This is a genomic window from Sporosarcina sp. P16b (assembly GCF_002743065.1).
In the GTDB taxonomy this organism is placed as follows: Bacteria; Bacillota; Bacilli; order Bacillales_A; family Planococcaceae; genus Sporosarcina.
On sequence record NZ_PDYO01000001.1, the window covers coordinates 461,372 to 519,042 of the forward strand.

Genomic DNA, 57,671 nt, shown 5'->3' on the forward strand with positions numbered 1-57,671 from the left:
GTAACGAAGGCTGTTGTTACAGTTCCTGCGTACTTTAACGATGCACAGCGTCAAGCAACAAAAGATGCTGGTACAATCGCTGGTCTTGAAGTAGAGCGTATCATCAACGAGCCAACAGCAGCAGCACTAGCTTATGGTATGGATAAAACGGATGAAGATCAAACCATTTTAGTATATGACCTAGGTGGCGGTACATTTGACGTATCCATTCTAGAACTTGGCGACGGAGTATTCCAAGTACGTTCAACAGCAGGTGACAATAAACTTGGTGGAGACGACTTTGACGACATTATCATTGATTACTTGGTACAAGAATTCCGTAAAGAAAACTCCATTGATCTTTCGAAAGATAAAATGGCTATGCAACGTCTAAAAGATGCAGCTGAAAAAGCGAAGAAAGATTTGTCTGGTGTAACATCCACTTCCATCTCTCTTCCGTTCATCACGGCTGGAGAAGCAGGACCACTACACTTGGAAATCACATTGACTCGCGCTAAATTCGATGAGTTAACAGCAAGCCTTGTAGAACGTTCTATGATTCCAACTCGTCAAGCACTAAAAGACGCAGATCTAACAGCTTCTGACATCGACCGTGTCATCTTAGTTGGTGGTTCTACACGTATTCCAGCAGTACAAGAAGCAATCAAAAATGTAACGGGCAAAGAGCCGTTCAAAGGCGTAAACCCAGACGAAGTAGTAGCGATGGGTGCGGCAGTACAAGGTTCAATCTTAACTGGAGACGTAAAAGACGTTGTACTTCTTGACGTAACACCTCTATCATTAGGTATTGAAACAATGGGCTCTGTTTTCACAAAACTAATTGACCGCAACACGACAATCCCTACGAGCAAGTCGCAAGTGTTCTCTACAGCAGCTGACAACCAACCGGCAGTAGACATCCATGTATTGCAAGGTGAGCGTCCGATGGCAACTGACAATAAAACATTAGGCCGTTTCCAATTGACGGACATTCCACCAGCACCACGTGGCGTTCCTCAAATCGAAGTAACATTCGACATCGACAAAAACGGTATCGTCAATGTTAAAGCGAAAGATATGGGTACACAAAAAGAACAGAACATTACGATCCAATCTAGTTCAGGTCTTTCCGATGAAGAAATTGATCAAATGGTGAAAGATGCGGAAGCTCACGCTGAAGAAGATAAAAAGCGTAAAGAAGAAGCAGAACTTCGCAACGAAGCGGATCAGTTAGTATTTATGGCTGAAAAGACACTTAAAGATATAGAAGGCAAAGTGGACGAAGCGGAAGTTAAAGAAGCAGAAGCGGCGTTGGAAGAATTGAAAGCTGCTAATGAATCTGGAGACCTTGAGGAAATTCGTTTGAAGAAAGAAAAACTTGACGAATTGGTACAAGCTCTATCTGTAAAACTATATGAGCAAGCTGCTGCAGAAGCGCAAGCGGCTCAAGGCGATGCACAACCTGGTCAAGAAGACGACAGTGTAGTGGACGCAGATTTCGAAGAAGTAGAAGATGACAAAGATAATAAATAAGTAAATTAAAATAGCTATTGACGGAAAAGTCAAAGTCCGAAATTCCGGCTTTGACTTTTTCGTTTGTTAACTTAACAAAATTCGATATTAACGTGTTACAATGGACAACAGGTAAAATGCGATGAGGGGTGCAATGATGAGTAAACGAGATTACTATGAGGTGCTGGGCGTTTCTAAATCCGCTACGAAGGAAGAGATCCGCAAAGCATACCGTACACTTTCTAAAAAGTACCATCCAGACTTGAACAAAGAAGCGGATGCGGAAGTAAAATTTAAAGAAGTAACAGAAGCATTTGAAGTGTTGAGCGATGAGAACAAAAGGGCCGAATATGATCAATACGGTCACAATGGGCCAGGTGCAGGCTTCGGTGGATTTGGCGGCGGAGGTGCAGATGGCTTTGGCTTTGAGGATATTTTCAGCACGTTCTTCGGTGGAAACGCAAGGAGAAGAGATCCAAATGCTCCACAAAAAGGTAATGACTTGCAATATACAATGACAGTCGACTTTATGGATGCCATTTTCGGTAAAGAAACAGAAATAGATATTCCTCGCGAAGAAGAATGTGATACATGTGACGGCACAGGTGCTAAAAAAGGCACAAGCGTTAAAACATGTACGGAATGTAATGGTTCAGGTGAGGTTTCATTCGCTCAAAACACACCATTTGGTCAAGTTGTGAACCGCAGAACATGCCCTACATGTCAGGGTACAGGAAAAATTATTCCTGAAAAATGTGAAGCATGTCGTGGTAAAGGTCGCGTAACGAAAAACAAAGTCATCAAAATAACGATTCCGGCTGGAGTAGACCAAGGACAACGTCTACGGGTAGGTGGACAAGGTGAAGCAGGAATTAATGGAGGACCTCCTGGAGACTTGTACATCGTCTTTAATGTCCGTCCACATAAACGTTTCATTCGTGAAGAGGATGATATTATACTGGAATTGAACTTGACGTTCCCGCAAGCATCATTAGGAGACGAACTCGAAGTGCAAACGGTGCATGGCAAAGTGAAGTTGAAGATTCCAGCCGGTACACAAAACGGTACAACTTTCCGCCTTCGTGGCAAAGGGGTTCCAAACGTACATGGTCATGGAACAGGCGACCAACATGTGATCGTCAAAGTGACGACTCCGAAAAAAATGACGGAGCGACAAAAAGAATTATTGCGTGAGTTTGCATCAATTGAAGGGGAATCACCTGATGAGTATTCCAGCTCATTCTTCGATAAAATCAAACGCACTTTTAAAGGTGAATGAAAGGATTGACTAACTGTGAAATGGTCTGAAGTTTCCGTGCACACGACACATGAAGCAACCGAGGCAGTAGCGAACATCTTGCATGAAGCTGGCGCGAGCGGAGTCGTAATTGAAGATTCCGAAGAACCTGGAAAAGAACGAGTAGACCAATATGGTGAAATATATGCTTTAGATAGAGATGACTTCCCAATCGAGGGTGTCATTATAAAAGCTTATTTGCCTGTCACTAGTTTCATCAATGAAACAGTTGAAAATCTTGAATTAGAAATTGAAAGCCTTCGTCAGTTTTCATTAGATCCTGGACGCTTTACTATAGGCATTACAGAAGTGGATGAAGAAGATTGGGCTAACTCGTGGAAACAATACTTCCATCCGGTAAAGATCTCAAAGCGTTTCACCATTGTTCCTACATGGGAAGAGTATACACCAGTGGAATCTGATGAATTGATCATCGAATTGGATCCGGGGATGGCATTCGGTACGGGCACACATCCTACAACAGTCCTCTGTTTACAAGCGTTGGAAAAATACCTTCAACCTGATCAAATGATTGTGGATGTAGGAACAGGTTCTGGAGTCCTAGCAATCGGCGCTGCTTTACTTGGGGCAAAACATATTACCGCGCTTGACTTGGATGAAGTCGCTGTACGCGCTGCACAGGAAAATGTGACGTATAACGATGCAGATGATCGCATTACCGTCTTGAAAGGTAATCTTCTCGATTCGATAGAAGAACCGCCCGACATGATTATTGCGAATATATTGGCGGAAGTGATCATGTCGTTTTCCCAAGATGCATATCAACTCGTTAAACCAGGTGGATTATTTATTACATCCGGTATCATCGGTGCGAAACGGGACGAAGTGCGCAACGACTTGATAGCGCAAGGTTTTGAGATTTTGGAAACGGTTCTCATGGAAGATTGGGTAGCGATTATTGCGCGTAAGGGTAGTGAATAATCATGCAACGTTATTTTCTGAATCAACCATTTGATGAGCAGCGTCAAGTAGCAATCGGTGGGGATGATTATAAGCATATCGTCAAAGTAATGCGCATGACGCCAGGTCAGGAAATACTGACTGTCTATGATGGCGTAGCTTCGGTAGCGATGATCGACAGTATTTCTGAAGACATCGTTACCGTTTCTCAGCAGAGACAACTGGACAAAAATAACGAGTTACCGATAGCTGTAACGATTGCCTGCGGATTGCCTAAAGGCGATAAACTGGATTTGATAACGCAAAAAAGTACCGAACTCGGTATGAGACGATTGATTCCTTTTGCTGCCAGTCGATCCATCGTCAAATGGGATGCTAAAAAAGGCGATAAACGTATCGAACGTTTGCAAAAAATTGCTAAGGAAGCCGCTGAACAAAGTCATCGTAACCAAGTACCCGAGATTTTATCTGTCCAAAGCATCAAGCAACTGATTACATATACAGATTCCTTTGATGTCAAATTATTTGCGGATGAAGAAGATGCGAAAAGTGATATGCCGCATAAGATTGCGGACCGTCTGAAAAACGTTTATCATGGACAATCGATAGTAGTTGTTTTTGGACCGGAAGGCGGATTAGCGCGGGAAGAAGCCGCTTTACTTCAAGATGCAGGTTTCCTCCCCGTGTCGTTGGGGCCTAGAATCCTACGCACGGAAACAGCACCTTTATATGTATTGTCCGCTATGTCTTATGAATTTGAATGAAAGAACTGAACAACTTATGTCTTCAGTTGCTATTCATACACTAGGCTGTGGGTTGTACATTTAAATATGATTGCGTCCGTACCCTGTGGCAACGTGGGTTAAGGCGCTTGGAAAAAACCACTTAAAATCACCATTTTAAGTGGTTTTTTCATTGTAATGATAGCGTGTCAGTGCAAATTGACTTTGAAAAAGAGACCTAAACGCAAAAGTGTGCGTGATACATTTTATAAAAGTAATGGATTGCGCGCGCTTATATAAAACAATGATATTATCAATTATCGTGTAAACAAAATCAGATAATGACTCGCGGCCGACTGTATCCGATAAGGCTTGATGATCAACGTGGCTAGCTCGCTGCATCTCTTTGGTGATTAAAAAATGTTGAGCATTATCAACAAATACGGGACTAACACGTTTCCGCACTTCCCAGTCCGAAGATTTATAAACAGCGCTTCATCACAACATGATGCCAAATTGTTTTCGATTAAGCACGTGTAAAGCTGGCTGATATGTTTGACGTTAAAGAATGATAGGTAGTCTACTTAACGCAAAATTTGGTTAGGTAGAAAGAATACCCTTAAAGTCAATAGGAAATAAGCGCGACTCATAAGCTGTGAAAAAGTGAAGAGTTATATTCTCACTTCTCTGACCTCGGAAGTTACTTTGCTTTCTACTTTTATTACAGAAAGATTTCTTTTGGAGTGCAATATTACACGAAACTTCAGATTTGTCACAAAATTTCTTCATTTATTCCCGAATGTAACAGAGTTGGCTAGGCCTTAAGGTCTCACTGGAAATATACTGAAAAAGTAACGCACGGCACAAATGGAAGGCTTTGTCGACTTTTTTTATGAAATATAAAACGAGACTTCCCAGCGCTTCTGCTAGTAAGGTCCTTTGTTTTCATCTTTTCCCTTTAAAAAACTAGGACTCCGGGAACACTTTTCAATTATAACAAAGGATAGTTTTTCCATTGGAAATTGTCACATGATTGTTATCCGCTTATTTTTTTACTTTGTTATTGTTGTAGATGCAGACGGGACATTGATAAATGATTCGTCGGAGAGCATCATTTCGGACGAACCTGTCTTGCCTTCAAGGAGGTAGATGTACATAGCAACTTAATAGAATGCATGGTGAATGTACGGTTAGAGTAATTGAAAATTTATTTTTTAAAAATCGAAGGGAGTTTGATGGTATTGGTTAAGGAAATAAAAAATCAAAACGAAAAAAACACGAACAAGAAATTGTTGCCGTTTGTAATGTCAACTTCAATGGTAACTGCTGCATTATTCGGAGTAGGAGCCGCGTCAGCCGACGAAAAGAGTGAGGTTACACAATTTAAAAATCATGGTGAAGAAGTTTCATCTTATGCAACGAGCATTCCGGGTTCACCCGAAAAAGGAAAAATAATGCGCACCATTGCAAGTAAAAAGTGGCAAGAAAAAGCAAAAGACGAAGATGAAACGGATGATCCTTTAGAGGAGGACGAATCAGATGACATTCCTGTAGATGGTGAAGTACCAACTGAAGATCCGGTCGATGAAGACGGAAACGCTGAACTTCCAGTTGACGAAGAGGAAGTAGATGAAGATCCGGTCGATGAAGACGAAAACACTGAACTTCCAATTGACGAAGAGGAAGCAGATGAAGATGCAACCGATGAAGACGAAAACGCTGAACTTCCAATTGACGAAGAGGAAGTAGATGAAGATGCGATCGATGAAGATGAAAACGCTGAACTTCCAGTTGACGAAGAGGAAGTAGATGAGGATTCGATTGATGAAGATGAAAACGCTGAACTTCCAGTTGACGAAGAGGAAGCAGATGAGGATGCGATCGATGAAAACGAAAACGCTGAACTTCCAGTTGTCGAAGAGGAAGTAGATGAGGATGCAACCGATGAAGACGAAAACGCTGAACTTCCAATTGACGAAGAGGAAGTAGATGAAGATGCAACCGATGAAGACGAAAACGCTGAACTTCCAGTTAACGAAGAGGAAGCAGATGTGGATGCAACCGATGAAGACGAAACGGAAATCGTAGAAGATTCATTAGAGGAAATAGAAGAGCCAGCTGACGAGAATATCATTGGGGATACGCCGTCAACTGACCAAATTACTGATGATACGATTATAACAGAAAATCTAGCGAATGAATATAGGTCTGTCATACAGAACTATAATAGTTTAATTGAATATTATGATTACCTCATCCAAGATCGTCTTGGTGGGATCTTGCCTCTTGAAGATGATATTGTAATCGAAGCACCTACTGAAAGCGACGACCTTGTGGCACTTCCCATTGAAGGTGAAGATGTAGAGGATGAAACAACAGACGAGGGTAATGACACACCAGAAGTTCCTGTTGGGGATGAAGAAGTAGCTGAAGACGCGACTACTAGCGATGACACACCAGAAATTTCTGCTGGGGATGAAGAAGTAGCTGAAGATGCAACTACTAGCGATGATGCTCCAGAACTTCCAGCTGAGAATGATGAAGCAATTCAATCAACGGTTTGGGACAAGTTAGTCGGTTATTACCAGCAAGTCGTTATAGCTTACGATTCTTTATTTAGTTCATTAAAAAAATAAAAGACTTATAAAACACATGATTAGGCTACCTGACACCATATTTTATGGGTGTCAGGTAGCCTAATTTTGCTTGGATACATTCTTCTTTATAATATATTCCGGTTAAAGTACTCACCAGAGGAAGAACAATCTAATGTTGTGCATTTTACCATACTCGGACAAGTACACCGTCCCGTTTTTCACACGTAGAGATAATCATGTTTTTGCACATGATTCATACCACACCGGGATCGGATTTAACCAATTTCCCATTCCTGATAATTGGATTCTTTACGACTACCCACAGGTAGTTTTTTAATAAGTTATAACTTTACTCTCGAGGAAAGTCGTGTTCGTACGTTCGCCAATTTCTTATCGTATCGACTAACAAACAGGACTTTTTTGAAGTTTGCAGACCGTTTTTTCTTTCTAGTAAGGTTGCGTTATGCCCCTTATGCACGATTGTGATATTATAGTTTAAGTCGTGTTTTTTTATTGATTGTAATGAAAGGATGAAAAATAAATATGAGTAACAATGAGCTTACGAAAACCGTAGCTTTTCATACGCTAGGTTGTAAAGTGAATCATTATGAAACAGAAGCTATTTGGCAACTGTTCCAAGAAGCAAACTATGAAAGAGTAGAGTTTGATCAGAATTCTGATGTCTATGTTATTAATACATGTACAGTAACGAATACCGGTGATAAAAAGAGCCGACAAGTGATCCGTCGTGCCATTCGTAAAAATCCAGACGCAGTCATCTGTGTAACGGGTTGTTATGCGCAAACATCACCAGCAGAAATAATGGCGATTCCAGGCGTGGATATTGTAGTAGGTACACAAGATCGTTCAAAACTACTTGGGCTGATCGACCAATTCCGTGAAGAGCGCCAACCGATTAATGCGGTGCGCAACATTATGAAAAACCGTGTCTACGAAGAACTCGACGTACCGTCATTCACTGATCGCACACGTGCTTCGTTAAAAATACAAGAAGGTTGTAATAACTTCTGTACATTCTGTATCATTCCGTGGGCTAGAGGATTAATGCGCTCACGTGATCCTGAAGAAGTGATTCATCAGGCACAGCAACTTGTCGATGCGGGCTATCTTGAAATCGTCTTAACGGGTATTCATACAGGTGGTTACGGTGAGGATCTAAAAGGCTATAACTTAGCTCGTCTGTTGCGTGACTTGGAACAGCAAGTAAAAGGATTGAAGCGTCTCCGTATTAGTTCAATCGAAGCGAGCCAATTAACAGACGAAGTAATCGATGTATTACGCGACTCTAATATTGTTGTACGCCACTTGCATATTCCTATTCAGTCAGGTTCAGATACTGTACTAAAACGGATGCGCCGTAAATACACAATGGAGTTCTTTTCTGATCGTCTAAAGCGCCTGAACGAAGCGTTGCCGGATCTCGCTATTACATCTGACGTCATCGTAGGTTTCCCGGGTGAAACAGAAGAAGAGTTTATGGAAACCTATAACTTTATTCGTGACCATAAGTTTTCTGAGCTCCATGTGTTCCCTTATTCGAAGAGAACTGGCACACCTGCTGCTCGCATGGAAGATCAAGTCGACGAAAGTGTGAAAAACGAACGCGTCCACCGTTTATTAACATTGAACGATCAATTAGCAAAAAATTATGCTTCTCGTTTTGAAGGCGAAGTACTCGAAGTTATTCCAGAAGAAAGCTTTAAAGACGACACTGATCAGGATCTCTATGTAGGCTATACAGATAATTATTTGAAAGTAGTCTTGCCTGCAGACGAAACGATGATCGGACAAATTATAAAAGTGAAAATTACGAAAGCGGGTTATCCTTACAGTGAAGGTCAACCTGTCCGTGTACTTACAGAAGAAAAAATAACGATTTAATATGGACCACCTGTAATGGGTGGTCTTTTTCGTGCAACGAAATGTAAGCTTTGTTATACTGAAAAAAACGGTACGAAAAAAAGGAGCGCTTTCATTGACTACAAACTATGCCGCTTATATCGATCATACGCTGTTAAAGGCAGAGGCAACAAAACAGCAAGTACTGGAATTATGTGAAGAGGCTAAGAAATATTCTTTCGCTTCAGTATGTATTAATCCGACTTGGGTCAAAACAGCTGCAGAAGCTTTACAAAGCACGGGAGTAAAAGTCTGCACTGTGATTGGCTTCCCTTTAGGTGCAAGCACATCTGAAGTTAAAGCGTTTGAGACAAAAGACGCGATTGCTAACGGGGCCACGGAAGTAGATATGGTCATCAATATTGGTGCATTACAAAGTGGATTGCTTGAACAAGTACAAAATGACATTGCAGCCGTTGTAGAAGCGGCAAAAGGTCAGGCTTTAGTAAAAGTGATAATTGAAACATCCTTGCTGGACGATATCCAAAAACGTACAGCATGTGAACTGGCAGTGCTTGCAGGAGCGGACTTCGTCAAAACATCGACGGGATTCTCTACTGGCGGTGCAACTCCAGAAGACGTGAAGCTGATGCGTGCTGTAGTAGGACCGGCAATTGGAGTCAAGGCGAGTGGCGGTGTGCGCAGTGCGGAAGATGTAGATCGTATGATGGAGTCGGGTGCAACACGCATTGGTGCGAGTTCAGGTGTTTCCATCATGCAAGGCCTATCATCATCAGCCGATTATTGATTACGGTATAAGAGTAATTCGTAAAACTTCTCATGATATTCTAATAGTTTTTATTGACCAAATAGAAAAGATACGATATAATTTTATAGTACATAGCAAAGTGCTATGTTTCGAAGTGTGTGTTTGGAGGGAGGGACAAGAGATATGACTAAGACAGTCGTTCGCAAAAATGAATCACTTGAAGACGCTCTTCGCCGCTTCAAACGTACTGTATCCAAGAGTGGTACAATACAAGAGAGTAGAAAGCGTGAATTCTATGATAAGCCAAGTGTAAAACGTAAAAAGAAATCAGAAGCTGCACGTAAGCGCAAGTTCTAATTTCTGCCTACATTGAATTTTGATATTACCTACTAATGTAATTTCTTATAAACCGAAAATCCTTTCCTGGATTTTCGGTTTATTTTATTGTCTGGAATTTACTAAGCCATTTATAGGAGTAGTTGGCGAAGGTCAAGGGGTGGGGATTGGCACTTCGGAGGGGACGCTTCATTTCCTGAGGATTCGCGGCGAGCCAACCAGTCGCAAGCTCCCTTGGTTGTCTCGCCTGTCGAACTGATCCTCTTGGAGTCGCCCCTCCTAGTGCTAAGATGTGCTCCCAACGCTTCGCTTATGCTCGCAAAAGCCGTACTTCGCAACGGCTCTCGCACTAATCCCTTGCAATGTAAATGGATGATACTTTTGCTGTGCATTGAAGTTATGTTTATAATCTATTTTGAACTTGAACTTGAACTTGAACTTGAACTTGAACTTGAAATTAATTAAGTTTAGGCACAAAAATAATTCACTCACTAGCTCCGATGAATATTCTAAGTATCTCCACTCAATAAGTAGGATGGAAGCGGAAGCTGGCGGCGACTCCCGATGGATCAGCCTGATCAGGTGAGACAACTAAGAGAGCGCAGCGAACAGTTGGCTCACCGCAGGCCCATGGGAAAGCGTCCGCCAGCTGGAGCTTCCATCCCCTCATAGACACTAATTCACACTTCTAATTCAACCCTCATCCTCTACAACTTTAAACTAGGCTCCGTCTATTCTGCACATTTTTATCCATATTTAATCCATATACTAACAAGCAATGACACACAGAAAGAAATACTTTTATTTTATTGCGATTAAATGAAACCAAATGCTTCTTCAAACGTAAATAGTAAGTATAATAGGCAGTAGAGAGAGGTGAGAAAATAATGTCTAAAATGATTAGGTCAGTTTTTCTGCTCATTTTATTCATCGGTACAATCGCGTTACCTTTTATACACTCAGACGCAGCTGAAACAAAAGTATATCGCGTACCCCTTCACCAAGAAGTAGAAAAGGGGCTGCATGCATTCCTACAGCGTTCATTCAAAGAAGCCAAAGCTGAAGGTGCAGAAACGATTGTGTTGGATATAGACACTCCTGGAGGGTTTGTAGACGCTGCTGACCAAATCGCCAAGCTGATGAAAACGACTGATGATGTAAAAATTATCGCTTTCATCAACGATCGGGCGCTATCTGCGGGAGCTTTCCTTGCGCTGTATGCAGATGAAATCTACATGACACCAAACGGTTCGATCGGTGCTGCACAAGTCATCGATGGATCGGGAAATGCAGCAGAAACGAAAGCCAATAGTTATTGGTTGGCGCAAATGAAAAATGCCGCAAAGCACTCAGGCCGTGATCCACAATATGCACTAGCCATGGCAAATCCTGATATCGATCTGCCAGACTTGCGTGCACAAAAAGGGGAACTTCTGACTCTCACTGCTGACGAAGCCGAACAAGTGAAGTACAGTGAAGGTACAGTGGCTACATTTGATGAGTTACTTAAGAAGCTAGATTTAGAAGGCGCGAAAGTTATTTCTACAACGGAAACGTTTGCAGAGAAAATGGCGCGATTCATCACCCATCCGGTCGTAGTCCCGATTTTACTTTCGGTTGCAAGTCTCGGACTGATTGTTGAATTATATTCACCAGGCTTTGGTGTGCCGGGAAGCATGGGGTTAACTGCTCTGTTTTTATTCTTCTACGGACACACAGTAGCGGGTCTTGCGGGTTATGAAACATTGTTATTATTCCTGCTCGGCGTCGCCCTTATAATTGCCGAATTCTTTGTTGCAGGGGGGATAGCGGGGATCTTCGGAATCTTAGCCATCATAGGAAGTATTTTATTGGCAGGCACAAACTTGGCATTCATGGCAATCTCGGTGCTAATTGCGATAGCCGTAGCATGTATAGGAGTAGTGGTTATTATGAAATTCTTCGGTAAAAAACTTCATCTGTTGAACAAAATCATTTTAATGGATACGATGGATACGGAAAGCGGTTACGTCTCCAACAAAAATCGTAATGAATTGTTGCAGAAAGTTGCCACAACCATTACACCACTTTATCCATCAGGTGTCGCCGAGTTGGACGGTGAACGAATCGATGTAGTATCAGAAGGTCGTTATATCGAGAGTGGTAAACAAGTAGTTGTCGTAGCAGTAGAAGGTTTCAGAATTGTTGTAAGAGAGAAGAAAGAGGAGGAACAAGGCTTATGATGGGACTAGGAACAATCGGACTGGTAGCTGCAGTCTTCATTATCATCATCGTACTGGCGGTATTCTTTACATTTGTGCCAGTCACGCTATGGATTTCCGCAATGGCGGCAGGCGTACGGGTAAGTATCTTCACGTTAGTCGGTATGCGTTTACGTCGGGTTATCCCGAGCAGGGTAGTTAACCCGTTAATCAAAGCACATAAAGCGGGTCTAACAGTATCAATCAACCAGTTGGAAAGCCATTACCTTGCAGGTGGTAATGTTGACCGCGTTGTAAATGCATTGATTGCTGCGCAACGTGCGAACATCGACTTGACTTTCGAAAGAGCACAAGCAATTGACTTGGCAGGACGTGACGTTTTGGAAGCAGTTCAAATGTCCGTTAACCCGAAAGTAATCGAAACACCATTTATCGCAGGTGTTGCGATGAATGGTATCGAAGTAAAAGCGAAAGCTCGTATTACAGTCCGTGCAAACATCGACCGTCTCGTCGGTGGTGCAGGTGAAGAAACTGTCGTTGCCCGTGTTGGTGAAGGTATCGTATCGACAATCGGTTCTTCTATTAGCCACGCAAAAGTATTGGAAAATCCGGATATGATTTCTCAAACCGTTCTGAAAAAAGGTTTAGATTCAGGTACAGCGTTTGAAATTCTCTCGATTGATATTGCCGACGTGGATATCGGTAAAAACATCGGAGCGGAACTTCAGACTGAACAAGCGATGGCGGATAAAAACATTGCCCAAGCAAAAGCGGAAGAACGTCGTGCGATGGCTGTTGCAAGTGAACAAGAGATGAAGGCGAAGACTCAAGAGATGCGCTCGAAAGTTGTGGGTGCGGAAGCCGAAGTACCTTTAGCTATGGCAGAAGCTTTGCGTTCAGGAAATATCGGAATCATGGATTATATGAATTATAAAAATATCCAAGCAGATACAAGCATGCGGGATTCTATCAGCAAAACAGGTTCGGATCAACAACCAAAGAAAGATTAATTATAACGAGATGAATTCCCGGGAAGGGGATGCATAATGGAACAACTGATAATTTTAGTCATTATGCTGGCTCTCGGATCTTTATTCGGTAAAAAGAAAGACCAAGAAAAACCAGGTCAAAAACCGAAACGACCGCCAAGTCAGCAATGGCCAGCACAACCAACTCAACGTCAAATGAATCAGAGAGAAACTCAGCGGACCCATGCAACTCCTGAAGAGAAGCCGCGTTCGTTTAAGGAATTATCTAGGAACCTATTCGAAGATATTCAAAAGGAATTCCAAGATCTTCAACAAGAAACGAAAGAACCTGAACAGCCTGTAAAGACGCAGGCGCCTCAGTCAGAAATCTTCTATGCAGAACCTAAAAAGCCAGCTAAGTCTGCTTCTGCGTCACGTCCGGAACGTCAAACGGGCAGAGGTAGACTACATGAAGGGAAGATCATGTTAGAAGATGAACCGATTTTGCAGGAAGACTTGATTCCGAAAACTCCGCAGCAGATCATGCAAGGGATTGTCTATGCAGAAATTTTAGGTCCGCCAAAATCAAAACGGTAATCATGCCGCCCCCTGTCTTTTCATAGGATGAGACAGGGGGTTTTTTCATGAAAAAATTATTCGCACTTCATCCATCCATTATTTTAGATGAATTCAACTCATTGCGGATTACTGGCAACTATCGCTTGCTTGCATTAAGCGAACAATCCGTATCCTTTCAAACGAATGACTATGTCATGACTGTCAAAGGAGAAGATGTAACGGTTCTAATGCTGACTGAACAACACGCCCATATATCGATCGACGAACTGCAGGAAGTGACGGTGCGTTTTACGCCTGAAGAAGGAAACAGCCATGAGTCCTAAACGATTTGAAGTTCAGGTGAAAGATGTTCGTAACGGTTCTGTATTTCTAAGTAGGTTACAAAGAGAGCATGTCAAGATCAGCAGCTTGTATGTCTCTGGAAGTGCAATGTTTTTTGAGACGGATTCAAAAGGAATTCATATTATCCGTCGTTATAGAAGGAAATACCGTGTGAAAGTACAAATCAGGCGTAAAGGTCAGGATACAGTTCAGCATCGATTATTCGCATCTTTATTGTTCTTAATCGTCTGTCTCATCCCGCTAGTTGCCTCGTTGTTTCTGTGGAACATCACAGTGGAAAGTGATGTACCGGAAATTGCGCAACGAATGGAAACCAAGATGCAGAAAGCGCGAATTACTGCGCCTACTTTATTATCCAAATTACCGGAAGAAGATGAAATTCGTCGACTGCTGATGCAAGATGAACCCTCTCTATCGTGGATCCGGTTCTCAAAGACAGGTACTTCGTTAACTGTTTCACCGATGCTTGCTCCACTTTCCACTGAAGTGAAAGAAGAAGTGAAGGAAAAGCCATCCCATCTAGTAGCAAAAACGGGAGGAGTCATTACACGCTTTGCATTAACGAGAGGAGAAAGAGCGAGTATCATTCATCAAACCGTAAAAAAAGGGGATATGCTAGCAACAGGTATTCTAGAACAAGGAGAGAAAACGACAGTAGTAGGGGCAGACGGGGAAGTATTTGCTGACTACTGGTTGGAATGTCATTTTGAATTACCCCGTACGATTAGTTATTCGATTCAAGGAGAAGAGAATTTGGATATCAGTTGGCAAAAGCCATGGACAGGTAAGCAGATAAAAGATATACGTTTTAGAAACCCTATTGTGATGGATAAGCTGAAAGAAACGCATATTCAGGAAGTGTTTTTGAAAAAAGGAATGGAAGAGACCATCATATTGCCATTGATCAAGTATGATTTATTGTCAAAAAAAACAAATGAGCGCATAATTAAAGAAGAAAACATTTTACATGTATCCTTTACTAATGATAAAGTGAGTGGGACTATATTATTTTTACTTAATGAAAACATTGCTGAAAAACGACCTATAACTCAAGGAGACTGAAAATATTGAGCGAACATTTACTTCAACTTCATATTGAAGAACCGAACGAAGCGATTATGCTTCTTGGCATTTCCGATCAGAACATGAACTTAATTGAAGAGGAATTGAAAGTTTCAATCCACACTAGAGGTGAAAATATCTCGATCAGTGGAGCAGAAGAACAAGCGGTAGCTGCGAAAACATTGCTCGAGCAGTTACTGAAAGTGATCCGTAAAGGTATTAATATTAATTTACGCGATGTGGCAACAGCAATAGAGATGGCAAAAAACGGCACGATTGAATATTTCTCTTCTTTATACGATGAAGAAATTGCACGCAATACAAAGGGGAAAGTCATTCGTGCAAAGACCATTGGACAAAGAGAATATGTCCAGGCAATTCGTTCAAGAGATCTCGTATTTTGTATCGGACCTGCTGGAACAGGAAAGACGTATCTCGCTGTCGTGATGGCGGTGCAGGCAATGAAAACGGGTTCAGTAAAGCGAATTGTGTTGACCCGACCTGCTGTTGAAGCAGGAGAGAGCTTAGGATTCCTTCCAGGCGATTTGAAAGAAAAAGTTGACCCGTACCTTCGTCCTCTTTACGACGCGTTACACGATGTGCTAGGAGCCGAACATACAGAACGTCTTATGGAACGTGGCGTCATTGAAATTGCACCACTTGCGTACATGCGTGGAAGAACGCTTGACGATGCATTCGTTATTTTGGACGAAGCACAAAACACTACGAAAGCCCAGATGAAAATGTTTTTGACACGTCTCGGTTTTGGATCGAAAATGGTCATCACAGGTGATAAAACGCAGATTGATTTACCTCGTGGTGTAGATTCTGGTCTAAATGTTGCAGAACATATTTTGAAGAACGTGCAAGATATCCAATTCATGTATTTGGAACAAGGTGACGTAGTCCGACATCCGATTGTAGCGAAGATCATTGATGCATATGAGAAAGAGCAGTCAACTAATTAATTGACTGCTTTTTTTGAATGATGAATATACATAGTTACACATTCATGTGCGGAACATTTGCCGAAAAGGAGGCAACTGCATGACAGCTTTAAAGGAACTATTTTCACAACTAAGAAAAGTGAAATTTACCTTTCTTTTGCTTCTTGTCGTCTCTCTTTCCAGTATCTTATTGTTTTTTCTAATGTATGGCAGTACACAAAACGAAACGTACGAAATTTCGGCTTTTGAAATTTCACCGAAAACTATACGTTCACCTAAAACAATAGAAGATATCGAAAAAACCGAACTTGAACGTGTACGGGCAGAACAGGCGGTACCTAATTCCTATCGTTTCTCAGAGGATGTTATGAAAAACCGCCAAGCTATCCTCGGTTCCATCTTTACTGCAGTCAGTGATGTCAAAGTTGAAGCGACAGAAGATCCTAGCATGACGTCAAGTTCTAAAATGAAGTTACTTCAAGAGAAGTTGGAAGGACTGGAAAAAGAACAAACTTTTTTACCCGTTACACATGACCAACTTAAGCAGCTACTTACGGCTGAACAAAATGATCTAAATAATTTGCATGAATTACTGACACTTGTAGTGGGAAGAGAGTTATCGAAGCCGTTTAAAGCTGAACAAGTGCCGATTCATCGCTATGAAGTGGAGCGCAGAATTCGTGAAACTACTACATTACCGAGAGATTTGCTTGATGTTGCGCTATCCCTCGGGCGAATGGCAGTAGTGGAAACAGAGGTAGTCGATGAGGAATTGACTGTTAAGAATCAGACGGATGCGCGGGCTTCAGTTGAAGCCATTCGTATTTTACAAGGACAAGTCATCGTACGTGAAGGACAGTTGATCGATCGTGATGTGTATCACCAGCTCAAGCTTTCAGGAGTCCTAACTAATCAGTCTTCTCTTAAACCGATGTTCGGCATTGTTTTGTTTATTTTGTTCGTATCGGGTTTGATTGCCATACACTTCGGCAAGTCCAAAAGAGATGAGGCATTTAAAAAGAAAGCACTAGGTATTTTCTATAGTATTTTCCTGCTATCCGTCGTTTTAATGAAAATCGTCGGCTACATCGATCGTGAGTTTGATGTCCTCATTGCGTTTTTATTTCCGACGGCTCTCGTGCCGATGCTGATCAAGTTATTAATTAACGAGCGTTCAGCAGTACTTGCGACGATAATTACGTCTGCGACAGCCGGTATCATGATGCAAGAAGGCTTGGCCGCAATTATGCAAATGGAAGTAGCGCTGTATATTCTATTCGGTGGGATTGTGAGTATTTATTTACTAAGTGAACATGGTAGACGCTCAACGATTTTACAGACAAGTCTCGGTGTGGCGGGATCAAATATGATGTTCATCATATTTTATTTATTGATGACACAGACTAGTTATACAACACCCGAACTGATTTTCTATGCCGTGGCAGCCATCTCATCAGGTTTGTTGTCTGGGGCTTTGACGATGGGGTTATTACCATTTTTCGAGTCGAGTTTTCACTTGCTTTCTAATATGCGTTTAGTGGAGCTCTCGAATCCTAATCATCCGCTACTAAAGAAAATCTTAGTGGAGACGCCGGGGACATATCATCACAGCATTATGGTTGCGAATATAGCGGATGCGGCGTGTGAGGCAATTGGAGCCAATGGGTTGCTCGCGCGTGTTGGCAGCTATTATCACGATATCGGGAAGACTATACATCCAGGATTCTTCATTGAAAATCAACATAATGGCCGTAATCTACATGATGCACTGACACCCGAGAAAAGTCGTGATATGATTATAGCCCACGCGGAAGATGGAGCGGAAATTTTGGAAAAGCATCGTATGCCAAAAGAGCTTATAGCTATTGCAAGACAGCACCATGGAACGAGTAGTGTCAGATTCTTTTATCAGAAAGCGAAAGAAACCAATCCCGATGTGAATGAAGACGAGTTCCGTTATCCTGGTCCAAAACCGCAAACGAAAGAAAATGCAGTGATCATGATTGCAGACAGTGTGGAAGCTGCGGTGCGTTCTATGAAAGAACCGACACCCGAAAAAATTGCAACGCTCGTCAACGCGATTGTGCGGGGGAAATTAGAAGATGATCAATTTGATGAATGTGATTTGTCGTTAAAAGAAATTAAACTAGTGAAACAAGCCATTAATGAAACGTTAAATGGGATCTTCCATAATCGGATTGAATATCCCGATAAGTAAAGGAGCAGAGCAACTATGATAGATTTTTATTTCGAAGATGAAACAGAAATCGTGGAACCGAGTTCGGAAGCTTTGATCAAGGATTTGTTGACTCACGCGTCAAGAATGGAGAAAATGGAAGGTCTGTATGAGTTGTCTATTACGTTTATGGATGATGAATCCATTCAAGCTGTGAATGCTGAGTACAGAGGCAAAGACCGTCCAACCGACGTTATTTCATTTGCGCTAGAAGAGTTGTCGGAAGGAGAAGTGGCAATTGTTCAAGAAAGCGATATGCCTGTTGTATTGGGGGATATCGTGATTTCCATCGATACAGCAAAACGTCAGGCTATTGAATATAATCACTCGTTCGAGCGAGAACTCGGGTTTCTTGCATTACACGGATTCTTGCATTTACTCGGATATGATCATCTCGATGAAGAGGAAGAACGTGAGATGTTCGGCAGACAGACAGAGATTTTAACTGCATTCGGTTTGGATCGGCAGTGAGTCTATGCAGAAATTCTTGAAATCATTCCTCTATGCGTGGCAAGGCATTAAAGACGGCTTTAGGCAAGGTCGGAATATGAAATCTCATGGGTTATCCGCAATGATCGTGTTGATTGCGGGTTGGTTCACCGGTCTGTCACAAACAGAATGGATGATCATTTTTATCGTCATTGCAGGGGTGATGGCGCTTGAATTGATGAATACAGCAGTGGAATATGTAGTGGATCTTGTCACAACGGAATTCCATCCACTAGCGAAAAAAGCAAAAGATATTGCAGCTGGATCAGTTTTCGTGTTTGCCATAGCCAGCGCGATTGTCGGCTGTATAATTTTCTTTCCGAAATGGTTTGGATAAATTGATCGAATGAAGGGATGGTATGTAGATGCAAGTAGAACAATTAATGAATGAAGCAAAGCAAGCGATGAAAACGGCCTATGTGCCCTATTCAAAATTTCCAGTAGGTGCTGCATTAGAGGCTAGTGACGGTACCATATATCGTGGATGCAATATTGAAAACTCTGCGTATGGTTTATCCAATTGTGCAGAGAGAACAGCTATTTTTAAAGCGGTATCTGAAGGTGTTACATTGTTCAAGTCAATCACAGTAATTGGCGATACGGAAGGTCCAATTGCGCCGTGCGGTTCTTGCCGTCAAGTCATTGCGGAATTTTGCGCACCGAACATGCCTGTATACTTGACGAATTTGAAAGGTGTTATACACGAAACAACAGTAGACCAGCTATTGCCGGGTGCTTTTTCCAAGGAGGATTTAGATTATGCAGAAGAACAACTTTAAGTCAGGCTTTATTTCCATCATCGGACGTCCCAATGTAGGGAAATCTACATTTATCAACCGCATGGTCGGTCAAAAAATTGCGATTATGAGCGACAAGCCGCAAACTACACGAAACAAAGTACAGGGAATTGTGACAACCGATACATCTCAGATGATTTTCATCGATACACCAGGTGTTCACAAACCGAAACACCGCCTAGGCGACTTCATGTTGAAAGTGACACGCAGTACGCTAAGCGAAGTCGACGTCATCATGTTTATGGTCAATGCGGATGAAAAAATCGGTACAGGTGATAGATTTATTATGGAATGGCTCGAGAAATCCAAGACTCCTGTATTTTTGGTCATCAATAAAATCGACCTTGTGCATCCTGATCAATTATTCGAGATCATTACATCGTATACAAATGAAATGAAATTTGCGGAAGTAGTTCCAATCTCTGCGCTAAACGGCAATAATATTGAACGATTGGTGGAAACGCTAGAAAGTTATCTAGAAGAAGGCCCACAATTTTATGATGCAGAGCAAGTGACGGATCACCCAGAACGTTTCATCATTTCCGAAATGATTCGTGAAAAAGTGTTGCACACTACACGCGAAGAAATTCCGCACTCGATTGCGGTAGCGATTGAAAGCATCGAGCAAGACCCCGTAACTGACAAAACGCATATCCGCGCGACAATCATTGTGGAACGTGATTCACAAAAAGGGATTGTCATCGGTAAAGGTGGTAAGCTCTTAAAAGAAATCGGTGTGAAGGCAAGAAAAGATATCGAAATGTTGCTTGGACATAAAGTATATTTGGAGCTATGGGTGAAAGTCCAGAAAGACTGGCGTAACCGTCCAAGTCGTTTGAAAGAATTCGGATTTAACGAGGAAGACTACTAAGCTGTCTGTCCTGCTAAAGGAGAGAGCGTATTGCTGAATAAGTTGGAAGGCTATATTATCAAAAGTATCCCTTACGGAGAATCCAATAAAATCGTGACGATCTATACGAAAGAAGCAGGAAAGATCACGGCGATGGCAAGAGGTGCGAAAAAGCCCGCGAGTCGCTTAGCGGCTATTACACAAACCTTTACGCACGGCTATTTTCTTGTTCGTGCAAGCAGGGGCATGGGATCGCTTGAGCAAGGCGAGCTTATCAGCAGCGTTCGTCACATTCGTTCTGATTTAGAGACGACTGCATATGCGGGCTTGATTGTAGAGTTGCTTGATCGTCTAACGGAATCTGAACAGCCGAATGCTAGCATATTTCGTTTGCTTAACGAGTCATTTAACGCTATGGAAGAAGGCTATGACGCAGAAGCCATCACACTGTTCGTTCAGTGGAAGATGCTGCCGGTTGCTGGAATACACCCTATACTTCACGAGTGTGCAAGTTGTGGCGCTACAGAAGGTGAATTCGCATTCTCTTTCCAGCAGATAGGTTTTCTCTGTCATCGCTGCTTTCACGTCGATCCTTATATTATTCGGCTGTCACCTACACAAATTAAATTGATCCGAATGTTTTATAATGTTCCGCTCGATCAGATTGGTAAGCTGACATTAAAGAAACCGACAAAGACATTTATGGCGAAGCTTGTATCAACGATTTATCAGGAGCAAACCGGGATCTTTCTAAAATCCAGAAAGTTCATTGAGCAATTGGAACGTACACCTGAATTGCAAAAACCAAAAGAACGAACTAAAGAAAGCCCAGAAGAGGAAGGCTGATGCCAACTTCTCCTGGGCTTTCCTATGATTAGAATTGTAGGTGTTTCTGAATATATGCTGCAACGTCTGCAATAGGCATGCGTTCTTGTTCCATAGAATCACGGTGACGAACAGTCACTTGTTGGTCTTCTAGTGAATCAAAGTCAAATGTAATACAGAATGGAGTTCCAATTTCATCTTGACGACGGTAACGACGTCCGATGGATTGGGAATCATCATATTGTACTGGGAAATGCTTTGAAAGCTCTGCATATACTTTTTCTGCATCATCCGCAAGTTTTTTGGACAATGGAAGGACTGCTGCTTTGATTGGTGCTAATGCTGGGTGGAAACGAAGAACGGTACGTGTATCGCCGTCTTCAAGTTCCTCCGTATCGAATGCGTCACATAGGAAAGCCAACGTTACGCGGTCCGCACCAACGGAAGGCTCGATACAGTACGGTACGTATTTTTCATTCGTAATTGGATCTTGGTAATGGAAGTCCTCGCCTGAATATTCCATATGACGCTTCAAGTCGAAGTCCGTACGGTTAGCGATTCCCCATAGCTCTCCCCAGCCAAATGGGAATTTGTATTCGATGTCCACAGTTCCTTTAGAATAGTGGGATAGCTCATCTTCATTGTGTTCGCGAAGACGAATATTATCTTTCTTCAAACCGAGTTTCAATAATAATCCTTCAGACTGGTCAATCCAGTACTTATACCACTGCTCATCGTCGCCTGGCTTACAGAAGAATTCAAGTTCCATTTGTTCGAATTCACGAGTACGGAATGTGAAGTTCCCCGGTGTGATTTCGTTACGGAAACTTTTTCCTACTTGTGCAATACCAAAAGGTACTTTCTTTCTCATAGAGCGTTGAACATTTTTGAAGTTCACGAAGATACCTTGTGCTGTTTCAGGACGTAGGAAGATTTCGTTAGCAGAGGAATCTGTTACACCTTGGCTTGTTTTGAACATTAAGTTGAATTGACGGATTTCTGTATAATCCAACGCACCACATGTAGGACATTTGATTTCGTGTTCTTGAATCAAATCGAACATTTTATCAAACGGTAGGCCATCAACGACCATTTCAATTCCCTTTGCGTCCAATGCTTCCTCAATTAATTTATCTGCACGGTGACGGGTATTACATTTTTTACAGTCAATCATCGGATCGTTAAAGTTTCCAATATGACCGGATGCTTCCCAAACTCTTGGGTTCATCAGGATTGCGGAATCAAGACCTACGTTATAAGGTGATTCCTGGATGAATTTCTGCCACCAGGCACGCTTGATATTGTTTTTCAGTTCGACACCTAGTGGACCGTAATCCCAAGTGTTCGCTAAACCGCCATAAATATCAGACCCTGGGAATACGAATCCCCGTTGTTTTGAAAGATTGACTACTTGTTCCATAGATAACATTCTAAACGCCTCCAATTAAAATAAGCACACGTCTCCGGACATAGATCATGTCCGGGGACGAGTGCATGATAACCCGCGGTTCCACCCCGATTGGTTTTTCAACCCACTTTCATAATGAATGTTTCAACTCCCGGCTGCCGTTTCGTGTAGGTACAGGCTTTCACTATCCCTGCTCGCTCAAAATATACACTACTTATTGACCGTTCTTCGTTTACTTGATTCAAAATTAGTTTAGCATGCTTCTCCTTTCTTCGCAATAGCGAGCGTGTTGATATATAATTAGACAGTAAATACAACTTTGAAGTCTGAAGGCGGTGACATGTTTGGAATTAAATACACGTCAGAATGAAATCCTCGACATCGTCAAAGGAAACGGTCCGATTACAGGAGAGCAAATTGCTGAACGTTTACATTTAGCACGCGCTACGATCCGGCCAGATTTAGCAATCTTGACGATGGCTGGATTTTTGGATGCACGACCGCGTGTAGGTTATTTCTATTCAGGTAAGAAACCTATTAAATCCGTTGCGGATGGCATGGTGGATATGATTGTAGCTAATTATCAATCGAGGCCAGTCGTCATTACTGAAAATCTATCAGTATATGACGCGATTTGCCAACTGTTTTTAGAGGATGTTGGAACACTATTCGTAGTGGACCAGCAGTCGTTATTGACAGGCGTTGTATCACGTAAGGATCTGTTGAGAACGAGCATCGGAAGAACAGAACTAGAAAAGATACCCGTGCATGTCATTATGACAAGAATGCCGAATGTCACATATTGCAAAAAAGAAGATACACTCATTTCCGTTGCCAAAAAAATGATGGACAGCCAAATCGATTCATTACCTATAGTTCAAGAGTGTAAAAACGGACTTGAAGTAATGGGACGAGTGACAAAAACAAATATTACTGCCGCTTTTCTTTCATTAGTGGAAGATCAAGATGTGTGAGGAGTGACTACATGACAAAATTCACATTATTCATTGTCTCCGATTCCGTCGGGGAAACTGCAGGTCTTGTGACGAAAGCGGCTGCGAGTCAGTTTCGTCATGATTTAGAGACGGTTTCAATAAAAAGGTTTTCGTATATAGAAGAGAATTCACAATTAGAAGAAATTGTTTTCTTGGCAAAGCAACAGCAAGCGTTGATTGTCTTTACTTTGGTCAAAAGCCAGATGAGGGAACAGCTATATGTACTTTGTGAAGAATTGGAAGTCCCTTTCGTAGACTTACTCGGTCCATTGATTGAGAAGATGGGGGACCAATTGAAACAAGAACCATTTGAAGAGCCGGGTCTTGTCAGGAAGTTAGATGATGACTATTTCAAAAAAATCGAAGCCATCGAGTTTGCAGTTCGCTATGATGACGGAAGAGACACGCGTGGTATATTGGAAGCAGACATGGTTCTAATCGGTGTGTCGCGAACATCCAAAACTCCTTTATCTCAATATCTTGCGAATAAAGGTTTTAAAGTGGCCAACGTGCCCCTTATGCCAGAAGTAGACCCACCATCAGAACTTTTCTCCATTGACCCTACAAAGTGCTTTGGCCTATGTATTTCCGTTGAGCAATTAAATTCGATTCGGAAATCTCGCTTGGAGGCATTAGGCTTGAAAGATGATGCAAACTATGCGAAAATAGCACGTATTCAACAAGAGATGGACTATTTCAATGAAATTACTACGCGTGTCGGTTGTGAAGTCATCGATGTGACGAATCGCGCGGTAGAAGAGACAGCCAATACGATTCTTAAAGCATTTTCAGCAAGGAAGGCCAACTGAACGAACTAGTTGGGTCTTCTTTTTTCTGTGTGTGTGTGTCTACTCGGCTAACATGTCATAAATGTGACATAATTGCAGATACTGAAAATAGTTATAGCAAAAAATGTCGATAAAGAAGGGTTTTTGGAAAACGTCTAGAATTTATGTATATAGAGTGGAAATGGTGATAGAATGACAAGAATATCTGACGAAACAATTGAGGAAATCCGTTCAGGAACTGACATTGTCGATTTGATCAGCGAATATGTCCAATTAGCAAAAAGAGGTAAAAACTGGTTTGGACTCTGCCCATTCCATGAAGAAGGTAGCCCGTCTTTCTCTGTTTCCGAGGACAAGCAGTTATTCCATTGTTTTGGTTGCGGCGCAAGCGGTAATGCCATCACGTTCATGATGGATATGGAAAATCGATCATTCATTGACTCCATCGTCAAACTAGGCAGTCGAATGGGATTAGAGTTGGAAAGTTCCCAAACAGACAACCAAGCGTCAAAATCCTCGTCTAATCAAAAAATGCTGAAAGCCTACACACTGGCTGCTAATTTTTATAGCCATCTGCTCTTAAACACCATAGAAGGCGAAAAAGCATTAGAATATCTAGAAAAAAGAGGATTTACGCGTGATGAGATAGAACAGTATGAAATAGGATGGTCTCCCGTTCAGTCAGATGCCTTATCGGCACTGCTGAAGAGACAAGGTTTTGATATGCAAGAAATGGAAACGGCAGGACTTTGTTTCCATAAAGAAGATGGCTCAGGTTATTTTGACCGTTTCAGGGGAAGGATCATGTTTCCGATTCAGGATGATAATGGTGCAACAATCGCATTCTCCGGCAGAAGGTTGGAGGATTCTTCTTCTGACGCTAAATATATCAATAGTCCAGAAACTCCCGTCTTTGAAAAAAGTAAGGTTTTGTTTAATTTTCACCGAGCACGTCTTAATGTTCGAAAAACGGGTAAAGTAGTACTATTCGAAGGTTTCATGGATACGATTGCAGCAGATCGTGGCGGAATAGGAAATACGGTGGCTGTTATGGGTACTGCATTATCCGCGCATCATATCGTGAAATTAAAGCGAATGGCAAAAAAAATAGTCATTTGCTGTGATGGTGACTCAGCTGGCTGGGGGGCTGCCAAACGATTTGCTGACCAATTGATGGATAGCGCAATGGATGTACTCGTTGCCACTTTGCCAGACAAAATGGATCCTGATGATTATATTAGTCAGCATGGTTCAGAAGTATTTTCGGAAAAGGTGCTTGATCAAGCGTTGTCCTATATTTCTTTCGTAGCGGCCTACTATAGAAGAGATAAAAATTTATCTGTTGATCATGATATCAAGCAATACGTACATGAAGTATTTGACGAACTGGCTCACCGTTGTTCTCCTATTGAGAAAGATTTATTGATCCAGCAACTCCACAATGAAACACATGCTTCAAAAGAGTCACTTGAACAAGAATTTACTAAGTCGATTGCAAAAAAGGCGAAACAATCGAAACAATTGCATGATTCAAGTCCTGATGAAAACAGAACTGTACAAGTTACGAGAGTCCCGGCGAATCGTGCAGAAACAGATCGCGCGGAACAATTACTTCTTGCACATCTGCTGATGGACGCAGATCTATTCGAGGAAAAACGACTGGAACTTCAAGATTTATTTGTAAGAGATGATGTCATCAAAATATTCTTTAAGTTGGCAGCGTTTTATGAACAATATGATTTGCCAAACTATCAGCGATTTGCAGAAATGCTGGAAGACCGGCAACTGAAGAAAGTCGTCATGGAAGCCATCTTAACTGAACGTTCAAAGGAGCATACCACACAAGAAGTAAATGACTGTATCCGTCATTTAAAAAGAAATCAAATGAAACGTCTAATTGATCAAAAGCGGCACGAATCTAAAGAAGCAGAAAAAAGGAACGACCTACTTAAAGCAATGGAGTTGGCCTCGGAAGTAATCCAGCTTGTGAGATCGTTAAAGGTTCTGTAAGGAGGTATAGTCACTATGACAAAAGAAGAACAAACGGGAGAAGTAGAATTGACTCTTGAAGAAGCAAAAGCAGCAATTATTGAAGCAGGTAAAAAAACAGGTGAACTAACATTAGAGGATGTAACAGAAAAACTGGCATCCTTCGAAATGGAGCCAGACCAATTTGAAGAGTTTTTAGATCAGATTGAAGCGCAAGAAATCGAAATGGATAGAAAAGAAGAAGCTGATCCCAAGGCTGAAAAAGAAGAGCAATTTGATTTAAATGATTTAAGTGTACCACCTGGCGTAAGAATCAACGATCCAGTCCGTATGTATTTAAAAGAAATAGGACGAGTAGATTTATTGACAGGTAAAGAAGAAGTAGAATTAGCGATTCGGATTATCGATGGTTTAGCTGCTGAAACAGAGCTTGAGGAAACAGGGAAAATGACACCTGCATTAGATGCTACTATTATTCGTGGTGAGAATGCCAAAAAGAAATTGGCTGAAGCGAACTTACGTTTAGTTGTCAGTATTGCAAAACGCTATGTCGGTCGCGGTATGCTATTCCTAGATTTGATTCAAGAAGGGAATATGGGTCTTATTAAAGCCGTTGAGAAATTTGACCATACGAAAGGCTTTAAATTCAGTACGTATGCAACTTGGTGGATCCGTCAGGCAATCACACGCGCAATTGCGGATCAGGCACGTACCATTCGTATTCCTGTTCATATGGTGGAAACGATCAATAAATTGATTCGTGTTCAGCGTCAATTGCTCCAAGATTTAGGACGAGAGCCGTCCCCGGAAGAAATCGGAGAAGAAATGGACTTGACTCCAGAAAAAGTTCGTGAAATATTGAAGATTGCTCAAGAGCCCGTTTCATTGGAAACGCCAATTGGTGAAGAAGACGACTCTCATCTTGGTGATTTTATCGAAGACTCAGAAGCGCAGTCTCCATCAGACCATGCAGCGTATGAATTGTTAAAGGAACAACTTGAAGATGTTTTAGATACATTAACAGATCGTGAAGAAAATGTATTACGTTTACGTTTTGGTCTAGACGATGGACGCACACGTACGCTTGAAGAAGTGGGCAAAGTATTTGGTGTTACGCGTGAGCGTATTCGTCAGATCGAAGCAAAAGCACTTAGAAAGTTACGCCACCCATCACGCAGCAAACGACTTAAAGACTTCTTAGAATAATAGGTGCATCGGCTGGAAATAGCCGATGCTTTTTACTCTTTATTTTAAAAAAGAAGATTGATACTATTGGAGGAGAAAGGATGGCTATAGATAAGAAACAGATCATCATTTCTGAAATCCGGTATTGGAAAGCCAATAAACTCCTGCCTGAGCATTATTGTGATTTCCTCATAACCTTGTATGCACAAGGAGAAGATCCGGACGAAGTGGCAGAGAAAGAATCTTCCACACTTCAAATGGAACGCAGAAAGTTGCGAGTCAAACAATTTATGATTTTGCTTATTAGCTTATTGCTTGCAGGTGTAGCATCAGTTGCTATGTTTGTACTGACGGAATATCCAGTCGCCACATTGACTGTTGCAGCTGTATTGGCTTTGATTTTCCTAACGTTCGTATCGGGAAAAACATTCAGTAAGAAAGGTTTTGCACCATTTCTCTACATATCAATGGCTTTTCTTTTATTGATGATGTCATTGAAGATTTGGACTGCATTTTTTGATGGGGATACGACATTATTGATCGGACTCCTCGTGTTGAATTGTGGTTTATGGTTATTTACTGGGAGAATCTTGAAGTTACTATACTTCACTATTTCAGGCTCACTAGGTTTATTGACAGTAGTCGCATTTTTACTATTATCTATATAAACGGACGGAATGCAATGAAGGTATTGTTATATTCCGTTCTTTTTCTATATACTAGAATGTAAGTGCTTACAAGTGCAATAGAATGGTATAAGTGGAGAGAGGATGATCATGATGAACTTTGATTTAACTCAAGAACAGCAAATGGTGAAAAAACTGATGAGAGATTTTTCAAATGAGGAAGTAGCGCCAGGTGCAGTAGATCGTGATCGCTCGGGAAAGTTCCCGGTGGAAATTTTTCAAAAGCTTTCAGAAATGGGCATGATGGGCTTACCATTTCCCGAGAAATACGGGGGTGGTGGGGCAGACACGATTAGTTTTGCTATTGTTACGGAAGAATTGAGCCGTGCATGTGCATCGACGGGTATTACGTATTCCGCTCATATTTCACTAGGTGGTGCACCTCTCAACTTATTTGGAACAAAAGAGCAAAAGCAGAAGTATCTAACGCCGATCTGTACTGGCGAATCCTTTGGGGCTTTCGGTTTGACAGAGCCTAATGCTGGATCTGATGCCGGTGGAACAGAGACGTCTGCTGTGCTTTCTAACGGGCAGTATACGATCAACGGCTCAAAGGTCTATATTACCAATGCAAGCTACGCTAAACACCTAGCATTGACGGCTGTGACGGGTCGTGAAGACGGCAAGAAAGAGATTAGCGCAATTATCGTACCGACAGATTTAAAAGGCTTTAAAATTATCGATAACTATGAAAAAATGGGCTTGCATGCTTCCAATACAACAGAATTATTGCTTGAAGATGTAGTAGTTCCAGAAGAGAATCTACTTGGCGAGAGTGGAAAAGGGCTTCAGCAATTCCTTGTAACGCTTGACGGTGGTCGTATCGGGATCGGTGCTATGGCAGTAGGTATTGCACAGGCAGCTTATGAGAGGGCTTTGAACTATTCAAAAGAACGTAAGCAATTCGGAAAGACGTTATCCTCTTTCCAAATTACACAATTCAAACTGGCTGATATGGCGATGAAGATCGAACTTGCACGGACTATGGTGTATAAAGCGGCCTGGCTGAAAGACCAAGGTAGAATGTTTACAAAAGAAGCCTCGATGTGTAAATTATATGCTTCCGAAATTGCTATGGAAGTTGCCGATGAAGCGATCCAAATACACGGTGGCTATGGCTATATGCGTGAGTACGAAGTCGAACGTTATTTACGTGATGCCAAGCTTCTTGAAATTGGAGAAGGTACTTCAGAAGTACAGCGGATGGTCATCGCTAGACAACTAGGTTGCTGAATTGCGAATTATGGCGATTCTGTCACAAAAGACGAAAAGTCGTCCAATAACACTTTCAGTTTTCTTATAGATACAGTACAATGTTAATTGTATACTGTATCTTTTACAGAATAGATTCTGGTGAAGGAGGGTAATCCAATGAATAAAAATCCTGTTGTACCATTTTTCCTAATTTTCGCGCTCGGAATTGGACTGGTTTTCTTCATGTCACTTTATGGCCTAGATCAAAAAAAGGAAATTGCTGGAGCTAACGAAGAAGGCACTGAGCAAACAACTGAAGAAGAAAGTGCAAACACTGGCGAATTTGACGCAGAAGCAGTTGCTCAGCAGAAGTGTATTAGTTGTCACGGCGATGGCTTGGCTGGCGGAATGGGGCCGGCTTTAAATAGCTCACTTGACGCAAAAGAAGCACATGATGCAATCAAAAACGGTGTTGCTGGAACTGCAATGCCAGCTGGACTAGTTCCTGATGAGAACATAGATGAAATGGTTGATTACATTTTATCATTAGACTGATTGTCTACTTAATTTAAAGAGCCAGTAAACCGGAGTAACTCTTGGTTTACTGGCTCTTTTGCATTGCACGAAATGAGTAGCGATTATACAATAGATAAGAATGAAAGGCGGGGAACCATGAATACCAATCAATTATCGGAACGTCTGGCGATGGTGGCTAGTTTTGTACCGAATCATACTGTGCTTGCGGATATTGGTAGTGATCATGCCTATCTTCCGTGCTATTTAATGAACAAAGGCAAGATACGTAAGGCTATCGCAGGAGAAGTAGTGACAGGTCCCTTTGAAGCGGCGACGCGCAATGTAGATCTTCATGGTTTTTCGGACCGTATTGAAGTGCGTCTAGCAAATGGTTTACAAGCGATAGAAGATGCTGATCATGTCGAGACCGTAACGATTGCCGGTATGGGTGGAACATTGATTACTTCCATCCTAGAAGCGGGTAAGGATCGTCTGAAGCATGTACAGCGGATCATCGCGCAACCTAATCTGCATGCGATCGCGATTCGGGAATGGGCTGTAGCAAATGGATTTATTCTTGTAGACGAAGAGATTCTACAAGAAGACAGTAAAATTTATGAAGTCCTAGTGTTAGAAAGAGGAACGGCTGATTACACGAGAACGGATTTGCTCGTCGGGCCGGTTTTACGACGTAAACTATCTACCGTGTTCCGCGTGAAATGGGAACGGGAAATGCTGGAATGGCAGCGGGTCATAAAAGCCCTTGATAACGCAGAACAAACAGAAGAAATTAAGCAAAAAAAAGCAAATATACAAGAAAATATAGAATTAGTCAGGAAGGTGTTAGCACATGAAGAAAAGTAATGGATATCAGATCATTGAACTATTTGAAAAGTGGTCACCGAAGCGACTTGCATTTGAAGGAGATCCAATTGGATTGCACATCGGCCAATTGAATCGTGCCGTAGAAAAAGTTCTAGTTACGCTAGACGTCAACGAACAAGTGATTGATGAGGCAATTGAAAATGGGGCAACTCTCGTGATTGCCCACCACCCTCCATTGTTCCGTCCCGTTAAATCTATTTTGACCGATACACCACAAGGGAAAATGATTGAGAAATGTATCAAGCATAATATTGCGGTCTACGCTGCCCATACCAATCTGGATATTGCAGCAGGTGGTGTCAATGATATGCTAGCGGAACGTCTTGGCATACAGCAGACGGAGCCGATCGATATGACGAATTCTGAACATTTGATGAAACTCGCGGTATTTTGCCCGTCAGAAAATGCTGATGCATTGCGTCAGAAATTGGCATCTGCGGGAGCGGGTGCGATTGGCGATTACCAGGCATGCAGTTTTAGCACACAAGGTATTGGACGATTTACACCGGTTGCGGGAGCAAATCCGGCAATCGGAGAAGTAGGCGAGCCGACGCTGGTAGATGAAGAGCGGATTGAAGTCGTTTTTGCAGAAAGTCAGCAAGTTAAAGTCATCAAAGCAATGTTTGCAGCGCATCCTTATGAAGAACCGGCATTTGATTTAGTAAAAATGCAGCAGAAAACGAATGAGCAAGGGATCGGGCGTATCGGACAAATCGCTAATGAGATGACGTTAAAGGAATTCGCACAACATGTAAAAGATGTATTCGAAGTTCCCGCATTACGTTTCGTAGGTGATCCGGAGAGAAAAATTCGTAAAGTGGCGGTTCTCGGTGGCGATGGAAATAAGTACATTACGGCTGCGAAGAGAAAAGGAGCCGATGTATTCGTGACAGGGGATATGTATTATCACGTCGCGCAAGACGCGCAAGCACTCGATCTTGCCATTGTAGACCCAGGTCATAATATCGAAAAAATTATGATTGCTGGCGTTGCGAATAAAATGACAGAACTGTGTAAAAAAAATAAATTACCTGTTGAATTTATTGAATCGAAAGTCATTACTGAGCCTTTTCAATTCCTATCGTAAATAAAACCGTCGAGCACAAACTCGACGGTTTTTTCGTTGCTTATGGCTCGATCCGGATAACAGGAGTCGGGTTCTTGACTTTCGGCAAGATTTTTTCAAGCTTAAACTTTCTCTCCGGATGATGTGTTGTAGGATCTTCTTGGTCAAATTCGTTTAGGAACGCTATAACTTCTCTAACGATTATTGTAGGTGTAGAAGCGCCTGCCGTGACCGCTACTGTCTCAATGCCCATTAACCATGCAGGATCAATTTCTGAGACGTCTGAGACGCGGTATGAAGGTGTGTTTGCAATTTCTACTGATACTTGCGTTAAACGGTTGGAGTTATTACTTTTTGGATCTCCGACAACGATCAGCAACTCTGCCTCACCGGCTTGTTCTGCTACAGCTTCTTGACGAACTTGTGTAGCTAGACAAATTTCTTGATGAACTTCGATGTGAGGGAATTTACGTTGCAACTCTTCCATAAGATGTGCAACATCCCATTGACTCATGGTTGTTTGATTTGTAACCAGTAGTTTGTCATTGGTAATCTCTAAGTTATCAATATCTTCAAGACGCTCAATTAAGTGAACAGAATCGGGGGCAACGCCAATCGCGCCTTCGGGTTCCGGATGGTGCTTTTTGCCGATATAAAGAATGTCATAGCCTTCAGCTACTTTTTCTTCAATTAAGTCGTGTGTAACGGAAACGTCAGGACATGTTGCATCGATTGCGACCAATCCTTTTTCTTTCGCTAATTGGCGAACTTCAGGTGAAACACCATGTGCTGTGTAGATTACAGTTCCCTTATCTACTTTGCGTAAAATTTCCAGGCGGTTTTCGCCGTCCAACGTTATAATTCCGTCTTCTTCGAATGCATCTGTAACGTGTTTGTTGTGGACGATCATGCCTAATATATAAATGGGTCTCGGCAGGGTAGGATCTAGCGCAGCATTCCTCGCAATGACCATCGCATCAACTACACCGTAACAATAACCTCTTGGTGATATCTTGAGTACTTTCATTTATTCCACTCCACTCCTCTACTAACTTCTCTTTCATTATAGCGGAGATTCGTGAACGATTCAAAGAGTTCAGAAGGGAGGTTGAAAAATTCGCGGTAAAGATGGCTGATTAGTGGCTTGAGGAGGTACAGGACTAGACGTTCGCGGACCACTTGGACGTGGAGCGGAAGAAGCTGTCGGTGCGTCCGGCATAGATTGTACCCCTTTATATAATCGCCACATAGCCGGTAAATTCTGGACAAGTGGTGCAAACTGCTGAACTAATGGTGCAAATTGTTGGGCGGTATTGAAAAAACGATTGGCGGTTTGCATATATTGTTCAGCCCGTGAAGGACCGTTTTCTTGCATGCCTGCTTGCTGTTGCGGAGCACTACCACGCATTTCCCGCGGACCCCTGGGATTCCCTTGCATGCCTTGGGGGAAAGGCATGGGTGCACTTTGTTGAATAGGCGGAGTGTTAGGTGTCATCCTAGACTGAGGTGGCTGATTGCTGAACGGATAAAATGATTGATATCTCATCACGAACTCCTTTCTAATTTTTTAGTTGTTTCCCCTATATCCTATGCGAAAAAAACCACTGATGGCACCGAATCATGGTACAATAAGATTTATCTAGAGGAGGAACGATATGTCTAAATTTACTGATTATCAATTCAAACCATTTTTGAGGGAAGCCATTCAAAAATTAGGGTTTGAAGAACCAACACCCATTCAAAAAGAAATGATTCCGTTGATCATGAAAAATACAAGTGCAATCGGGCAAGCTCATACAGGAACAGGGAAATCCCATAGTTTTCTCATTCCACTTGTTGAAAAGCTTAAGCCGGAGCAGGATGAACTGCAGACGGTCATTACAGCACCGACACGTGAATTAGCTGTTCAGCTTCATGATGAATTAAAAAAGCTAATCGAAGGAACGGATATTAAAAGTGCGATCCTGATTGGCGGTACTGATAAAAAACGCTCTGCTGAACGATTGAAGAGCACACCGCACATCATCGTCGGTACACCAGGGCGTATCCAAGATATGTCGGAAACCGGCGCATTACCGATCCACACTGCCACTCAGCTCGTAATTGATGAAGCGGACCTAGCATTCGACATGGGCTTCATTGAAGACATTGATAAGTTTGCTTCCAGAATGCCGGAGAAGATCAGCATGTATGTATTCTCTGCAACGATTCCTGAAAAATTGAAGCCCTTCTTATCGAAGTATATGAACTCACCTGTTCATGTGCGGATGGATGATAAAAAACCGTTGACGGAGAATATGCATTATTCATTAGTTCCTGTTAGAAGTATGGATAAAAACAAGAAATTACTTCACGTGATGGATGCTCTTCAGCCATATCTTGCGATTATCTTCATGAACACTAAGCAAAATGCTGATCAACTAGCTATCTATTTAGCAGAGCATGGCCATAAGCCTGGGAAAATCCATGGTGATTTAACACCTCGTGAACGTACACGTGTTATGAAGAAAGTACGCGATCTAGAGTATCAATACATTGTGGCAACTGATTTAGCAGCAAGAGGGATCGATATTCCCGGTGTCAGTCACGTCATTAACTTTGAATTGCCAGATGATCTGGAATTCTTCGTTCACCGCGTAGGACGTACTGCACGTGCGGGCATGCAAGGTCATGCAATTACGTTATACGAACCGTCTGATGAAGACGCAATTAATCAAATTGAAAAGCTTGGAATTCCTTTCATACACGAAGATGTGAAAAACGGTGAATGGATTGAAGTGAAAGAGCGTCAAGCGCGTAAGAAGCGCGTGCGTGAAGTAGATGAAATTGATAAAAAAGCGGATTCCTATATTCGAAAACCAGATAAAGTAAAGCCAGGCTACAAAAAGAAGATGGCTGAACAAAAAGAAAACTTTAAAAGAAGACAAAGGAGAATAAAGAAGAAATCATGACACAAAATGATGTCCTTCTAGGTTCTCACGTATCCATGAGTGGTAAAAAGATGCTGCTTGGTTCAAGTGAAGAAGCTTTAAGTTATGGAGCCAATACATTCATGATCTATACGGGAGCGCCTCAGAACACGAGACGTAAACCAATTGAAGAATTGAATATTGAAAGTGGTACACAGAGCATGGAGGCAAATGGTCAATCAAATCTAGTCATCCATGCACCATATATTATCAATCTTGCGAATACCACGAAGCCTGAAACGTTCCGCCTAGGCGTAGACTTTTTGCAACAGGAAATTCAGCGCACTGAAGCACTTGGTGCCAATCAAATCGTTCTTCATCCAGGAGCTCATGTGGGCGCTGGAACAGAAATAGGTATCGAAAAGATTATTGAAGGCTTAAATGAAGTATTATCTGAAGACGCAAATGTTCGCATTGCACTTGAAACGATGGCTGGTAAAGGAACGGAATGTGGGAGAAGTTTTGACGAAATTGCGAAGATCATCGACGGCGTGAAGTATAATGAACGGCTATCTGTTTGTTTTGATACATGCCACGTCCATGATGCGGGCTATGACATTGTTAATGACTTCACGGGTGTCCTGGATCAATTTAACGACATTATCGGATTAGACCGAATTTCCGTCATTCATGTGAACGACAGTAAGAACATTTGTGGTGCTGGAAAAGACCGCCACGAAAATATCGGTATGGGACATATAGGCTTCGAACCGTTAGCTTATATCGTACATCATCCAGCGTTTAAAGACGTTCCGAAAATTTTGGAAACACCATTCATTGGAATAGATAAAGCGAGTAAAAAAGCACCGTATGCTGTGGAGATTGACATGTTAAAAAACCATCAATTCACTCCTGCTCGATTGGAAGAATTGCATAACTAAAAGCTTTAAGCGTTGCGTAACCGCAACGCTTTTTCTATTGAAGTTTATAGTATTCTAAATACAGCATCGTCTTCTCATATCCAATGACCGAAGTGACTTTTTCGATAAATGCGGATGGAATGCCTGTAAATAGCCAAGTGAATGAAACTTCATCCAGCAAAGGACGTAACTGCCGCACTTCTTTAGTAGACAACTCTACACCATAACTTGCCGCGTAATCTACAGCTTCCTGATCGGGCAATTGTTTAATTTCTTGAATTAACTGAAGTAAATCCATCTTCATCAATTCCTTTCAATTGGTTGTATCCCTCCGCATCTTACTATATAATTCATAAAGTAATCGGAATGATTCCGAATTAAAGGAAGGGATATGTATATGACAAATTCCATTATTAACTTAGAGCATATAACGCATAAATTTAACCATTCCATTGCGCTTTCTGATGTCAGTCTAGAAGTGAAACAAGGGGAGTTTTGGGCATTAATTGGACCAAATGGTTCGGGTAAATCCACATTGTTAAAGATCATACTAGGGTTGCTAAAACCGTCACAAGGAACCATTGAATTGTTTGGCGGGCCGATTGATTCGTTTAACCAACAACAAAGAATCGGCTACGTCTCTCAAAAGTCTAACGCATTTACGACGAAGTTCCCTGCTACTGTATTGGAAGTCGTAAAAAGTGGTTTGACTGCCAAAAAAGGACTTTTTAAGCGATTCGATAAAGAGGATGAACAGCAGGCCATTGATGCGTTACATATAGTGAAAATGGCAGACCGTAAAGATGAAAGTATAGGGGACCTTTCAGGTGGTCAACAACAGCGTGTCTTTATTGCTAGAGCCCTCGTGAGCCATCCCGATTTGCTGATCATGGATGAGCCAACAGTCGGCATCGACAGACAAAACGTTGAATCCTTCTATTCTATGCTTAGCGAACTGAATCGTGAGTACGGAATAGCGATTTTACTCGTGACACATGAAATCGATGTCGTAACGAAGCTCGCAACGCACATTGCATGCTTGAATCGTTCTATCCATTTCCATGGTGTCCATGCTGACTATGAAAAAATGAGTGAGACGGAATTGTCTGGTTGGTACGGTCATCCTATTCGTCGGCTCCATCAAAAAGAAACGGAGCCGGTTAAATGATTGAAGCTATTTTCACCTATGAGTTTTTACAAAATGCTATTTTATCCGGGCTGATTATCGGTCTAATCGCTCCCATGCTCGGCTTATTTATCGTAGTGCGTCGGATGTCGATGATTTCAGATGCGCTTAGTCACGTAGCACTTGCAGGGATTGCAGGCAGTCTCTATTTAAGTCAGCAAGTATTGTTCTTTGCAGCGCTTAATCCAGTATATTTAGGAATGGGCGCTGCGGTAGTCGGATCTTTATTGATCGAGCGATTGCGCAGAGTGTATAAAAGCTTTGAGGAACTGGCGATTCCGATTATTTTATCTGCCGGAATTGGTTTTGGGGCCATATTCATTTCTCTTGCCAAAGGATTCGGCACAGATTTAGTCGGTTATTTATTTGGATCAGTGTCCGCCGTGAGTCGGCAAGATTTATATATTGTTATGTTAATAGCTGTTATGGTGATCGCATTTATCTATTTCTTATATAAAGAGTTATTTTCATTGGCATTTGATCCCGAGTATGCACGAGTTTCTGGAATTAATGAACGCGTCATTCAGGCAGCATTTATGATTATCACAGCGCTAGTTATTGGTGCATCGATGCGAATCGTTGGAATTTTGCTTGTATCTTCGTTGATGACATTGCCTGTGGCGGCAGCTATCCAAGTAGCCAAAAGTTATAAAGGTGCACTGGTATATTCCATACTATTTGGGGAAATTGCGGTGGTCATCGGACTGATTTCTGCGTATTACTTAGATATCGCGCCTGGTGGGACCATTGTAGTTACATCGGTGTTCATTTTACTGTTAGTACTTTTCTGGAAAAAAGTACGGTCATGAGAAGCAGGAAAGGTGGCGTTAGGCTATGTCAATAGATGAAGCATGGGATATTCTATTGAAATATGATTATAAACGAACAAGAAATCGCGAGATATTATTGCAGTTTTTTGATCAAGCGGATCGGTATGTGACGGCTATGGAAGTCCGAGTAGCTGTGGAGCAGGATAATCCAGGCATTAGTTTTGATACGATTTATCGGAATCTTGCCATGTTCTCAAAGCTTGGAATTTTAGATGAGACTGAATTGAACGGCGAACGACTTTTTCGCATGCAATGCGCAACGGATCACCATCACCATCATTTCATTTGTACGACGTGTGGTGGGACGAAATCCATTCCGATTTGTCCGATGGATAGTGTGACAGTCAATTTGTCTGATTATGAAATAGAGGGGCATAAGTTCGAGATTTATGGTAGATGTCCGAGTTGTATAGCTGGGTAGGTTAAAAAGGCAGTACATCATTTTATGTTCATGATGTACTGCCTTTTATTATGTACTAGTATTTGGATGGAAGTAAACGGTAAGATCATTCCGGTTTATTTTACCTGGATTCTCACATTATTATACATGTGAGAATCCAGGTAAGGTGAAGAAATAGAAGTATACTACGAAAAAAAGAGCACCGCAATGTGCGATGCTCTTCCGATCACTTACTCTTTATCATTTCCGTCGCGTGGAACAGCTGCCTAACGTACTGATCAGCTTGTTTCCAATTCGCTACACGTATGACGCCTTTTGGAATTGGATCTTGGTTATAAGGTGTATCAAACAAGAACACCGGAATATCCAATTCTTCATGAATCCCAACTGCATTGTCATGCTTGTCCTCGAAGAATACATCTACGTTGAATTGCCTAGCCGTCTCAATTTTATGATGTGTGCCAATCAACTCTACGTGGTCATAAGGTATTTGTTGCTCATGAAACCAGTTCGTTGTAGACTCGAGTACATTTCGACCACGTGCCGAAATATAAAACAACTCGAACTGTTTCTGCCAATTCGTTAAGACTTCTTTTGCAAATTCTTGAGGGGGGGAAGTCTGATAGATCAATTCTTCCGTTTCCTTGTACCATTGCCCAAACTGTATAGGATCCACATCAAACGCTTTCGTCAAATCATACTCTTTAATATCATCGAGTGTCAGATTGGAACCGAAATGTTTGTTGATGTGGGGGAGAAGGGCTGTCGGAGTAGTTACCGTTCCGTCAATATCGATCCCGAAACGAATATCCCTCATTCAGAAACGCTACCTTGTGCTGCAAGTGCTTCTTCTTGTCTCTTCTTCTCAAAATACTCCTCAGCCAAAATGTCGATTTCTTTTTTCAATTCCTCGACCATTGTCTCTTCAGGAACTTTACGTACGGTTTTACCATGCATGAAGAGTAATCCCTCACCACGAGCACCGGCGATTCCAATATCTGCTTCACGTGCTTCACCTGGTCCGTTTACCGCACAGCCAAGAACTGCTACTTTTAATGGCGCTTTAATGTTCGAGATATATTCTTCTACTTCATTGGCAATCGAGATCAAGTCGATTTCGATACGGCCGCATGTAGGGCAAGAAATTAATGTTGCAGAGTTAGACGATAAACCGAATACTTTCAGCAACTCTTTCGCTACTTTGATTTCTTGAACTGGATCCGCACTTAACGATACGCGCATCGTGTTACCGATCCCTGAAGATAGAAGAGAGCCAAGTCCTGCTGCACTCTTAATCGAGCCCGCGAATAACGTACCGGATTCTGTAATACCCAAGTGCAATGGATAATCAAATGCCGCTGCCGCTAGCTTGTACGCTTCGATCGCCAAGTTAACGTCAGAAGCTTTAAGTGACACGATAATATCGTGGAAATCCAAATCTTCAAGGATTTTGATGTGATGCAATGCACTTTCGACCATACCTTGCGCTGTAGGGTAGCCATACTTTTCAAGAATTTTTTTCTCGAGTGAACCTGCGTTGACACCAATACGGATCGGTATACCTTTCGCCTTTGCCGCATTGACAACAGCCTCTACTTTTTCTTTACGGCCGATATTGCCTGGATTGATACGAATTTTATCTGCACCTTGTTCAATTGCAATCAATGCTAATTTATAGTCAAAGTGAATATCCACTACTAACGGAATATTGATCTGCTTTTTGATTTCACCAATCGAATACGCTGCACGCTCATCGGGACATGCTACACGTACGATTTGGCAGCCTGCATCCTCCAAACGTTTAATTTCTGCAACTGTTGCTTCGACATCATGTGTTTTTGTCGTCGTCATGCTTTGCATAAACAGCTCATTGCTTCCCCCTATTGTCAAATTACCGACTTTTACGGGACGGGTATTGGAACGATGAATCATTTCAGTCATTATGTCTCTCTCCTTCAAATGAGTAAATACCATCGAAATTCGATGGAATATAAAATTATCCTTTTTCGCCTTCTTCGCAAGCCGATTCCACTTGTTCACCGATAGGCAACTTAATTTGTTCGCCAGCTAGAAATTGTTGGCGTTTGAGATGAGGGTTCATGGAATAAAATTGCTCCAACCTCTCAAGAAAGTTTTGTGTTGAATCTGGATATAATGCAAATAACGATTCTATTGTATCACCTTCAACCACTCGAATGACAATTGAATGATTTGAAGTTTCCTCTATACAGGACGATTCATCATCAAAAAAGGCTGCAAGAGGGATTGTCCCTTCCGTTAAATCCATTCGAACAAAATGAACTGTGCAGAATACAGCAAGTGCGATCAGTAAAATTCTCATCATGCATCCCTCCTGCACTACACTATGCAGACAAGAGGAAGTCTATTCATCGTGGGAGTTTTGGATAATAGACTGCTGCTCTCCACACAAAGAGTAGATGGACTAAAGATGCAAGCCACAAGCTATACGTTTGCATGGCTGGTACAAATTCAAATGCCATCGTCAGCAAGATGGGTAATGTTGCGGCAATTGCTGCTGTTCGCCACATAAAACGGAATTCACCACGGCGACGCAATAGTTTCAATAGCAATACCCCTATGATAGCAAAAATACTGATGCGAATAAATAAATACGACGTAATAATGACCAATTGCAGCACAAATGCGATTGGATAGATCAAAAAGCCGATTGTTTCGCCGATTTCCGCTAATTCAGGAGATGACTGGAACAGTGTATGATCACCTAGTACAAATTGTAAAAACGATACACCGGTGTAAAGAAAAATAAACACAAATATGTATTGAATGACTTTACCGATTGATAACATGCGAAACGCTGCAAGTTTTTTCGGTTCGTGTAATGAAGCTTTAAAGAGTTGATGAAATTTCACTGAGCCGGCCTCCCTTTCTCCATACAGTCTACCATTTATTTAAAACATACTGCTTTGCAGAAATTTCGACATTCTTATGACATTTTATTGCTGCATTGTTAAGGTGATGTAAAGATTGCCGTCGAATACTTTACAATTGATGTATACAACTTGCATAATAAGTTGAAACTTCACGACGCATTTACGTAGTGAAGGGCAGTTAGAAATCATACATAAAACGTTTAATGGAGGTTGACAATTCAATGGAAGTGAACTGGCAGGAAGTGGTGTTCCAATTTCTTGGTGGATTAGGAATTTTCCTATTTGCAATTAAGTACATGGGGGACGGATTGCAAAAGGCTGCAGGGGACAGACTTCGTGAAATCTTAGACCGTTTCACAACCAATCCATTTATGGGTGTTCTAGTTGGTATTATCGTAACCGTGTTAATCCAATCTAGTTCTGGAACAACTGTTATTACAGTCGGTCTAGTAAGTGCTGGGTTCATGACACTTCGTCAGGCGATCGGTGTTATCATGGGCGCCAATATCGGTACAACTGTGACTGCATTTATTATCGGTCTAGACGTCGGCGCGTATGCGTTACCGATCATGGCATTTGGGGCCTTCCTGATCTTCTTCGTACGTAAAGCTAAAATCAAGAACTTGGGTGAAGTCATCTTCGGCTTCGGAGGATTGTTCTTAGGGCTTGAATTAATGAGTGACGGTATGAAACCTTTACGTTCATTAGAAGCATTTGCTGATTTCACTCTCGCAATGAGTGAACATTCATTGCTAGGTGTCGTAGCGGGAACAATCTTTACATTAATCGTACAAAGTTCTAGTGCAACTGTTGGGATCTTGCAAGGACTCTATGCTGAAGATCTAGTCACAATGAAAGCAGCATTGCCCATTCTCTTCGGTGATAATATTGGGACGACAATTACTGCGGTACTTGCGGCACTTGGTGCATCTGTTGCAGCAAGACGCGCAGCAGCTGTACACGTACTATTTAATATTGTCGGTACCATCATCTTTATGATCCTGCTCATACCATTTACGGCGTACGTCGAATGGATTGCTGGTGTTTTGAACCTCGAAAGCAAAATGCAAATCGCATTTGCGCACGGTTCGTTCAACGTCGCCAATACTATCATTCAATTTCCATTCATTGCTGCTTGGGCATTTCTCGTCACTAAGATGATACCGGGTGAGGATGTGACGATCGAATATAAACCGAAACATCTTGATCGTCGTTTTATCGCACAATCACCAGCTGTGGCAATAGGCCAAGCTAAAGAAGAAATTGTACGCATGGGTGACTTCAGTGTCCGTGGTCTTCAGGAATCATTCGAGTATTTGAAGACAGGCCAGAAAAAACACGCAGAAACAGCGTATCAAATTGAAGATGCCATCAACAATCTCGATCGCAAAATTACAGACTATTTAGTGGAAGTGTCTGTAGCAATCGTTTCACCGGCTGAATCCGGCCGCCATGTGTTATTGATGGATTCTGTTCGGGATATTGAGCGTATTGGCGACCATTTCGAAAACATTATAGAGCTGATAGATTTACGTGAAACCAATAAACTGAAGCTGACAGAAGATGCGTTGGAAGATTTAACAGAAATGTTCACATTGACAATCGAAACTGTTCAAAAAGCAATTGAATCATTGGATCAAAACGATACAGATCTTGCACGTGTTGTTTCAGAAAAAGAAGATTTAATTGATAATATGGAACGTCGATTCCGTAAAAACCATATAGTACGTTTGAATGAAGGACATTGTAGTGCGCAAGCGGGTATGGTATTCGTCGATATCGTGTCGAACCTTGAGCGAATTGGTGACCATGCGGTGAATATTGCAGAAGCCATTTTAGGCAAGCACGCATAATGAATTAAAGGAGTGACGACTATGTTATGGATCGGTTGGACATTGGCAATTCTCATGTTTGCGATCGCGTTTGTCGGATTGATCTATCCTGTCATTCCATCTGTTGTGTTTTTATTGGTAGGCTTCCTGCTTTATGGCGCAATCGTTTCATTTGAAGAGTTAACGTGGTTGTTTTGGGTAATCCAAGTATTATTCGTTTTGCTATTATTTGGCGCGGATACGATCGCAAATCTCGTCGGTGTTAAACGTTTTGGTGGTAGCAAGGCAGGAATGTGGGGAAGTACGATTGGGCTGCTTATTGGTCCATTCGTCATTCCGGTCGTGGGTATTTTAGCTGGACCTTTTCTTGGCGCAATCCTTGCAGAACTAGTTTTTACACGTTCCGGGATCAAACAAGCTTTCCGCACGGGAGTCGGCTCTGTTGTTGGTTTTCTGACTTCCGTTGCTGTAAAAGGTACCATTATGGTAGTTATGATTGTCATATTCCTATTTTTTCTCCGTTAACAGTCCATTTTCTTTGAATGCTGGCTCATATTTTGATAATGTGAAGTGGTAGGGCAAAACAGAGATAATTTAGAGGAGGAATGGAAAATGGCTTATACATTACCAGAACTACCATACGCATATGATGCGTTGGAGCCACACATCGACAAAGAAACGATGAACATCCATCACACGAAACACCACAACACGTATGTAACGAACGTGAACAACGCACTAGAAGGTCACGAAGAACTTCTTAACATGCCTGTTGACGAATTAGTTGCAAACTTGGACAAAGTTCCAGAGGACAAGCGTACAGCAGTCCGTAATAACGGTGGCGGGCACTCTAACCACTCATTGTTCTGGACAATCCTTTCACCAAACGGTGGCGGCAACCCAACTGGGGAAGTTGCAGAGGCAATCGACAAAAAGTTCGGTAGCTTTGACGCTTTCAAAGAAGAGTTCGCTAAAGCTGCAACAACTCGCTTCGGTTCAGGTTGGGCTTGGCTTGTTGTAAACAACGGTGAAATTGAAGTCACATCAACTCCTAACCAAGACTCACCTTATATGGATGGTAAAACACCATTGCTAGGGTTGGACGTTTGGGAGCATGCGTACTACTTAAACTACCAAAACCGCCGTCCTGACTACATTTCAGCATTTTGGAACGTAGTAAACTGGGATGAAGTTGAAAAGCGTTACCAAGACAATAAATAATTGAAACCTGACACACATCTAGTTCGTCTAGATGTGTGTTCTTTATTATTTTCATGCTATAATTCTTATACATAAACTTCCTGAGAAAGGAGATTCCTGTTGAAGAGAAACCAAAAAAAGACGGAGCCGCTAAAAACGGGTCAACGTCAACATATTGCATTTCGAATGAATTTTTTATTTGTAGCGATTTTTGTCCTTTTTTCCTTACTCATATTCCGTTTAGGTTATATGCAAATCGTCAAAGGGGAGGATTATGCACGCAGTCTTGAACGAACGGAGGAAATTGCGGTCAACACGAGCACACCGCGTGGAAGAATTTTCGACCGTACCGGGAAAGTACTCGTCGACAATGAAGCGAAAAATGCTATCACGTATACGAAAACATCCTCCACGACAACAAAAGAAATGCTTGCGCTTGCTAGAAAAATTGCGAAGTTGATTGATCAAGATACAAAGCGCGTGACAATAGGCGATAAACGAGATTTCTGGATTTTATTGAATCCTGTAAAAGCAGCTGATAAAGTACCTAAAAAAGAACAAAATAAGCTCAGTAAAGACGACAATAAATCTCAGAAAGATATTCAACGAGAGATTAACCAGCTGACACGCGACCGGATCACGGACGAAGAACTAGCTACATTAACAGCGGAAGATTTAGAAGTACTCGCAATTTATCGAGAAATGATGGCAGGTTACGCCTACTCCCCACAAATCATCAAAAGCGATGGCGTTACCGATAAAGAACTTGCTGTGGTATCTGAAAGATTGGATCAACTGCCGGGCGTCAATACGACTACGGACTGGGATCGAGTTAAGAAATCAGATAGTGCAATTCTAGGATCTACGACGAGTCCGATAGAAGGCATTCCTCGTTCTCACTTAAACTATTTCCTAGCGCGAGATTATTCGCGAAATGATCGCGTCGGACGAAGTTATTTGGAATTGTATTACGAAGACTTACTGAAAGGTCAAAAGACGATTGTGAAGAATGTCAAAGACCGCACAGGAAAAGTCGTTGAAACGAAAACGGTGAAAGAAGGAAAGCCTGGTAAAGATCTGATCTTGACTACAGACACCAATTTGCAGAAGGCGCTTGAAGATGTCGTATCCAATAAATTATTGCGTTTAAAACAAGGTCCGAATACAAGTGCGTTGGAATCAGCATTCCTTGTCATGTTGGACCCAAACAATGGAGAAATTCTGTCTCTTGTCGGAAAGAAAGTAGTAAAAGACGAATCGACAGGCAGATGGGCAATACAAGATTACACATTTGGTACATTTACTTCTGCGTATGAAGTGGGATCTACAGTGAAATTGGCTACCATGCTTACAGGATACAATGAAGGAGCCGTTAAAATCGGTGAAGTGAAAATTGACCAACCGATCAATATTGGCGGCAGGTACAAACGGTCCTTATTTAATCCGAATGGACGGGTTGCATTAAACGATATTTCCGCTATCGGTCGTTCTTCCAACGTGTATATGTTCCGTATTGCGATGGGGTTAGGAAACGCAACATACCGACCGGGTCAAGGATTACCAATCGACAAGAAAGCATTTGATACATTCCGTGAGAACTTTGCGGCATTTGGTTTAGGTGTAAAAACAGGTATTGATTTACCTGGCGAATATACAGGCGTTACGGGTACGGAAACGATTCCCGGAAAGCTCCTCGACTTCTCAATTGGCCAGTTTGATACGTATACTCCTCTGCAAATGGCCCAATATGTGGCAACCATTGCCGCTGATGGAAATCGAATAGCACCGAAAATTTTGAAAGAAATTCGTGAACCTTCTCCGGATGGGGAAGTACTCGGAGAATTGGTTGAAGAAACACCCATAAAAGTATTGAATCATCTGAAAAACTCACAAGCGGAAATCGATCAAGTGAAGAAAGGCATGCATTATGTATACTATGGCGCGAATGGTACTGCATCCGGTTTACTAGCGGGCGCACCCTATACAGGAGCCGGAAAGACGGGTACCGCCGAATCATTCTATTACACGGGTAATAAATCCAATCCTGTTATTCCGACAATTAACTTGTCCCATGTAGGATATGCCCCTGCTGATCGACCTGAAGTTGCGTATTCAGTAATCATTCCCTATATTTCAACGAATACGAAACGCTATCCATCCGCTACGGCAAGTGAAATAGCCAAAGAAGCACTCGATGTATTTTTTGAACAAAAAAGACAGAGAAGTTTACAGGCTGACAACGCGTCTCCGGATGTGAAGATACAGAAATAACAAGGATTGATCAATACAAAAAAGACGAAAACCAAATGGTTTTCGTCTTTTATAGGTGTAAAAAGATTTTAGCAATCTCAGGAAAGCGCATATCAGAGCGTAATTCGTATGTACCGGTTTTGATTTTTCGTGTGTAATCATTTTCAATTATATATAATTCGAATTCTTCCGCGTTTTTTATTAATTTTTCTTTTTCTAATTCACGTGATAACTCGGCAGGTGTAATGCCTGCTTTAACCGTGAAGCTCTTCGTGACAATTTCCTCCGCTTCACTTTTCTCTGGAATCGTATCTTGTTCAGATTCTGGTTGACGGATAGCATCTTTCCGCGACAATGTCTGTGCAATCGCCAGTTTTTTTTTTAGAATGGCTATTTCTTCTTTTGAATCTGCTAATTGCTTTTGCAACGAACCTTCGGATGTTTGTTGTTGCACGAAATACAGAATGCCACCAGCTATCAAACAACCAATACCTACAGCGCGCAATATTTCCTTGATCATGACAATCGCACTCCTTTGGAATGTAGCACGTCCGTTACTTCCTTTTCACTAAGTGAAGCGCGTTTTGCAATCTCGGGGACCGTGTAGCCTTGTTTGTGAAGAGAGATAATTTGATTGACTATAATTGCGTGTATCGTTTTTTGAGGTGCTGGTGAAATGGGCTCGGAAGTCGGGGATGCAACCATCAATTCCTCTTCAAGCAACCGCACTCTTTTTTTTAGATTACTCATTTCCTGATGAAGGCTAATCGAAACAGCTTCCAATTCATCATCCATCGAACGAGTCTTATTTCCGATAAAAAACGATAGTATAACAGCCAATACACCAATACTGAGTAATATTAAGGGGATATCCATAGTGTTTCCCTCCCGCATAACTAGAATTTCCTTCATAATACCATAAGCATATGATGAATGATATTTGATTTTTTTTGCTGTACAATGATTGAATCTATGGTATAATATATTAGTCGTATAAATCATGCTCATGTTTTACTTATATCTATAGCTATTGAGTGGGAGGGACAGTAATGCGCGTAAACGTAACACTCGCTTGTACAGAATGTGCAGAGCGTAATTATATTACTAAGAAAAACAAGCGTAACAATCCAGAACGTATTGAAATGATGAAATATTGCTCACGTGAAAAAAAGCAAACTTTGCACCGTGAAACGAAATAATCATTAAAACCAAAACCTGCTTCGGTTTTGGTTTTTTCTTACGGGAGGTAGTACAGTGGAAAAGCAGCATCTTCGAAAACAGGTTATACAGCAATTACATCAATTAACTCCATCTGATCACGAACAAAAATCAGCTAGTATAGTAGAAAAAGTTCTTGCTTCGGATGAATTTAAGTATGCAGAAACAATCGGAATCACATTATCTAGATTTCCGGAAGTGGACACGCGTCGTTTGATAGAAATCGCTTGGCAAGCCGGGAAGCGAGTTGCGATTCCTCGATGTATCTCCTCTCCGAGGGAAATGGATTTTCGTTTGATTGATTCATTTGATCAAACAGAAGTAGTCTATATGGACTTGAGAGAACCGAAAATAGATATAACAGAGTCTGTAAAACCAGAAGAAATTGACTTGCAAATCGTGCCCGGCGTCGTGTATTCAGAGACTGGTTACCGGATTGGATTCGGTGGGGGTTACTACGATCGCTATTTGATAAATTTTCCATTTGAAACGATATCGCTGGCATTTGACTGTCAAATCCGCCATAATATAGTTAAGGAGCCGCATGACGTTCCGGTGTCCTATATTTACACAGACAAACATATTATAGATTGTCAGAAAGCTCGTGACGCGAATGAATGAATTTTATGATGTGATGAAATTGCTTAAACGGTTTGGTGTAATCATTTATACAGGAAATAAAAGACAGGACAGTATAGTAATGGAGTCCGAAGTCAAAGAACTGTATGATCATCAATTTATTGATCAACAAACATATATTCAAGCATTGCTTGTTTTGCGAAGAGAACAAACCAGCTAACAACTAGCTGATATCATACAAACTACTCATTCCTCGTATTATGTGAAACTTTTCACTCAGTCAAACGTATATATATACGCTGACAATTAAAAAACAGTATCCAAACGAAACGAAAGGAAGAGATGGAATGAGAAAATTTTCATGGCCTAAGCATTCCGTACTCATTATCGCTGTAATCGCAACTTGGTTGACTACCTACATCGGGTATTTCACCAGTTTCAATATGAAGATCGATAATGCTATGCAACAATTTATCTTACTAATTAACCCCCTAGCATTTCTATTGTTTATTTATGGGGTGGCTTTATTTATTAAAAAGACAAAAATACGTAACCGATATATATTAGCGGTCAGTTTCATTACTTCTTTTATCATGTTTGCCAATGCTGTGTTCTATCGTTTCTTTACAGACTTTATTACACTGCCTTTATTGTTCCAGACAAGTAACTTTGCAGATTTAAGTTCTTCAATTACCGAGAACTTGCGTTTCCTTGATCTATTCTTTTTCACGGATGTTTTGATCATTTTAGTAGTTATTCGGTTCTTCAAACAACGTCTAGAACCAGTTCAAGAATCAAGCAGTAAAATGGGACGGAAAGTGTACTTTGCCGCCGCTGCTACGTTGATGATGTTCAATTTGGCGCTTGCAGAAACACAGCGACCACAGTTATTGACAAGAAGCTTTGATCGCGAATTACTCGTTAAAAACCTTGGTACGTACAACTACCATCTATATGATTTATTCGTTCAATCCAAATCCCATGCACAGCGTACATTTGCTGATGGTACCGAGTTGACGGAAATTGAGAACTACGTCAAAGCTAACCATGCGCAACCAGATCCGAAAATGTTTGGTACTGCAAAAGGCAAGAACGTAATTATCGTTTCACTTGAATCTTTACAAAACTTTGTTATTAACAATGATATGGATGGACATGAAATTACTCCATTCTTAAATGGATTAACAAACGATAAAGATACATTCTACTTTGACAACTTTTATCAACAAACTGGGTTAGGGAAAACATCCGATTCTGAGTTTATCGTAGAGAACTCATTATATGGACGTAACGGTAGTGCAGTATTCTTTACGCATAGTGGTAACACATATAACTCGCTGTCTGAACGTCTAGGCGAGAATGGTTATGCTACAAGTGTCATGCACGCAAACAGTAAGAGTTTCTGGAACCGTGATATTATGTATAAAGCACTTAACGTACAGAAGTTCTACGATGTGGATAGCTACACAATTGGTGAAGATGAAGCAGTCAACTGGGGAATGAAAGATATTCCGTTTTTCCACCAGTCAGTTGACTTGATGAAAGATATCAAGCAACCATTTGCTACACGAATGATTACACTAACAAACCATCATCCATTTGATTTGGATGAGCAGGATAAATTAATTCCTGAATACACATCAAATTCCAACACGTTGAATAAGTATTTCCAAACAGTTCGATATATGGACGAAGCAGTTAAGGAGTTCTTTGAGGACTTGAAGGAAAGCGGTTTGTATGAAAACTCGATCATTGTCATGTACGGAGATCACTATGGTATTTCCGAGAATCACAATAAAGCAATGGGTATGTATATGGATAAAGAAATTACACCATTCGATAATGCAGAGCTTCAAAAGGTTCCATTATTCATTCATATACCAGGTTCTGGTGAAGGTAAGAAGATGCATGAGCTTGGCGGACAGGTAGATATCCGACCTACTATTCTTCACCTACTGGGAATTGATACGAAAGCAGATATGCAATTCGGTTCCGATTTATTTTCACCAGATCATGAACCATTTGTGATTTTCCGTGACGGCCGTTTTGTCACAGACAAAAATATTTACGCTCAGGAAGTTTGCTATGACATCGAAACAGGAGAACCAGCAATAGATGAAGCGCAATGTGAGCCGTATATTGAGCGTGCCAATACTGAATTGAATTATTCAGATGCTATCATCAACGGTGACTTGCTTCGCTTTAAAGAAAGACCAGATGGCAGTCCTGAAATGAAAGAAAGTAAATAAATTGATGAGCTGCGCGGCTGCCTATGCCGCGCAGCTCTTTTTTAACCAACTGAAGAGGAAGTGAAAAAGTGAAAAGAATTCTTATCTCAATAGTGTGTGCATTGTTTTTAATGTCATGTACGCAATCTGAAGATGTTGAAACCGAAGAACAACTAGTAGAAAAAGAAGCCGAGCCAGTAGAAAAACTTACAGCTTCACAAGATGATATTCGTTTTGTTGCAGGCTGGTTGAACGAAATGGCGATTTTATTCGTCAATCAAAAGGACGCTAAAGACCGTCTGCTGTCGTTTGATTTGAAGACGGGTGATATACATACCTTATTTACGGCCACTGCAACGATCTCTGAAGTACAAGTTCATCCTACTGCTTCGCAATTGCTAGTCAAAACAGCGGACGACTCAACAGAAGCTGTCATACATATACTCGATCATGCGGGTACTCCATTAAATGAAGTGTCGGTAGAATCCTCGGAACTTGAAATTCAATGGAACGAATTCGATGCTTCACAATTACTGATCACCGCTTTCTCTGATGATTGGAGTTACGAAATCATGCGCTATGATGCGAATGACGATACATTGGTAGCAGTAGAACTACCTGATCCGTTTCCCCGTTGGCTAGGTGCGGAAGAGTTGGTGTACATGGAAGACGTAGTGGTAATAAAACAAGCGCTGTCTACGGGAGAAGAGACTATACTCGCGAATAACGCCAACCAATTCCATACCTCTTCAGATCAAGTATTGATTGAATCATTTGAAGGCGAGCAGATACGATACACTGTAATAGATGCAAACGGGAAAGAGAAACATTCCTGGTTTTCTGAAGATGATTCATTCGTGATGGATCACACTGTATTTTCAGATGATACTACATTGATGATGACTGTTACCAATCAAACCGAGATGAGACCAACTAGTTTTCTAGTAAAGATACAGGACGGCAAGGAAGTAAAGCGCCAAGAGCTACAGGGAGGCGGTTCCTTAGATTGCAAGGGCGAAAAGTGTCTCATTGGATATAGTTTGGATACTTGGATGGATATAGAGACCGGTGAGACGGTAAAGTGGTTGGAGATCAAGCCGCAGGAATAAATTTGAGGAGTTACTATTTTACGTGGGGAATGAGAGGCAAGCTAGAATGCGTTCCGCCGAAGCGCCAATACTATCTACTAGCGAATCAAAAAAAATAAGGACAACCCCAATGAAAGGGTGTCCTTATTTTTTGGAACTTATTTGTGTAGTTGTGGCGGGTATCCAGAATATATGACAGTAGCGATCGTAAATCCTCCGATAACTACAACCGTTACCACATTGAATACTATACTTAACAGATTCCGCTCTTTAAAAGCTTGGACCGTTCCAAAGACTGCTAAAATTGCAATCAATCCAAAAATGATGACTAATAAATTCATTGAGTAGACACTCCTTTCAACATTGAAAAAATGAATGCCATAAAGCGATATTCCTCCTCTATTGTACTGTTAATGAATCGTTTTGTCGAGATTAAATAATGACGATTATTTGAAGTTTGTGTCCATATTCATTAATATTAGACTAAGAGGTGAGTTAAATGAGGATACATATACGTCCATTAGGTCCAATTCAGACGAATTGTTACATATTGGAAGACGAAGAGAAAAATTGTTTAGTTTTCGATCCAGGTGAAGATGGAGAGGCATTACTATCGGAATTACGAAAGTTATCTTTGAAGCCAATTGCCATTTTGCTGACGCATGCACACTTTGACCATATCGGAGCGGTGGAAAAGATTCGAACTGCTTTTGATATTCCTGTGTATTTGCATGTGGCGGAAAAGAAATGGCTTGGAAGTCCCGAGTTAAACGGTTCTGCTAAATACCCCGTATTCCCTGACGTGATTTGTCATCCTGCTGACGTACTACTTCATGATGAAAAGTATTTGGAAGTGGGTCCGTTTAAGATGGAGACGCGTCATGTGCCTGGACACTCGCCTGGAAGCGTTTGTTATATCTTTGAAGATGAAGGGTTCGCAATCGTAGGGGATACATTGTTCCAAGGAAGCGTAGGCCGTACCGACTTGCCAGGTGGCGATACGGAAACATTGCTAGAAGCGATTCACGAAAAATTATTGTCACTTGACGACGAGATGTTGGTCTATCCAGGACATGGACCTGCGACAACAATCGGAATCGAAAAAGACCAAAATCCATACTTACACGGATTTTGATCAAAATAAAGCAAACAAAAAACAGCTTTCCATTGAGAAAGCTGTTTTTTGTATGTACGGATTAGTGTCCTCCGCCAGGTACGTGAATGAAAATAGAATAGTAACTAAAACCAACCATGAAGATCATCAGGTATGCTCCGAATAGGTAAACATACATACGCTCTGAAAGCTTCAAGTATCCAAGTAGAATAAAGAAGATTGTGCCTGCTACCATAAGTAAAGCAGCTGGAATCATATTTCCTACAAAGAACATTACCGCAAAAATACCTGACCAGAATCCTAAAAGTTTAAACATATTATCCATCTAAGAATCCCTCCTTCACAACATTACAATAAGCTCTTATCCATTATAATAGAACGTCAGCCCAAAAGTAAACTCCAATCGATTTCACATTGTGTCAAAAGAGTGTACTTGTCCGAACAAGTTAAGATAGTAGCTGATAATAGTATACCAGAACCTATGATGAAAATAATGTGAAAATTGATTTTTGATATCAAATTGACGTAAAGAAATGAATTATGACCCAATATGGGCTATGAAAAATGAATTGACATAAATGTCATACGTTTTCAAACAATTTAATTTCCATATATACTTCTTTCTAAGATAAAAAGTGGTCTTTTGTCGAATGGAGAAAGGAGAGAACTATGGAAACTGAAAAGAACATTATAGAAAAAACATGTTTAGAATTGCTCGAGAAAGCAATTAATTCTGAGGCGACAGATATTCATTTTGTGCCTACGGTAGAAGGATATGACGTGACAATTCGCAAGCATTCGTATTTTTCGAAAATCGGGCAGTACCCTCATACATTAGGCGGACGGTTAATTTCATTCTATAAATTCTTATCTTCTTTAGATATAAGCGAACAACGTCGTCCACAAAGTGGTTCCTTTCACCGGTCTATCGTAGACTGCAACTTCTCTTTTCGCGTCTCGACAATTCCATCTATTCAATTGAGGGAAAGTGTCGCGATCCGTATTCAGAAACACGATAAAATCGTTCCGCTCAACCAGCTATGTCTCAATCCTGAATGGACACAGCAATTGACTGAAGCTGCCGCTTATAAACAAGGACTGTTTCTTGTCACCGGACCAACTGGTTCTGGTAAAACGACTACATTATATTCCTTAACTTCCCATTGTGTATCCGAACTTAAGCGTCATGTCATTTCACTCGAAGATCCAGTAGAGAACAATCATAGTCATCTGCTACAAATTCAAGTGAATGAACGTTCTGGTATTTCCTATTCCGCTGGGTTAAAAGCGATTTTGCGTCATTCACCCGATGTCATCATGATTGGTGAAATACGTGACGCTGAGACAGCTAAAATCGCGGTTGAAGCGGCGTTGACAGGACACTTAGTACTTAGCACAATCCATGCGAAAGATCCGGTTGGTTGCTTGTATCGCTTACTAGACCTTGGAATTCAAGTGGAAGAGCTTAGACAGACCATTATTGCAATATCCGCTCAGCGACTGATTATACAACAGTCTGGGGAAGCGGCGGCAGTTTTTGAAATATTGCAAGAGTCAGATCTACAATTGGCTACGGAATCAATGGTGAATGGTCTACGGTTTACGACTCCTGTTAATAAGAAAATTGAAGTACAACAAGCTTTGTATGAAAAGGTGCTGTATGGAACGGATTAGATTATTTAGTCCATCTTCCAATAAAAAATTAACAAAGCCGGCGGAGTTTCTAGTACGACTGTCAGTGTTATTACAAGAAGGATATACCTTTCATGAAGGACTCATTCTGATATTGCCTTATCATACGAAAGAGTATGAGGAAAAACTTCTGCAAGTAGAAGAAGAGTTGAAGATGGGATATGGTGTTTCGCATATTCTGAAGAGTTTAGGTTTCGGTAAAAGTATAATGTTGCCGATCGTTATTGCGGAAGTAGACGGCAACTTGATCCGCGCGTTGAAAGAAGTGGCGGATCGTGTCAACAGAAAGACGGAGAAGCAGAAGCAAGTTCGTAAACTGTTGGCGTATCCAAGTGTATTGTTTTCTTTCTTATTAATTTTATTGGTCGCGTTTCGGCAATTTTTCTTACCGAATTTTGAAGCATTGACTGTAATGCGGGCAAATGACAATGGAGGATTCGTCCAATTACTACCGAAACTCGTTTCATCGATACCAGACCTCTTGCTAGTTATGGCTATTATATTTGCTGTCGGTTTTCTTGTAGTTCGCTTGTGGTTAAGAAGATTATCTCCTTCTGATGTTTTGCACTATATATTGAAAATCCCACGAATCAGAATATTCTACTGTGAAATGAAAACTAGGGATTTCGCTAGTGAGCTTGGAAGCTTATTACAATCTGGTCTTTCCATGCAAAACGCATTAGCTGTTCTAGTGGAGCAGACAGAGGATCCTATATTATCCGTTATCACGAATGAACTAAGTGAACACGTCATTTATGGGGAATCCTTACATGAAGCCATTCGTTTAACAAATGGACTCTCACCACGTCTAGCAGATTTTGCAAAACACGGAGCCGATAGCGGTTACTTACCGAAAGAACTTATGCTATATAGCGAACATACGAGTGAACAGTTGGAGGAGAAGATTACTCAGTGGATAACGATTTTACAGCCTGCCTTATTTGGTGTTCTGGCGGTTTGTATTTTATTGTCCTATTTATCTATTTTATTACCTGTTTATAAGATGATCGACAGTATCTAAAAGGAGGAAAAATGTTGCGGAAGAATGAAAAAGGTTTTACGTTAATTGAAATGATGATCGTATTGCTAATCATTACTGTTTTAATCTTAATTGCTATCCCGAATGTGACGAAGCATTCTAAATCGATAGATGAAAAGGGCTGTGATGCATATGTGAAAATGGTTGAAGGCCAAGTACAAGCATATAAGATGGATAAAAAAACGATTCCAACAATTTCTTCGCTAACTACAGAGGGGTATTTACCGGCTGAACCTGCGTGTCCGAATGGCAGTGCAATCTCGATCGACTCGGAAGGAAAAGTAAAAGCTGCGAATGCCGGAAGCTAAACGTATTTTTAATTGCCAGTATGGATTCACCTTTTTGGAACTTATGCTAGTCCTATCGATCATGATGATTTTGACAGCTGTCATTCTTCCCTTTAGCGAAAAACATCTGAAAAAAGAATCCGAAGAGGATGCGCTGAAGCAATTCATTGCGGCTGTTCATGAGGCGCAGCTATATGCAATGACACATAAAGGAAGTGTTGCTTTGACATTCAGCGATAGTGGCGCAATGTATAAGGTGGAAAGAATGGATAGGACGGTAACTTTAAGAAGTGGGATATTTCCTGATGGCATGCGTATGACAAAACAATCTCCGCTTAAAAGATTGGACTTTGCTGAAACAGGATACATGGTGAAAACAGGAAAAATGTATTTTTCTACACAAAGCAGTGGACTAATATTCATCTCGTTCCAGTTTGAAAGAGGGAGGATGATAGTCAATGAATGAGAAAGGTCAGTCCTGGCCTGAAGCGATGTTGTCACTAGTCATTATTATGGTGATCTTCTCATCTCTTTTACCATTGGCCACCAGTATCACTTCGTCTGTCACAGGGAAAAAACAAGCAATGATTGCAGCCCAAACCATCTATCAAGCGGCTATTTTATATAAATCGTTGGGACAAACGACAGGACACAGATCACATGAGGAACTTCACTATAATTGGACAGTTAATAATAGACAGATTTGTGTTACATATGAAATACAACAAATCGAAAATCAAAAATGTGTGAGTTTATGAAACGATTGGATGAAAAAGGCTATTCATTAGTTGAAAGTATCATTCACTTACTTATTTTTACTATGTTAATTCAATTTACAATTCTATTTTTCTATTGGCAAGTACCCATGAAGAAAGCTTATCAAGGAGATCTACTTGGAGAGTGGGAGTTGTTTTCATTGGAATTACAGGAATTGTTGGAAGAAGTAACTAGAGTGGAGGAAGTAAAATTAACGACCATTACGTTCCATACCCCAAAAAGAAGGATTACTATACAACAATACGATACAATGCTTCGCAAAGTTGTGGATGGAACAGGTCATGTTCCTTTGTTGATGAATGTGAAATCCAGTAAATTTACCGTGAAAGATAGCGAATTGAAAATTGCAGTCGAAATGAAGGACGGTATGCGTAAAGAAAGGACGTTTGCTATTGGATTATATCAAGAATGAGAAGGGAGGATCATTTATTTTCGCGATTGTCCTATTAATTTGTGTAAGTCTCTTTCTTTTCTCCCTCGTTTCATGGCATGATAGTATCTACAGAATATACGACTGGCTCGAAACCTATTATGAGCATAAAGCAGTTGAATTAATGAAACGGGATGGATGAAAATGAAAAGGATATATTTAGTAGGATTCATGGGATGTGGAAAAAGCGCAATCGGTAAACGGCTGCATACGTTAACTGGTATTCCGTTCTTTGATATGGATCATGAAATTACAGAACAAATGCAAATGACGATTCCTGAGATATTTGAGCAGTACGGCGAACTGTATTTCCGACAGTTGGAAACAGAATTTCTCGAAAAATTCCCTGAAGAGTATTGTATTGTGGCGACCGGTGGGGGTGTTGCGGTAAAAGAAAAGAATATTCAACTGATGCGTGAAACGGGTATCGTGTTTTTCCTCAACGCATCATTCCGTGATATTTGGCGAAGAATCTCGACTGATGTCAATCGTCCGATTGTGCAACAATCTTCGCGGGCAGAATTAGAAGCCCTTTATAAAAAACGCAAATCGAAGTATTTACAGTCTGCCCATTTCACTGTGGAAACAACGGGAAAATCTTTAACGGACATTGCAGAATATATTATCTTTCAAATTGAAAGATATCAATAACTCATTTAAAAAGCGAATGATTTAGTTTGTAGTTGAGCTATTATTCGCTTTTATGCGCTATTAATAAATAGATTGCGCTTACTTATATAAAATGTTAAGATATCAGTGAAGAAAAAATTAACTCAATA

Annotated in this window: 63 protein-coding genes (1 of these 63 cut by a window edge); 51 read left to right on the forward strand and 12 right to left on the reverse strand. The window is 41.2% G+C overall.

What is annotated here, in order from left to right; all coding sequences use genetic code 11:
- The 20 genes from dnaK to recO all read left to right on the forward strand — a co-directional run.
- Positions 1–1,512, forward strand: the 3' portion of a protein-coding gene (gene dnaK / locus CSV77_RS02310) for a molecular chaperone DnaK (RefSeq protein WP_099672130.1). 324 nt of this gene lie to the left of the window's left edge; the window shows 1,512 of its 1,836 coding nt (coding positions 325–1,836); the start codon falls outside the window, past its left edge; the stop codon is at positions 1,510–1,512.
- 136 nt (positions 1,513–1,648) lie between these two features.
- The gene (gene dnaJ / locus CSV77_RS02315; protein ID WP_099672131.1) at positions 1,649–2,770 is read left to right on the forward strand and encodes a molecular chaperone DnaJ; all 1,122 of its coding nucleotides are present in this window, start codon (positions 1,649–1,651) and stop codon (positions 2,768–2,770) included.
- A 15-nt stretch (positions 2,771–2,785) separates the two neighbouring features.
- Positions 2,786–3,730: a 50S ribosomal protein L11 methyltransferase gene (gene prmA, locus CSV77_RS02320; RefSeq protein ID WP_099672132.1), complete on the forward strand. Its 945-nt coding sequence runs from the start codon at positions 2,786–2,788 to the stop codon at positions 3,728–3,730.
- Positions 3,731–3,732: 2 nt separating this feature from the next.
- Positions 3,733–4,473: a 16S rRNA (uracil(1498)-N(3))-methyltransferase gene (locus CSV77_RS02325; RefSeq protein WP_099672133.1), complete on the forward strand. Its 741-nt coding sequence runs from the start codon at positions 3,733–3,735 to the stop codon at positions 4,471–4,473.
- Between the two features lie 1,199 nt (positions 4,474–5,672).
- On the forward strand, positions 5,673–7,067 hold the full coding sequence (locus CSV77_RS02330) for a putative sodium/potassium/calcium exchanger (RefSeq protein WP_144034649.1): 1,395 nt from the start codon (positions 5,673–5,675) through the stop codon (positions 7,065–7,067).
- Between the two features lie 504 nt (positions 7,068–7,571).
- A complete protein-coding gene (gene mtaB / locus CSV77_RS02335; protein ID WP_099672135.1) occupies positions 7,572–8,930 on the forward strand; it encodes a tRNA (N(6)-L-threonylcarbamoyladenosine(37)-C(2))-methylthiotransferase MtaB in 1,359 nt (452 codons plus the stop codon).
- Between the two features lie 94 nt (positions 8,931–9,024).
- On the forward strand, positions 9,025–9,696 hold the full coding sequence (gene deoC / locus CSV77_RS02340; protein ID WP_099672242.1) for a deoxyribose-phosphate aldolase: 672 nt from the start codon (positions 9,025–9,027) through the stop codon (positions 9,694–9,696).
- Positions 9,697–9,840: 144 nt separating this feature from the next.
- A complete protein-coding gene (gene rpsU, locus CSV77_RS02345) occupies positions 9,841–10,014 on the forward strand; it encodes a 30S ribosomal protein S21 (RefSeq protein ID WP_029054680.1) in 174 nt (57 codons plus the stop codon).
- Between the two features lie 866 nt (positions 10,015–10,880).
- Positions 10,881–12,215, forward strand: coding sequence for an NfeD family protein (locus tag CSV77_RS02355; protein ID WP_099672137.1), 1,335 nt, complete (start codon positions 10,881–10,883; stop codon positions 12,213–12,215).
- Positions 12,215–13,204, forward strand: a complete 990-nt coding sequence (gene floA / locus CSV77_RS02360; RefSeq protein WP_099630343.1) for a flotillin-like protein FloA — start codon at positions 12,215–12,217, stop codon at positions 13,202–13,204. Before CSV77_RS02355 ends, floA begins: the two co-directional genes overlap by 1 nt.
- 36 nt (positions 13,205–13,240) lie before the next feature.
- Positions 13,241–13,759: a hypothetical protein gene (locus tag CSV77_RS02365; RefSeq protein WP_099672138.1), complete on the forward strand. Its 519-nt coding sequence runs from the start codon at positions 13,241–13,243 to the stop codon at positions 13,757–13,759.
- A gap of 47 nt (positions 13,760–13,806) precedes the next feature.
- Positions 13,807–14,064, forward strand: coding sequence for a YabP/YqfC family sporulation protein (locus tag CSV77_RS02370; RefSeq protein WP_085133497.1), 258 nt, complete (start codon positions 13,807–13,809; stop codon positions 14,062–14,064).
- Entirely contained in the window at positions 14,054–15,145 is a 1,092-nt protein-coding gene (locus CSV77_RS02375; protein WP_099672139.1) for a sporulation protein YqfD, read from the forward strand. Before CSV77_RS02370 ends, CSV77_RS02375 begins: the two co-directional genes overlap by 11 nt.
- 5 nt (positions 15,146–15,150) lie before the next feature.
- A complete protein-coding gene (locus tag CSV77_RS02380) occupies positions 15,151–16,113 on the forward strand; it encodes a PhoH family protein (protein ID WP_199171300.1) in 963 nt (320 codons plus the stop codon).
- Positions 16,114–16,192: 79 nt separating this feature from the next.
- A complete protein-coding gene (locus tag CSV77_RS02385; RefSeq protein ID WP_099672140.1) occupies positions 16,193–18,310 on the forward strand; it encodes an HD family phosphohydrolase in 2,118 nt (705 codons plus the stop codon).
- 15 nt (positions 18,311–18,325) lie between these two features.
- Positions 18,326–18,799: an rRNA maturation RNase YbeY gene (gene ybeY, locus CSV77_RS02390; protein WP_099637305.1), complete on the forward strand. Its 474-nt coding sequence runs from the start codon at positions 18,326–18,328 to the stop codon at positions 18,797–18,799.
- Positions 18,800–18,803: 4 nt separating this feature from the next.
- On the forward strand, positions 18,804–19,154 hold the full coding sequence (locus CSV77_RS02395; protein WP_099672141.1) for a diacylglycerol kinase family protein: 351 nt from the start codon (positions 18,804–18,806) through the stop codon (positions 19,152–19,154).
- 28 nt (positions 19,155–19,182) lie between these two features.
- Positions 19,183–19,596: a cytidine deaminase gene (locus CSV77_RS02400; RefSeq protein ID WP_099672142.1), complete on the forward strand. Its 414-nt coding sequence runs from the start codon at positions 19,183–19,185 to the stop codon at positions 19,594–19,596.
- The gene (gene era, locus CSV77_RS02405; RefSeq protein WP_099630214.1) at positions 19,577–20,485 is read left to right on the forward strand and encodes a GTPase Era; all 909 of its coding nucleotides are present in this window, start codon (positions 19,577–19,579) and stop codon (positions 20,483–20,485) included. The genes CSV77_RS02400 and era overlap by 20 nt, the downstream gene beginning before the upstream one ends.
- 30 nt (positions 20,486–20,515) lie before the next feature.
- Positions 20,516–21,310 (forward strand): DNA repair protein RecO, encoded by a 795-nt coding sequence (gene recO / locus CSV77_RS02410; RefSeq protein WP_099672143.1) that lies wholly within the window; start codon positions 20,516–20,518, stop codon positions 21,308–21,310.
- Between the two features lie 28 nt (positions 21,311–21,338).
- Here the strand turns inward: recO and CSV77_RS02415 are convergent, their stop codons facing one another.
- Positions 21,339–22,718 carry a glycine--tRNA ligase gene (locus tag CSV77_RS02415; protein WP_099672144.1) on the reverse strand — a complete coding sequence of 460 codons (1,380 nt, stop codon included), beginning with the start codon at positions 22,716–22,718 and terminating at the stop codon, positions 21,339–21,341.
- Positions 22,719–23,032: 314 nt separating this feature from the next.
- Between CSV77_RS02415 and ccpN the strand changes: the two genes are divergently transcribed.
- The 9 genes from ccpN (at position 23,033) to CSV77_RS02460 (ending at position 32,022) form a co-directional block, all read left to right on the forward strand.
- Positions 23,033–23,671, forward strand: coding sequence for a transcriptional regulator CcpN (gene ccpN / locus CSV77_RS02420; RefSeq protein WP_099672145.1), 639 nt, complete (start codon positions 23,033–23,035; stop codon positions 23,669–23,671).
- 11 nt (positions 23,672–23,682) lie between these two features.
- Complete coding sequence (locus CSV77_RS02425) at positions 23,683–24,501, forward strand: pyruvate, water dikinase regulatory protein (RefSeq protein WP_099630210.1); 819 nt, start codon at positions 23,683–23,685, stop codon at positions 24,499–24,501.
- Between the two features lie 171 nt (positions 24,502–24,672).
- A complete protein-coding gene (gene dnaG / locus CSV77_RS02430) occupies positions 24,673–26,490 on the forward strand; it encodes a DNA primase (RefSeq protein ID WP_099672146.1) in 1,818 nt (605 codons plus the stop codon).
- 15 nt (positions 26,491–26,505) lie between these two features.
- Complete coding sequence (rpoD, locus tag CSV77_RS02435) at positions 26,506–27,675, forward strand: RNA polymerase sigma factor RpoD (RefSeq protein ID WP_099630208.1); 1,170 nt, start codon at positions 26,506–26,508, stop codon at positions 27,673–27,675.
- 80 nt (positions 27,676–27,755) lie between these two features.
- On the forward strand, positions 27,756–28,322 hold the full coding sequence (locus tag CSV77_RS02440) for a hypothetical protein (RefSeq protein WP_099672147.1): 567 nt from the start codon (positions 27,756–27,758) through the stop codon (positions 28,320–28,322).
- Between the two features lie 111 nt (positions 28,323–28,433).
- Complete coding sequence (locus tag CSV77_RS02445; protein WP_099630342.1) at positions 28,434–29,573, forward strand: acyl-CoA dehydrogenase family protein; 1,140 nt, start codon at positions 28,434–28,436, stop codon at positions 29,571–29,573.
- A 138-nt stretch (positions 29,574–29,711) separates the two neighbouring features.
- Positions 29,712–30,089 (forward strand): cytochrome c550, encoded by a 378-nt coding sequence (gene cccA / locus CSV77_RS02450; RefSeq protein ID WP_199173117.1) that lies wholly within the window; start codon positions 29,712–29,714, stop codon positions 30,087–30,089.
- Positions 30,090–30,206: 117 nt separating this feature from the next.
- Positions 30,207–30,914, forward strand: coding sequence for a tRNA (adenine(22)-N(1))-methyltransferase (locus CSV77_RS02455; RefSeq protein ID WP_099672148.1), 708 nt, complete (start codon positions 30,207–30,209; stop codon positions 30,912–30,914).
- Positions 30,901–32,022 (forward strand): Nif3-like dinuclear metal center hexameric protein, encoded by a 1,122-nt coding sequence (locus CSV77_RS02460; protein WP_099672149.1) that lies wholly within the window; start codon positions 30,901–30,903, stop codon positions 32,020–32,022. The genes CSV77_RS02455 and CSV77_RS02460 overlap by 14 nt, the downstream gene beginning before the upstream one ends.
- 40 nt (positions 32,023–32,062) lie before the next feature.
- Here the strand turns inward: CSV77_RS02460 and CSV77_RS02465 are convergent, their stop codons facing one another.
- Both CSV77_RS02465 and vrrA read right to left on the reverse strand, forming a co-directional pair.
- A complete protein-coding gene (locus CSV77_RS02465) occupies positions 32,063–33,028 on the reverse strand; it encodes a 4-hydroxy-3-methylbut-2-enyl diphosphate reductase (RefSeq protein WP_099672150.1) in 966 nt (321 codons plus the stop codon).
- A 69-nt stretch (positions 33,029–33,097) separates the two neighbouring features.
- Positions 33,098–33,547 (reverse strand): VrrA/YqfQ family protein, encoded by a 450-nt coding sequence (gene vrrA, locus CSV77_RS02470; protein ID WP_099630202.1) that lies wholly within the window; start codon positions 33,545–33,547, stop codon positions 33,098–33,100.
- A 109-nt stretch (positions 33,548–33,656) separates the two neighbouring features.
- Between vrrA and CSV77_RS02475 the strand changes: the two genes are divergently transcribed.
- Together CSV77_RS02475 and CSV77_RS02480 are read left to right on the forward strand one after the other, a co-directional pair.
- Positions 33,657–34,952, forward strand: a complete 1,296-nt coding sequence (locus tag CSV77_RS02475; RefSeq protein WP_099672151.1) for a DEAD/DEAH box helicase — start codon at positions 33,657–33,659, stop codon at positions 34,950–34,952.
- Positions 34,949–35,851 (forward strand): deoxyribonuclease IV, encoded by a 903-nt coding sequence (locus CSV77_RS02480; protein ID WP_099672152.1) that lies wholly within the window; start codon positions 34,949–34,951, stop codon positions 35,849–35,851. Before CSV77_RS02475 ends, CSV77_RS02480 begins: the two co-directional genes overlap by 4 nt.
- A gap of 34 nt (positions 35,852–35,885) precedes the next feature.
- Here CSV77_RS02480 and CSV77_RS02485 read toward each other — a convergent pair whose 3' ends face one another.
- On the reverse strand, positions 35,886–36,128 hold the full coding sequence (locus CSV77_RS02485) for a hypothetical protein (protein WP_099672153.1): 243 nt from the start codon (positions 36,126–36,128) through the stop codon (positions 35,886–35,888).
- Positions 36,129–36,227: 99 nt separating this feature from the next.
- Here CSV77_RS02485 and CSV77_RS02490 point away from each other — a divergent pair, with 99 nt between their 5' ends.
- From CSV77_RS02490 to CSV77_RS02500, 3 genes are read left to right on the forward strand one after another with little or no spacing between them, the layout of a single operon-like run.
- Complete coding sequence (locus tag CSV77_RS02490; RefSeq protein WP_099672154.1) at positions 36,228–36,998, forward strand: metal ABC transporter ATP-binding protein; 771 nt, start codon at positions 36,228–36,230, stop codon at positions 36,996–36,998.
- Positions 36,995–37,825, forward strand: a complete 831-nt coding sequence (locus CSV77_RS02495) for a metal ABC transporter permease (RefSeq protein WP_099630197.1) — start codon at positions 36,995–36,997, stop codon at positions 37,823–37,825. The genes CSV77_RS02490 and CSV77_RS02495 overlap by 4 nt, the downstream gene beginning before the upstream one ends.
- Positions 37,826–37,850: 25 nt before the next feature.
- Positions 37,851–38,267 (forward strand): Fur family transcriptional regulator, encoded by a 417-nt coding sequence (locus CSV77_RS02500; RefSeq protein WP_099637287.1) that lies wholly within the window; start codon positions 37,851–37,853, stop codon positions 38,265–38,267.
- A gap of 205 nt (positions 38,268–38,472) precedes the next feature.
- Here the strand turns inward: CSV77_RS02500 and CSV77_RS02505 are convergent, their stop codons facing one another.
- From CSV77_RS02505 to CSV77_RS02520, 4 genes are read right to left on the reverse strand one after another with little or no spacing between them, the layout of a single operon-like run.
- Positions 38,473–39,063, reverse strand: a complete 591-nt coding sequence (locus tag CSV77_RS02505; RefSeq protein ID WP_099672155.1) for a 5' nucleotidase, NT5C type — start codon at positions 39,061–39,063, stop codon at positions 38,473–38,475.
- The gene (ispG, locus tag CSV77_RS02510; protein WP_099630194.1) at positions 39,060–40,187 is read right to left on the reverse strand and encodes a flavodoxin-dependent (E)-4-hydroxy-3-methylbut-2-enyl-diphosphate synthase; all 1,128 of its coding nucleotides are present in this window, start codon (positions 40,185–40,187) and stop codon (positions 39,060–39,062) included. Before ispG ends, CSV77_RS02505 begins: the two co-directional genes overlap by 4 nt.
- Positions 40,188–40,242: 55 nt before the next feature.
- The gene (locus CSV77_RS02515) at positions 40,243–40,587 is read right to left on the reverse strand and encodes a hypothetical protein (protein ID WP_099672156.1); all 345 of its coding nucleotides are present in this window, start codon (positions 40,585–40,587) and stop codon (positions 40,243–40,245) included.
- A 46-nt stretch (positions 40,588–40,633) separates the two neighbouring features.
- Entirely contained in the window at positions 40,634–41,137 is a 504-nt protein-coding gene (locus CSV77_RS02520; RefSeq protein ID WP_099672157.1) for a DUF1189 family protein, read from the reverse strand.
- Between the two features lie 242 nt (positions 41,138–41,379).
- On the opposite strand from CSV77_RS02520, the gene CSV77_RS02525 reads away from it, so the two are divergent.
- From CSV77_RS02525 to CSV77_RS02540, 4 genes are all read left to right on the forward strand, one after another.
- Entirely contained in the window at positions 41,380–43,011 is a 1,632-nt protein-coding gene (locus CSV77_RS02525) for a Na/Pi cotransporter family protein (protein ID WP_099672158.1), read from the forward strand.
- A gap of 21 nt (positions 43,012–43,032) precedes the next feature.
- Entirely contained in the window at positions 43,033–43,515 is a 483-nt protein-coding gene (locus tag CSV77_RS02530; protein ID WP_099630190.1) for a DUF456 domain-containing protein, read from the forward strand.
- Between the two features lie 87 nt (positions 43,516–43,602).
- On the forward strand, positions 43,603–44,211 hold the full coding sequence (locus CSV77_RS02535) for a superoxide dismutase (protein WP_029054514.1): 609 nt from the start codon (positions 43,603–43,605) through the stop codon (positions 44,209–44,211).
- A 99-nt stretch (positions 44,212–44,310) separates the two neighbouring features.
- Positions 44,311–46,461, forward strand: coding sequence for a peptidoglycan D,D-transpeptidase FtsI family protein (locus CSV77_RS02540; protein WP_233212154.1), 2,151 nt, complete (start codon positions 44,311–44,313; stop codon positions 46,459–46,461).
- Between the two features lie 49 nt (positions 46,462–46,510).
- Here the strand turns inward: CSV77_RS02540 and CSV77_RS02545 are convergent, their stop codons facing one another.
- The gene (locus CSV77_RS02545) at positions 46,511–46,960 is read right to left on the reverse strand and encodes a hypothetical protein (RefSeq protein WP_099672159.1); all 450 of its coding nucleotides are present in this window, start codon (positions 46,958–46,960) and stop codon (positions 46,511–46,513) included.
- On the reverse strand, positions 46,957–47,316 hold the full coding sequence (locus CSV77_RS02550; RefSeq protein ID WP_099630188.1) for a hypothetical protein: 360 nt from the start codon (positions 47,314–47,316) through the stop codon (positions 46,957–46,959). The genes CSV77_RS02545 and CSV77_RS02550 overlap by 4 nt, the downstream gene beginning before the upstream one ends.
- A 173-nt stretch (positions 47,317–47,489) precedes the next feature.
- Here CSV77_RS02550 and rpmG point away from each other — a divergent pair, with 173 nt between their 5' ends.
- From rpmG to CSV77_RS02575, 5 genes are all read left to right on the forward strand, one after another.
- On the forward strand, positions 47,490–47,639 hold the full coding sequence (rpmG, locus tag CSV77_RS02555; RefSeq protein WP_029054517.1) for a 50S ribosomal protein L33: 150 nt from the start codon (positions 47,490–47,492) through the stop codon (positions 47,637–47,639).
- Positions 47,640–47,694: 55 nt separating this feature from the next.
- Positions 47,695–48,279 carry a 5-formyltetrahydrofolate cyclo-ligase gene (locus tag CSV77_RS02560; protein WP_099672160.1) on the forward strand — a complete coding sequence of 195 codons (585 nt, stop codon included), beginning with the start codon at positions 47,695–47,697 and terminating at the stop codon, positions 48,277–48,279.
- Positions 48,272–48,457, forward strand: coding sequence for a YqgQ family protein (locus CSV77_RS02565; protein ID WP_099630186.1), 186 nt, complete (start codon positions 48,272–48,274; stop codon positions 48,455–48,457). The genes CSV77_RS02560 and CSV77_RS02565 overlap by 8 nt, the downstream gene beginning before the upstream one ends.
- A gap of 127 nt (positions 48,458–48,584) precedes the next feature.
- Positions 48,585–50,486, forward strand: a complete 1,902-nt coding sequence (locus CSV77_RS02570; RefSeq protein WP_099672161.1) for an LTA synthase family protein — start codon at positions 48,585–48,587, stop codon at positions 50,484–50,486.
- A 68-nt stretch (positions 50,487–50,554) separates the two neighbouring features.
- Positions 50,555–51,574, forward strand: coding sequence for a YqgU-like beta propeller domain-containing protein (locus tag CSV77_RS02575; RefSeq protein ID WP_099672162.1), 1,020 nt, complete (start codon positions 50,555–50,557; stop codon positions 51,572–51,574).
- 137 nt (positions 51,575–51,711) lie between these two features.
- Here the strand turns inward: CSV77_RS02575 and CSV77_RS02580 are convergent, their stop codons facing one another.
- Positions 51,712–51,894, reverse strand: a complete 183-nt coding sequence (locus CSV77_RS02580) for a DUF2759 family protein (RefSeq protein WP_029054522.1) — start codon at positions 51,892–51,894, stop codon at positions 51,712–51,714.
- A 158-nt stretch (positions 51,895–52,052) separates the two neighbouring features.
- On the opposite strand from CSV77_RS02580, the gene CSV77_RS02585 reads away from it, so the two are divergent.
- Complete coding sequence (locus CSV77_RS02585) at positions 52,053–52,688, forward strand: MBL fold metallo-hydrolase (RefSeq protein ID WP_099672163.1); 636 nt, start codon at positions 52,053–52,055, stop codon at positions 52,686–52,688.
- Positions 52,689–52,749: 61 nt separating this feature from the next.
- Here the strand turns inward: CSV77_RS02585 and CSV77_RS02590 are convergent, their stop codons facing one another.
- Positions 52,750–52,992, reverse strand: coding sequence for a DUF2626 domain-containing protein (locus tag CSV77_RS02590; protein ID WP_099630182.1), 243 nt, complete (start codon positions 52,990–52,992; stop codon positions 52,750–52,752).
- A 344-nt stretch (positions 52,993–53,336) separates the two neighbouring features.
- Between CSV77_RS02590 and comGA the strand changes: the two genes are divergently transcribed.
- From comGA to CSV77_RS02625, 7 genes are all read left to right on the forward strand, one after another.
- Entirely contained in the window at positions 53,337–54,341 is a 1,005-nt protein-coding gene (comGA, locus tag CSV77_RS02595; RefSeq protein WP_099672164.1) for a competence type IV pilus ATPase ComGA, read from the forward strand.
- On the forward strand, positions 54,328–55,380 hold the full coding sequence (gene comGB / locus CSV77_RS02600) for a competence type IV pilus assembly protein ComGB (protein WP_158232003.1): 1,053 nt from the start codon (positions 54,328–54,330) through the stop codon (positions 55,378–55,380). Before comGA ends, comGB begins: the two co-directional genes overlap by 14 nt.
- A gap of 11 nt (positions 55,381–55,391) precedes the next feature.
- Positions 55,392–55,706 carry a competence type IV pilus major pilin ComGC gene (gene comGC / locus CSV77_RS02605; RefSeq protein ID WP_099672166.1) on the forward strand — a complete coding sequence of 105 codons (315 nt, stop codon included), beginning with the start codon at positions 55,392–55,394 and terminating at the stop codon, positions 55,704–55,706.
- Positions 55,693–56,151, forward strand: a complete 459-nt coding sequence (locus CSV77_RS02610) for a type II secretion system protein (protein ID WP_099672167.1) — start codon at positions 55,693–55,695, stop codon at positions 56,149–56,151. Before comGC ends, CSV77_RS02610 begins: the two co-directional genes overlap by 14 nt.
- On the forward strand, positions 56,144–56,443 hold the full coding sequence (locus CSV77_RS16745; protein ID WP_099630103.1) for a type II secretion system protein: 300 nt from the start codon (positions 56,144–56,146) through the stop codon (positions 56,441–56,443). The genes CSV77_RS02610 and CSV77_RS16745 overlap by 8 nt, the downstream gene beginning before the upstream one ends.
- Positions 56,440–56,874 (forward strand): competence type IV pilus minor pilin ComGF, encoded by a 435-nt coding sequence (comGF, locus tag CSV77_RS02615; RefSeq protein WP_158232005.1) that lies wholly within the window; start codon positions 56,440–56,442, stop codon positions 56,872–56,874. The genes CSV77_RS16745 and comGF overlap by 4 nt, the downstream gene beginning before the upstream one ends.
- Positions 56,875–57,036: 162 nt before the next feature.
- The gene (locus CSV77_RS02625) at positions 57,037–57,543 is read left to right on the forward strand and encodes a shikimate kinase (protein WP_099672169.1); all 507 of its coding nucleotides are present in this window, start codon (positions 57,037–57,039) and stop codon (positions 57,541–57,543) included.
- Positions 57,544–57,671: the final 128 nt, after the last annotated feature.

Coding starts and splice junctions, on each gene's coding strand:
- dnaJ (WP_099672131.1), top strand. CDS start 1,649: ATGAGTAAACGAGATTACTATGAGGTGCTGGGCGTTTCTAAATCCGCT.
- CSV77_RS02325 (WP_099672133.1), top strand. CDS start 3,733: ATGCAACGTTATTTTCTGAATCAACCATTTGATGAGCAGCGTCAAGTA.
- mtaB (WP_099672135.1), top strand. CDS start 7,572: ATGAGTAACAATGAGCTTACGAAAACCGTAGCTTTTCATACGCTAGGT.
- rpsU (WP_029054680.1), top strand. CDS start 9,841: ATGACTAAGACAGTCGTTCGCAAAAATGAATCACTTGAAGACGCTCTT.
- CSV77_RS02355 (WP_099672137.1), top strand. CDS start 10,881: ATGTCTAAAATGATTAGGTCAGTTTTTCTGCTCATTTTATTCATCGGT.
- floA (WP_099630343.1), top strand. CDS start 12,215: ATGGGACTAGGAACAATCGGACTGGTAGCTGCAGTCTTCATTATCATC.
- CSV77_RS02365 (WP_099672138.1), top strand. CDS start 13,241: ATGGAACAACTGATAATTTTAGTCATTATGCTGGCTCTCGGATCTTTA.
- CSV77_RS02370 (WP_085133497.1), top strand. CDS start 13,807: ATGAAAAAATTATTCGCACTTCATCCATCCATTATTTTAGATGAATTC.
- CSV77_RS02375 (WP_099672139.1), top strand. CDS start 14,054: ATGAGTCCTAAACGATTTGAAGTTCAGGTGAAAGATGTTCGTAACGGT.
- CSV77_RS02385 (WP_099672140.1), top strand. CDS start 16,193: ATGACAGCTTTAAAGGAACTATTTTCACAACTAAGAAAAGTGAAATTT.
- ybeY (WP_099637305.1), top strand. CDS start 18,326: ATGATAGATTTTTATTTCGAAGATGAAACAGAAATCGTGGAACCGAGT.
- CSV77_RS02395 (WP_099672141.1), top strand. CDS start 18,804: ATGCAGAAATTCTTGAAATCATTCCTCTATGCGTGGCAAGGCATTAAA.
- CSV77_RS02400 (WP_099672142.1), top strand. CDS start 19,183: ATGCAAGTAGAACAATTAATGAATGAAGCAAAGCAAGCGATGAAAACG.
- era (WP_099630214.1), top strand. CDS start 19,577: ATGCAGAAGAACAACTTTAAGTCAGGCTTTATTTCCATCATCGGACGT.
- CSV77_RS02415 (WP_099672144.1), bottom strand. CDS start 22,718: ATGTTATCTATGGAACAAGTAGTCAATCTTTCAAAACAACGGGGATTC.
- CSV77_RS02425 (WP_099630210.1), top strand. CDS start 23,683: ATGACAAAATTCACATTATTCATTGTCTCCGATTCCGTCGGGGAAACT.
- dnaG (WP_099672146.1), top strand. CDS start 24,673: ATGACAAGAATATCTGACGAAACAATTGAGGAAATCCGTTCAGGAACT.
- rpoD (WP_099630208.1), top strand. CDS start 26,506: ATGACAAAAGAAGAACAAACGGGAGAAGTAGAATTGACTCTTGAAGAA.
- CSV77_RS02440 (WP_099672147.1), top strand. CDS start 27,756: ATGGCTATAGATAAGAAACAGATCATCATTTCTGAAATCCGGTATTGG.
- CSV77_RS02445 (WP_099630342.1), top strand. CDS start 28,434: ATGAACTTTGATTTAACTCAAGAACAGCAAATGGTGAAAAAACTGATG.
- cccA (WP_199173117.1), top strand. CDS start 29,712: ATGAATAAAAATCCTGTTGTACCATTTTTCCTAATTTTCGCGCTCGGA.
- CSV77_RS02455 (WP_099672148.1), top strand. CDS start 30,207: ATGAATACCAATCAATTATCGGAACGTCTGGCGATGGTGGCTAGTTTT.
- CSV77_RS02460 (WP_099672149.1), top strand. CDS start 30,901: ATGAAGAAAAGTAATGGATATCAGATCATTGAACTATTTGAAAAGTGG.
- CSV77_RS02465 (WP_099672150.1), bottom strand. CDS start 33,028: ATGAAAGTACTCAAGATATCACCAAGAGGTTATTGTTACGGTGTAGTT.
- vrrA (WP_099630202.1), bottom strand. CDS start 33,547: ATGAGATATCAATCATTTTATCCGTTCAGCAATCAGCCACCTCAGTCT.
- CSV77_RS02475 (WP_099672151.1), top strand. CDS start 33,657: ATGTCTAAATTTACTGATTATCAATTCAAACCATTTTTGAGGGAAGCC.
- CSV77_RS02480 (WP_099672152.1), top strand. CDS start 34,949: ATGACACAAAATGATGTCCTTCTAGGTTCTCACGTATCCATGAGTGGT.
- CSV77_RS02485 (WP_099672153.1), bottom strand. CDS start 36,128: ATGGATTTACTTCAGTTAATTCAAGAAATTAAACAATTGCCCGATCAG.
- CSV77_RS02490 (WP_099672154.1), top strand. CDS start 36,228: ATGACAAATTCCATTATTAACTTAGAGCATATAACGCATAAATTTAAC.
- CSV77_RS02495 (WP_099630197.1), top strand. CDS start 36,995: ATGATTGAAGCTATTTTCACCTATGAGTTTTTACAAAATGCTATTTTA.
- CSV77_RS02500 (WP_099637287.1), top strand. CDS start 37,851: ATGTCAATAGATGAAGCATGGGATATTCTATTGAAATATGATTATAAA.
- CSV77_RS02505 (WP_099672155.1), bottom strand. CDS start 39,063: ATGAGGGATATTCGTTTCGGGATCGATATTGACGGAACGGTAACTACT.
- ispG (WP_099630194.1), bottom strand. CDS start 40,187: ATGACTGAAATGATTCATCGTTCCAATACCCGTCCCGTAAAAGTCGGT.
- CSV77_RS02515 (WP_099672156.1), bottom strand. CDS start 40,587: ATGAGAATTTTACTGATCGCACTTGCTGTATTCTGCACAGTTCATTTT.
- CSV77_RS02525 (WP_099672158.1), top strand. CDS start 41,380: ATGGAAGTGAACTGGCAGGAAGTGGTGTTCCAATTTCTTGGTGGATTA.
- CSV77_RS02530 (WP_099630190.1), top strand. CDS start 43,033: ATGTTATGGATCGGTTGGACATTGGCAATTCTCATGTTTGCGATCGCG.
- CSV77_RS02535 (WP_029054514.1), top strand. CDS start 43,603: ATGGCTTATACATTACCAGAACTACCATACGCATATGATGCGTTGGAG.
- CSV77_RS02545 (WP_099672159.1), bottom strand. CDS start 46,960: ATGATCAAGGAAATATTGCGCGCTGTAGGTATTGGTTGTTTGATAGCT.
- CSV77_RS02550 (WP_099630188.1), bottom strand. CDS start 47,316: ATGGATATCCCCTTAATATTACTCAGTATTGGTGTATTGGCTGTTATA.
- rpmG (WP_029054517.1), top strand. CDS start 47,490: ATGCGCGTAAACGTAACACTCGCTTGTACAGAATGTGCAGAGCGTAAT.
- CSV77_RS02565 (WP_099630186.1), top strand. CDS start 48,272: ATGAATGAATTTTATGATGTGATGAAATTGCTTAAACGGTTTGGTGTA.
- CSV77_RS02570 (WP_099672161.1), top strand. CDS start 48,585: ATGAGAAAATTTTCATGGCCTAAGCATTCCGTACTCATTATCGCTGTA.
- CSV77_RS02580 (WP_029054522.1), bottom strand. CDS start 51,894: ATGAATTTATTAGTCATCATTTTTGGATTGATTGCAATTTTAGCAGTC.
- CSV77_RS02585 (WP_099672163.1), top strand. CDS start 52,053: ATGAGGATACATATACGTCCATTAGGTCCAATTCAGACGAATTGTTAC.
- CSV77_RS02590 (WP_099630182.1), bottom strand. CDS start 52,992: ATGGATAATATGTTTAAACTTTTAGGATTCTGGTCAGGTATTTTTGCG.
- comGA (WP_099672164.1), top strand. CDS start 53,337: ATGGAAACTGAAAAGAACATTATAGAAAAAACATGTTTAGAATTGCTC.
- comGB (WP_158232003.1), top strand. CDS start 54,328: ATGGAACGGATTAGATTATTTAGTCCATCTTCCAATAAAAAATTAACA.
- comGC (WP_099672166.1), top strand. CDS start 55,392: ATGTTGCGGAAGAATGAAAAAGGTTTTACGTTAATTGAAATGATGATC.
- CSV77_RS02610 (WP_099672167.1), top strand. CDS start 55,693: ATGCCGGAAGCTAAACGTATTTTTAATTGCCAGTATGGATTCACCTTT.
- CSV77_RS16745 (WP_099630103.1), top strand. CDS start 56,144: ATGAATGAGAAAGGTCAGTCCTGGCCTGAAGCGATGTTGTCACTAGTC.
- comGF (WP_158232005.1), top strand. CDS start 56,440: ATGAAACGATTGGATGAAAAAGGCTATTCATTAGTTGAAAGTATCATT.
- CSV77_RS02625 (WP_099672169.1), top strand. CDS start 57,037: ATGAAAAGGATATATTTAGTAGGATTCATGGGATGTGGAAAAAGCGCA.